Annotated in this window: 48 protein-coding genes (2 of these 48 only partly in view); 21 read left to right on the top strand and 27 right to left on the bottom strand. The window is 32.4% G+C overall.

Annotated elements, in window-relative coordinates; genetic code table 11:
- Both IW18_RS05545 and IW18_RS05540 read left to right on the top strand, forming a co-directional pair.
- Positions 1–304: the final stretch of a hemolysin family protein gene (locus tag IW18_RS05545; RefSeq protein WP_041516584.1), read on the top strand. 956 nt of this gene lie to the left of the window's left edge; 304 of the gene's 1260 nt are visible here — the last part of the coding sequence; the start codon falls outside the window, past its left edge; the stop codon is at positions 302–304.
- Positions 305–412: 108 nt separating this feature from the next.
- Positions 413–2512, top strand: coding sequence for a peptidylprolyl isomerase (locus IW18_RS05540; RefSeq protein WP_041516583.1), 2100 nt, complete (start codon positions 413–415; stop codon positions 2510–2512).
- A 135-nt stretch (positions 2513–2647) separates the two neighbouring features.
- On the opposite strand, the gene IW18_RS05535 is transcribed toward IW18_RS05540, so the two are convergent.
- Positions 2648–3565: a GYDIA family GHMP kinase gene (locus IW18_RS05535; protein WP_041516581.1), complete on the bottom strand. Its 918-nt coding sequence runs from the start codon at positions 3563–3565 to the stop codon at positions 2648–2650.
- Positions 3566–3678: 113 nt separating this feature from the next.
- Positions 3679–4995: a hydroxymethylglutaryl-CoA reductase, degradative gene (locus IW18_RS05530; RefSeq protein WP_041516580.1), complete on the bottom strand. Its 1317-nt coding sequence runs from the start codon at positions 4993–4995 to the stop codon at positions 3679–3681.
- Between the two features lie 182 nt (positions 4996–5177).
- On the opposite strand from IW18_RS05530, the gene IW18_RS05525 reads away from it, so the two are divergent.
- The 7 genes from IW18_RS05525 (at position 5178) to IW18_RS05495 (ending at position 14205) form a co-directional block, all read left to right on the top strand.
- Positions 5178–7349 (top strand): S9 family peptidase, encoded by a 2172-nt coding sequence (locus IW18_RS05525; protein ID WP_041516579.1) that lies wholly within the window; start codon positions 5178–5180, stop codon positions 7347–7349.
- 36 nt (positions 7350–7385) lie between these two features.
- On the top strand, positions 7386–9062 hold the full coding sequence (locus IW18_RS05520; RefSeq protein ID WP_041516578.1) for a peptide MFS transporter: 1677 nt from the start codon (positions 7386–7388) through the stop codon (positions 9060–9062).
- A 76-nt stretch (positions 9063–9138) separates the two neighbouring features.
- On the top strand, positions 9139–10797 hold the full coding sequence (locus IW18_RS05515) for a peptide MFS transporter (RefSeq protein ID WP_041516577.1): 1659 nt from the start codon (positions 9139–9141) through the stop codon (positions 10795–10797).
- 14 nt (positions 10798–10811) lie between these two features.
- Positions 10812–12296 (top strand): peptide MFS transporter, encoded by a 1485-nt coding sequence (locus IW18_RS05510; RefSeq protein WP_041516576.1) that lies wholly within the window; start codon positions 10812–10814, stop codon positions 12294–12296.
- Between the two features lie 50 nt (positions 12297–12346).
- Complete coding sequence (locus IW18_RS05505; protein ID WP_041516575.1) at positions 12347–12814, top strand: thioredoxin family protein; 468 nt, start codon at positions 12347–12349, stop codon at positions 12812–12814.
- 212 nt (positions 12815–13026) lie between these two features.
- A complete protein-coding gene (locus IW18_RS05500) occupies positions 13027–13479 on the top strand; it encodes a hypothetical protein (protein WP_041516797.1) in 453 nt (150 codons plus the stop codon).
- 270 nt (positions 13480–13749) lie between these two features.
- The gene (locus IW18_RS05495) at positions 13750–14205 is read left to right on the top strand and encodes a thioredoxin domain-containing protein (RefSeq protein WP_041516574.1); all 456 of its coding nucleotides are present in this window, start codon (positions 13750–13752) and stop codon (positions 14203–14205) included.
- A 9-nt stretch (positions 14206–14214) separates the two neighbouring features.
- Here IW18_RS05495 and IW18_RS05490 read toward each other — a convergent pair whose 3' ends face one another.
- The 5 genes from IW18_RS05490 to surE form a co-directional block, all read right to left on the bottom strand.
- The gene (locus IW18_RS05490; RefSeq protein WP_041516573.1) at positions 14215–16251 is read right to left on the bottom strand and encodes a ComEC/Rec2 family competence protein; all 2037 of its coding nucleotides are present in this window, start codon (positions 16249–16251) and stop codon (positions 14215–14217) included.
- Positions 16252–16303: 52 nt separating this feature from the next.
- Positions 16304–16789, bottom strand: a complete 486-nt coding sequence (locus tag IW18_RS05485) for a C40 family peptidase (RefSeq protein WP_041516572.1) — start codon at positions 16787–16789, stop codon at positions 16304–16306.
- Positions 16790–16801: 12 nt separating this feature from the next.
- The gene (gene lpxB, locus IW18_RS05480; RefSeq protein ID WP_041516571.1) at positions 16802–17920 is read right to left on the bottom strand and encodes a lipid-A-disaccharide synthase; all 1119 of its coding nucleotides are present in this window, start codon (positions 17918–17920) and stop codon (positions 16802–16804) included.
- Between the two features lie 69 nt (positions 17921–17989).
- The gene (locus tag IW18_RS05475) at positions 17990–18262 is read right to left on the bottom strand and encodes a hypothetical protein (protein WP_041516570.1); all 273 of its coding nucleotides are present in this window, start codon (positions 18260–18262) and stop codon (positions 17990–17992) included.
- A complete protein-coding gene (gene surE, locus IW18_RS05470; protein WP_041516569.1) occupies positions 18255–19034 on the bottom strand; it encodes a 5'/3'-nucleotidase SurE in 780 nt (259 codons plus the stop codon). The genes IW18_RS05475 and surE overlap by 8 nt, the downstream gene beginning before the upstream one ends.
- A 211-nt stretch (positions 19035–19245) precedes the next feature.
- On the opposite strand from surE, the gene IW18_RS05465 reads away from it, so the two are divergent.
- Together IW18_RS05465 and IW18_RS05460 are read left to right on the top strand one after the other, a co-directional pair.
- A complete protein-coding gene (locus IW18_RS05465) occupies positions 19246–21429 on the top strand; it encodes a carboxy terminal-processing peptidase (RefSeq protein ID WP_041516568.1) in 2184 nt (727 codons plus the stop codon).
- Positions 21430–21540: 111 nt separating this feature from the next.
- Positions 21541–22323 carry a DNA/RNA non-specific endonuclease gene (locus tag IW18_RS05460; RefSeq protein ID WP_041516567.1) on the top strand — a complete coding sequence of 261 codons (783 nt, stop codon included), beginning with the start codon at positions 21541–21543 and terminating at the stop codon, positions 22321–22323.
- Here IW18_RS05460 and IW18_RS05455 read toward each other — a convergent pair.
- Positions 22320–23861: an MFS transporter gene (locus tag IW18_RS05455; protein ID WP_041516566.1), complete on the bottom strand. Its 1542-nt coding sequence runs from the start codon at positions 23859–23861 to the stop codon at positions 22320–22322. The genes IW18_RS05460 and IW18_RS05455 overlap by 4 nt on opposite strands.
- A gap of 84 nt (positions 23862–23945) precedes the next feature.
- On the opposite strand from IW18_RS05455, the gene IW18_RS05450 reads away from it, so the two are divergent.
- Positions 23946–24785 carry an AraC family transcriptional regulator gene (locus IW18_RS05450; protein ID WP_174232052.1) on the top strand — a complete coding sequence of 280 codons (840 nt, stop codon included), beginning with the start codon at positions 23946–23948 and terminating at the stop codon, positions 24783–24785.
- A gap of 78 nt (positions 24786–24863) precedes the next feature.
- Here the strand turns inward: IW18_RS05450 and rpe are convergent, their stop codons facing one another.
- The 10 genes from rpe to IW18_RS05400 form a co-directional block, all read right to left on the bottom strand.
- Positions 24864–25526, bottom strand: coding sequence for a ribulose-phosphate 3-epimerase (rpe, locus tag IW18_RS05445; protein WP_041516565.1), 663 nt, complete (start codon positions 25524–25526; stop codon positions 24864–24866).
- A 385-nt stretch (positions 25527–25911) separates the two neighbouring features.
- The gene (locus IW18_RS05440) at positions 25912–26775 is read right to left on the bottom strand and encodes a sigma-70 family RNA polymerase sigma factor (RefSeq protein ID WP_007804760.1); all 864 of its coding nucleotides are present in this window, start codon (positions 26773–26775) and stop codon (positions 25912–25914) included.
- Between the two features lie 95 nt (positions 26776–26870).
- Positions 26871–28613 (bottom strand): hypothetical protein, encoded by a 1743-nt coding sequence (locus tag IW18_RS05435; RefSeq protein ID WP_041516564.1) that lies wholly within the window; start codon positions 28611–28613, stop codon positions 26871–26873.
- Positions 28601–29800: a DUF4249 domain-containing protein gene (locus IW18_RS05430; RefSeq protein WP_041516562.1), complete on the bottom strand. Its 1200-nt coding sequence runs from the start codon at positions 29798–29800 to the stop codon at positions 28601–28603. The genes IW18_RS05435 and IW18_RS05430 overlap by 13 nt, the downstream gene beginning before the upstream one ends.
- 4 nt (positions 29801–29804) lie before the next feature.
- Positions 29805–32588 (bottom strand): TonB-dependent receptor, encoded by a 2784-nt coding sequence (locus IW18_RS05425; RefSeq protein WP_041516561.1) that lies wholly within the window; start codon positions 32586–32588, stop codon positions 29805–29807.
- A gap of 4 nt (positions 32589–32592) precedes the next feature.
- Positions 32593–33339: a hypothetical protein gene (locus IW18_RS05420; RefSeq protein ID WP_041516559.1), complete on the bottom strand. Its 747-nt coding sequence runs from the start codon at positions 33337–33339 to the stop codon at positions 32593–32595.
- A gap of 413 nt (positions 33340–33752) precedes the next feature.
- Positions 33753–35888 carry a polyribonucleotide nucleotidyltransferase gene (locus IW18_RS05415; protein ID WP_041516558.1) on the bottom strand — a complete coding sequence of 712 codons (2136 nt, stop codon included), beginning with the start codon at positions 35886–35888 and terminating at the stop codon, positions 33753–33755.
- A gap of 165 nt (positions 35889–36053) precedes the next feature.
- Positions 36054–36320 carry a 30S ribosomal protein S15 gene (rpsO, locus tag IW18_RS05410; RefSeq protein WP_041516556.1) on the bottom strand — a complete coding sequence of 89 codons (267 nt, stop codon included), beginning with the start codon at positions 36318–36320 and terminating at the stop codon, positions 36054–36056.
- A gap of 162 nt (positions 36321–36482) precedes the next feature.
- On the bottom strand, positions 36483–37421 hold the full coding sequence (locus IW18_RS05405; protein WP_041516555.1) for an energy transducer TonB: 939 nt from the start codon (positions 37419–37421) through the stop codon (positions 36483–36485).
- 40 nt (positions 37422–37461) lie between these two features.
- Positions 37462–37917, bottom strand: a complete 456-nt coding sequence (locus IW18_RS05400; protein ID WP_041516554.1) for a GAF domain-containing protein — start codon at positions 37915–37917, stop codon at positions 37462–37464.
- Positions 37918–37989: 72 nt separating this feature from the next.
- On the opposite strand from IW18_RS05400, the gene xrtF reads away from it, so the two are divergent.
- From xrtF to IW18_RS05370, 6 genes are all read left to right on the top strand, one after another.
- Complete coding sequence (gene xrtF / locus IW18_RS05395; protein ID WP_041516553.1) at positions 37990–38526, top strand: exosortase family protein XrtF; 537 nt, start codon at positions 37990–37992, stop codon at positions 38524–38526.
- Complete coding sequence (locus IW18_RS05390) at positions 38516–38962, top strand: exosortase F system-associated membrane protein (RefSeq protein ID WP_041516552.1); 447 nt, start codon at positions 38516–38518, stop codon at positions 38960–38962. Before xrtF ends, IW18_RS05390 begins: the two co-directional genes overlap by 11 nt.
- A gap of 44 nt (positions 38963–39006) precedes the next feature.
- The gene (locus tag IW18_RS05385; RefSeq protein WP_041516550.1) at positions 39007–39405 is read left to right on the top strand and encodes an HYC_CC_PP family protein; all 399 of its coding nucleotides are present in this window, start codon (positions 39007–39009) and stop codon (positions 39403–39405) included.
- A 111-nt stretch (positions 39406–39516) separates the two neighbouring features.
- Positions 39517–41523 (top strand): TonB-dependent receptor plug domain-containing protein, encoded by a 2007-nt coding sequence (locus IW18_RS05380; protein WP_041516549.1) that lies wholly within the window; start codon positions 39517–39519, stop codon positions 41521–41523.
- Positions 41524–41553: 30 nt separating this feature from the next.
- Entirely contained in the window at positions 41554–41895 is a 342-nt protein-coding gene (locus IW18_RS05375) for a heavy-metal-associated domain-containing protein (RefSeq protein ID WP_041516548.1), read from the top strand.
- A 130-nt stretch (positions 41896–42025) separates the two neighbouring features.
- Entirely contained in the window at positions 42026–42706 is a 681-nt protein-coding gene (locus IW18_RS05370; protein WP_041516547.1) for a DedA family protein, read from the top strand.
- 316 nt (positions 42707–43022) lie between these two features.
- On the opposite strand, the gene rodA is transcribed toward IW18_RS05370, so the two are convergent.
- The 6 genes from rodA to purH form a co-directional block, all read right to left on the bottom strand.
- Entirely contained in the window at positions 43023–44258 is a 1236-nt protein-coding gene (rodA, locus tag IW18_RS05365; RefSeq protein WP_041516546.1) for a rod shape-determining protein RodA, read from the bottom strand.
- A 15-nt stretch (positions 44259–44273) separates the two neighbouring features.
- A complete protein-coding gene (mrdA, locus tag IW18_RS05360; RefSeq protein ID WP_041516545.1) occupies positions 44274–46223 on the bottom strand; it encodes a penicillin-binding protein 2 in 1950 nt (649 codons plus the stop codon).
- Complete coding sequence (locus IW18_RS23350; protein WP_041516544.1) at positions 46220–46726, bottom strand: hypothetical protein; 507 nt, start codon at positions 46724–46726, stop codon at positions 46220–46222. The genes mrdA and IW18_RS23350 overlap by 4 nt, the downstream gene beginning before the upstream one ends.
- Positions 46719–47543, bottom strand: coding sequence for a rod shape-determining protein MreC (mreC, locus tag IW18_RS05350; RefSeq protein WP_041516543.1), 825 nt, complete (start codon positions 47541–47543; stop codon positions 46719–46721). Before mreC ends, IW18_RS23350 begins: the two co-directional genes overlap by 8 nt.
- A 112-nt stretch (positions 47544–47655) precedes the next feature.
- Positions 47656–48684, bottom strand: coding sequence for a rod shape-determining protein (locus IW18_RS05345; RefSeq protein WP_031454266.1), 1029 nt, complete (start codon positions 48682–48684; stop codon positions 47656–47658).
- 54 nt (positions 48685–48738) lie between these two features.
- Entirely contained in the window at positions 48739–50265 is a 1527-nt protein-coding gene (gene purH, locus IW18_RS05340) for a bifunctional phosphoribosylaminoimidazolecarboxamide formyltransferase/IMP cyclohydrolase (RefSeq protein WP_041516542.1), read from the bottom strand.
- A gap of 166 nt (positions 50266–50431) precedes the next feature.
- On the opposite strand from purH, the gene IW18_RS05335 reads away from it, so the two are divergent.
- The 3 genes from IW18_RS05335 to IW18_RS05325 all read left to right on the top strand — a co-directional run bounded on the left by IW18_RS05335 (position 50432) and on the right by IW18_RS05325 (position 54003).
- On the top strand, positions 50432–51679 hold the full coding sequence (locus tag IW18_RS05335; protein ID WP_041516541.1) for an ABC transporter permease: 1248 nt from the start codon (positions 50432–50434) through the stop codon (positions 51677–51679).
- Positions 51680–51776: 97 nt separating this feature from the next.
- Complete coding sequence (locus IW18_RS05330; protein ID WP_041516540.1) at positions 51777–52823, top strand: NAD(P)-dependent alcohol dehydrogenase; 1047 nt, start codon at positions 51777–51779, stop codon at positions 52821–52823.
- A gap of 292 nt (positions 52824–53115) precedes the next feature.
- Positions 53116–54003: a cupin-like domain-containing protein gene (locus IW18_RS05325; RefSeq protein WP_041516539.1), complete on the top strand. Its 888-nt coding sequence runs from the start codon at positions 53116–53118 to the stop codon at positions 54001–54003.
- A 94-nt stretch (positions 54004–54097) separates the two neighbouring features.
- Here the strand turns inward: IW18_RS05325 and accD are convergent, their stop codons facing one another.
- The 3 genes from accD to tamL form a co-directional block, all read right to left on the bottom strand.
- Entirely contained in the window at positions 54098–54952 is an 855-nt protein-coding gene (accD, locus tag IW18_RS05320) for an acetyl-CoA carboxylase, carboxyltransferase subunit beta (RefSeq protein ID WP_041516538.1), read from the bottom strand.
- Between the two features lie 126 nt (positions 54953–55078).
- Entirely contained in the window at positions 55079–56146 is a 1068-nt protein-coding gene (gene fbaA / locus IW18_RS05315; protein WP_041516537.1) for a class II fructose-bisphosphate aldolase, read from the bottom strand.
- 58 nt (positions 56147–56204) lie between these two features.
- Positions 56205–57671: the 3' portion of a translocation and assembly module lipoprotein TamL gene (tamL, locus tag IW18_RS05310; RefSeq protein WP_052480089.1), read on the bottom strand. Its footprint extends 1107 nt past the window's final position; only the last 1467 of its 2574 coding nucleotides appear in the window; its start codon lies off the right edge, out of view — the gene reads right to left on this strand; it ends in the stop codon at positions 56205–56207.

Raw genomic sequence — 57671 nt, 5'->3', positions numbered from 1 at the left:
TGTTGAAGAGCTTTTTGGAGAGATCGAAGACGAGCATGACTTAGACGAAGAATTAATTGAACAAGAGTTAGGTGAGGGCAAGTATTTGTTTTCAACTCGTTTAGATGTTGAGTATTTAAATGAAGCTTATAAATTAATGATTCCTGAAGAAGATTCCTACGGAACTCTTGGCGGTTTTATTGTAAATCATACCAAAGAAATCCCTCAAAAAGGAGAAGAAATAGTAATTGATAACTATCATTTTGTGATAGAAGAGGCTACAAATAAGAAAATCGAATTGGTCAAATTGACAATAAAAGAGTGATTTTTTAAATTAATAAAAAAAATTGTGTAAAATAAAACGCTAGTTGTATTGTTATTAACTAGATAATTGTATTTTCGCAAACTGAATATAAAATTAACGATAATAAAAATGGCAGTTTTAGCAAAAATTAGACAGCGTTCCGCTTTATTGATAGGTGTTATTGCACTTGCATTATTTGCATTTATAATAGAAGGTATTTTTACTTCTAAAGGTGGCGGAGCTAGTGCCAAAGATGTGGGAAGCATCGATGGAAAAGATATCGCATTTGAAGACTTTAGAGTTAAAGTTAGTAATGTTGAAAAAAGTGGTCAAGGAATTTCTTCCACTGAAGCTGCAAACAGAGTTTGGGATCAAGAAGTTTCAATTGCATTATTGTCTGCTCAGTTTGATAAATTAGGATTAAGAGTTGGTGAAAAACACTTACTTGAAGTTTTAAAAGCAGATCCAAATATTGGTAAAAATCCAATGTTTTTAAATTCTGCAGGAATGTTTGATGTGGCTAAGTTTAAAGAATACTTTAAAACTAATCCTGAAGCAGCACAGTATATTTCTGAGAAAGAAAAAGATGCTGAATTAAATGCAAAATTCCAAATCTACAATACATTAGTAAAATCTGGACTTTACACAACTACAAGTGAAGGAAAGTTGAAATATGAAATGGAAGCTAACAAAGTAAGCTTTGCTTATGCTGGCGCATTATATTCTTCTATTAAAGATAGCGATGTAAAAATTTCTGATTCAGAAATTGTAGATTACATGAAGAAAAACGAGAAAAAATTTAAAGCAGATGCAACTCGTGAAATTCAATACGTTTTAGTAGAAGATAAAGCTTCAAAAGAAGACGAAGCTGAAATTAAAGCTAAAATCACAGCATTACTAAACGGAAGAGTAGAGTACAATGCTAAAACAGGTAAAAATGATACTTTGCCAGGTTTTAAAAGTGCTACAAACATTGCAGAATTTGTAAATTCAAATTCTGATGTTCCTTACGATTCAACATACGTTCCTAAAAATGCTTTACCAGCAGTAGACGCTGATAAATTATTCAGTTTGCCTACAGGTGCAATTTACGGACCATACGTTTTTGGAAGATATTATGCAATCTCTAAATCTTTAGGATTTAAGGCAGGAGTTAATGCGAAAGCAAGTCATATCTTAATTGGATATGAAGGATCACAAACTCCAAATGCAAAAGAAAAAAGAACTAAAGAAGAAGCTAAAGCTAAAGCAGAAGAAATTCTTGCTCAAGTTCAAGCAAATCCAGATAGTTTCATGATGTTGGCTTTTACAAGTTCTGATGATTCATCTGCACAACAAGGTGGTGATTTAGGATATTTTGGTCCTAACCAAATGGTAAAACCATTCAATGATTTTGTATTCAACAACGGAATTGGTAAAGTTGGTTTAGTTGAAACTCCTTTCGGTTTCCACATTATCAAAATTACAGATAAACAAGACGGAATTCGTTTAGCTACAATCGCTCAAAAAATTGAGCCATCTGAAGCTACTTCTGATAAAGTATTTACATTAGCAACTAAGTTTGAAATGGATGCTGCTAATAAAGATTTTGCTGCTACTGCAAAAGAATTAGGTTTAAAAGTTGCTGCTCCAGTAACTGCAAAAGCAATGGATGAGCAATTTGGTCCTCTAGGAAACCAACGTAACATCATTAGATGGGCGTTTGACAAAGAAACTAGTGTTGGAGATGTAAAACGTTTTGAATTAGCTAATATTGGTCACGTAATTGCACAATACAAAAGCGAAAACAAATCTGGTTTAGTATCTGTAACATTGGCTAGACCTTATGTTGAGTCAATCTTGAAAAACAAGAAAAAAGCTGAAATGCTAAAAGCTAAAATGACAGGTTCTACACTTGAGGCTATGGCTAAAAGTGCTGGTGTAGCTGTTCAGCAAGCAGCTGATGTAACTATGGATAACCCAGTTTTACCTGGTGGAGTTGGTCAAGAGCCTAAAGTTGTTGGTAATGCATTTGCATTAGCTGCAAATAAAGTTTCTGCTCCAATTGAAGGAAATACAGGAGTATATGTTGTTAAAAACATTAAAACTGTAAAAGCACCTGCTCTTCCTAATCATGCCGAATATGTTGCTAAAGTAAAAGCTCAAAGCGCATCTGATGCAAGTAGAATTTTGCCAGCATTGAAAGCTAACGCTAAAATTGAAGATAACAGATTACAATTTAACTACTAGTTTTTAGTAAGTAAATAAAAATATAAAACCCGAAACGTTCCTTTGAATGTTTCGGGTTTTTTTATGGGTTTAATTTTAAGTAAAATCTTTGTTGAAGTATTTAAACTTTGAGAAAGTAAATAATGTGAACTTATTTTAAATCAAAATCATTTCGTTATAAGAAAGAATTGTTTCATATCCTTTTGCTGTAAAATAATCTTTTGGATTCTCTTTTGAAACTGCCATTACAAAATCTCCGCCCCAAGCTCCCAAGCTTTTTATAACACCACTAAAATCTGAAAAAGCGATTTCTTGTATGGTTTCTAATTCTAAAATATTACTTAGATGAATTTCGTGTTTTTCTAAAGCTATCGCAAATTCCTTTACTGTTTTTGCATTTAGAACAGCATTGGTAATCTTATTATTATCAGTAATATTTTGTGCTAGGTTTTGATTCTTATTGTTGTAATACGCTTTAATAGCTGCTTTGCTGTTCTGTTTTTTGTTAAGGTAAACAAAATGAATGTTTTGTGCGAAATCAGGATTAAAATCTACGGCTTCAACCAATGGTGAATTTTGTTCTAATTGATAAATAATAGGAGTATTATTTTGTGCACATGCAATATCATAACCACTTCCGCCAAAGCTGTTTTTAAGCAATGTAAAAGCATCAATTTTTGCCCATTGCGCAATATTGTTTAATAAGGTAGAAGATGTTCCGAGTCCCCAATTTTTCGGGAATGTTAGTTGTGTGCTAATCTTGTAACCTTCAGAAGTATTTATAAAATCTGGATTTAATACATAAGCTTCGTGCAAAATTTCAATTAAAGTCGTTTTTACAGTCTCAATTTCAGATTTTGGATTGTTAATGATTTCAGAGAAAGTGATCGTGTCGTCGAACCAAAGATGTTTGTCAAAATCATAGCTTTTCCATTGAATTTCTTGATTTGAACCATTTTCTACAATTAGATTTTGTCCAAATTTTGTTGGTAACGCAAAAGCTTTAGCGCCATCCAGAACTAGATATTCGCCGGTAATTAAAAGTTTTCCGTTACTATAAAAGGTTGTTTTCATGCTTCAATTTTAAAATAAATTCCAATCCTGAAACGTCGGTATAAAACTCAAAATCCCACAATTGGAATTTGGAGTTTTATTCGCCAACCATAATATTTGGAATTTAGTATTTTTTATTTTTTTCTAAGATTTTCAATAAACTCCACTACGGCACTGTGAGAAACAGCATTTTTCTTAAAGTGAGATTTAATTAAATGACGCTCATCTTCCGTCGCTTCAAATTGATTGATGATGTTGTTTAAGTGCATTTTCATGTGACCTTCCTGAATTCCGGTTGTGGTTAATGATCGTAATGCAGCAAAATTTTGTGCCAAACCGGCAACTGCAACAATTTCCATTAATTCTTTTGCTGACGGTTTTTCGAGTATCTCAAAACATAATTTTACTAACGGATGTAATGAAGTTAATCCGCCTACAGTTCCTAAAGCTAAAGGAATTTCAAGCCAGAAAGTAAAAATTCCGTTTTCAATTTTAGCGTGAGATAAACTTGCATATTGACCATTTTTTGAGGCGTAAGCATGAACTCCGGCTTCTACGGCTCTAAAATCATTTCCTGTTGCCAGAATTACAGCGTCAACCCCGTTCATGATTCCTTTGTTGTGCGTTACAGCTCTAAAAGGCTCTACTTCGGCAATTTGAACAGCCTGTAAAAAACGCTCAGCAAATTCTTGTGGATTTGGGATGTGTTTTTCGGCTAAATCTTCAATCGGGCAAGAAACTTCGGCTCTTACAACACAATTTGGAACATAATTCGATAAAATACTCATGATAACTTTCACAGTTTCATCTTCTGAAAATAAATCAGAATTATGAGCTTCTTCTTTTAAAGTCGTTGCAAATTGTTCTAAACAAGAGTTAATAAAGTTTGCGCCCATACTATCTTTAGTTTCAAAAGTAGCATGAAGTTGGAAATAGTTTTCTAGTAAACTTCTCTTATCTTTTAATTTTATATCCAGAATACCGCCGCCACGTTGTTGCATGTTTTTAGTAATGCTTTGAGTGTCAGAGAAAAATTTAGGTTTAATTTGATCAAAGAACGATTGCAGTTTTTCTGCGTCTCCGTTAAATGTAAAATGAACTTGTCCTATTTTTTCAGTGGCAATTACTGTAGCTTTAAAACCACCTCTTGTAGACCAATATTTTGCTGCTTTTGATGCTGCTGCAACAACAGAGCTTTCTTCAATAGCCATCGGAATAGTTTTGTATTTTCCGTTGATAAGGAAGTTAGGAGCAACTCCAAGAGGGATATATAGATTTGTAATGGTGTTTTCGATGAATTCATCATGCAATTGTTGAAGCTTCTCGTCTGAATTCCAGTAATTTCTTATAATATTTAGCGCTTCTTCAGGCTTTGAAAAGTAAGTATTGGCAATCCAGTTAGTTTTTTCTTTTTTGGATAATTTAGAAAATCCGGCAACAGCGTTGTTCATTCTCAGTATTTTAAATAATAAAGTTGCAGCAAAGATACCATTTTAAGAGTTTTATATGCAATCTATTTGAAATTTGAAATTTACGCAAACGTTATTTTTTTTAACATTTAACACATGAAATGTGTATTATGTTCATTTTTTTTACTAAAATTGGGCTCTTTTTTATATTTAAAATAATTCTAATGAATACAAGTAAAATTACTGTTATTTTTTTGTTTTTAGTTGCTACCGTTTTTGGTCAACAAAAAATTACTGTTGAGAATATTTATAGCGGTGCATTTCGTGCAAAGGGAATGACTGAATTGCAATCATTAAAGAATACAGATCAATATACGGTCTTAAATGTAGATCAGGCAAGTAGAACGATGCAAATTGATTTATATGATTTTGCTACGTTAAAAAAAGTGTCTAATTTAATTGATACTAAAAACCATAAGCAACTTGCTGACGGAATTGATAGTTATACTTTTGATGCTTCAGAAAAAAAGATTTTAATTGCGTGCAATACCAATCATATCTTTCGTCACTCGTTTACAGCAGATTATTTTTTATATGACATCGCTGCAAAATCCCTAACTAAACTATTTGATTTTCAGGTTCAGGAGCCAACTTTCTCACCTGATGGAACTAAAATCGCTTATGCTAAAGAAAATAATCTTTATGTATATGATTTAGCTTCAAAAAAATCGACAGCAGTTACTACTGATGGAAAGAAAAATGCAATCATTAATGGTATTACGGATTGGGTTTATGAAGAAGAGTTTGCTTTTGTAAGAGCTTTTGATTGGAGTAAAGACAGTAAAAAATTGGCTTATATTCGTTTTGATGAAAGTGCAGTTCCGGAATTTTCAATGTCTATCTTTCAAAAAGATTTGTATCCAACAATTGAAACTTTTAAATATCCAAAAGCAGGAGAAAAAAATTCGTTAGTTTCACTACATATATATGATGCGGCTGCAAATGCAACTAAAAAAGTTGATTTAGGAAATTATAATGACTTCTACATTGCAAGATTGCAATGGACAAACGAAAATAATACCTTATCTGCTCAGGTTTTAAACCGTCACCAGGATAATCTTGATTTGTTGTTTATTGATGGAACAACTGCTGCTGCAAAAGTAGTTTTGAATGAAAAAGACAAAGCTTATGTTGATGTGACAGATAATTTGACTTTCTTAAAAGATAATAGCTTTATTTGGACAAGCGAAAAAGATGGTTTCAATCATATTTACGTTTATGATAAAACCGGAAAATTAAAAAATCAGGTTACAAAAGGAAACTGGGAAGTAACTTCATACTACGGTTTCGACGAAAAAACAAAAACGGTTTTCTATCAATCTACAGAAAACGGTTCTATTAACAGAGATATTTACAGAATAGGTTTAGACGGGAAAAACAAAGTACGTTTGTCTAAAAACACAGGAACTAATGCGGCAACTTTTAGTCCAAACTTCCAATTCTTTATTAATACATTCTCAAGTGCTTCTCAGCCTACAACTTATACTTTAAACGAGGCTAAAACTGGAAAAGAAATTCAGGTTATCGAAAACAATGAGGCTCTTGCAGCTAAATTGAAAGCGTATAACTTACCAACAAAAGAGTTTTTTGTTTTAAAAACGGCTAAAGGAAACGAACTTAATGCATGGATTTTAAAACCAAAAGATTTTGATCCTTCTAAAAAATATCCAGTTTTCATGTACCAATATTCTGGTCCGGGATCTCAACAAGTAAATAACGATTGGAACAATACTGACGATTATTGGTTTGCTTCTTTAACACAACAAGGATATATCGTTGCTTGCGTTGATGGAAGAGGAACTGGTTTTAAAGGTGCTGATTTCAAAAAAGTAACTCAAAAAGAATTAGGAAAATACGAAGTTCAGGATCAAATTGATGCTGCAAAAGTAATTGGAGCTTATTCTTATGTAGATGCTTCAAGAATTGGAATCTTCGGTTGGAGCTATGGTGGATTTATGGCTTCAAACTGTATTTTTCAAGGGAATGATATTTTCAAAATGGCAATTGCTGTTGCTCCGGTTACAAACTGGCGTTTTTATGATAGTGTTTACACAGAAAGATACATGCAAACTCCACAAGAAAATGCGAGCGGATACGATCAAAACTCTCCAATAAATCACGTAGATAAATTAAAAGGTAAGTTTTTATTGATTCACGGATCTGCAGATGACAACGTTCACGTACAGAACTCTATGCAAATGATGGAAGCTTTAATTCAGGCAAACAAACAATTTGATTCTCAGATATATCCAGATAAAAACCATGGTATTTACGGTGGGAAAACGAGAATTCAGCTTTATAATAAAATGACTAACTTTATCAAAGAAAACTTATAATTAAAACTTTAAACCTTAAAATAAATAATGAATAATATGGGAGAAACTCAAGTAAAAACTGCGCATCCAAAAGGACTTTGGGTATTGTTTGGAACGGAGATGTGGGAGCGATTCAATTTCTATGGAATGCGAGCTTTATTAACTTTATTTCTTGTAAACTCATTATTAATGAAGGAAGAAGAAGCTTCTTTAATTTATGGAGGTTTCCTTGGGCTTTGTTACTTAACGCCAATGTTGGGAGGTTTTATTGCCGATCGTTTTTTTGGAAATAGAAACTGTATTTTATTAGGAGGATTGATGATGGCCGCTGGACAGTTGCTATTGTTTACCAGTGGAGCTATTTTCGAGGGTAATTTGTCTTTGGCTACAACAATTATGTATTGTGGTTTGGGAGTTATCGTTTTTGGTAACGGATTCTTTAAGCCAAATATTTCTAGTATGGTTGGTAGTTTGTATCCAAAACAAGAAAAAACAAAACTAGATACAGCTTTTACTATTTTCTATATGGGGATTAACTTAGGAGCTTTCTTAGGTCAATATATTTGTCCAATGTTAGGAGATGTTAAAGATTCTGGTGGAATTAGAGATATTCATGCTTTTAAATGGGGTTTCTTGGCAGCTTCGATTGCAATGCTTTTAGGAACAACTCTTTTTTACTTCTTGAAAAATAAATATGTAGTATCTCCGGAAGGAAGACCATTAGGAGGTTTGCCATCTAAAAATGAAGCTGCAGATTTTGAAGAAGGTGAAGCGCAAACTGCTAACTTCTCGAATACAGCTTTGACTGTTGCAGGACTTGCATTTATTGTTTTAGGTTTTATTTTCCATTACGGAGTAGGTCAAAACTTAATTTATACCTTGATTTATTCAAGTGGTATTGCATTGGCAGGATTAATTATTTCAGATTCATCTTTAACAAAAATTGAAAGAGATAGAATAATTGTAATTTATATCGTTTCGTTCTTCATTATTTTCTTCTGGGCTGCTTTTGAGCAAGCAGGTTCATCACTAACATTTATTGCAGACAATCAAACGGATAGAAATTTCTTTGGTTTTCAAATGCCCGCTTCAATGGTGCAAATTTTCAACGGTTTATTCGTTGTGGCATTAGCAGTTCCGTTTAGTGTTCTTTGGGATACACTTAGAGCGAGTGGAAAAGAGCCAATTTCTCCGGTGAAATTAGCATTTGGTTTAGTAGTGATTTCAATCAGTTTCTTTATGATTGCTACTCAGGTTTCATATATTGGAACTTCAGGTTTATTAGCTATTAAATGGCTTATCTTATTATACTTCTTAAACACATGTGCAGAGTTATGTTTGTCTCCTATTGGTTTGTCACTAGTAGGTAAATTATCTCCAAAACGTTTTGCTTCATTATTATACGGAGTATTCTTCTTGTCTAATGCATCTGGTTATGCTTTAGGAGGAACTTTAGGATCTATTTTGCCGGCTACTGGTGATAAATTTGTAAAAGCAAAAGAATTAGGGATTGATCTTCAGGCAATTTTAGATAAAACTGTAACGCCTACTGCTGAGCAATTAGCATTATTGGATAAACATCAAATTAGTGCTACGAATCACTTTTTTGCAGGATTTGAAATCCATAATTTATATGAATTCTTTATGGTATTTGTAGTTCTTACAGGAATTGCGGCAATTGTATTATTTATTTTGACTCCATTCTTGAAGAAGATGATGCACGGTGTTAGATAAATATTAAAAATAATATATGAAAATTACCTACAGGTTTAGACTTGTAGGTATTTTTAATTTTAAAGAGATTACAGTTATGTGGAAGAAGCACCCAAAAGCGTTACCTTTTTTGTTTTTATCTGAAATGTGGGAACGTTTTGGTTACTATTTAATGATCGGGATTTTTACTTTATATCTAAAAGATGTAAAGGCCGGTTTTGCTATGACCGAGAAAGAAGCTTCTGATTTATACGGAACTTTTATTGCATTGGTTTTTTTAACTCCTTTTATTGGTGGACTTATTGCTGATCGATATTTAGGGTATAAAAAATCGATTGTTTTCGGAGGGATTTTAATGGGGATTGGTTACTTCTTAATGGGAGTACACGACATAACTGTACTTTATATTGCCATGACTTTTGTGATTGTTGGAAATGGTTTTTTTAAACCTAATATTTCTACATTATTAGGAAGTTTTTATAATAATGAAAAGTATAAAGATAAAAAAGACGAGGGCTACAATATTTTCTATATGGGAATCAATGTGGGTGGTTTTATCTGTAATTTCTTTGGTGCGGCCTTGCAAATTCTTTTAGGTTGGCATTGGGCTTTTATGGCTGCCGGAGTTGGTATGTTTATTGGCGTAATAGTATTTTTATTAGGGACTAAGCATTATGTAGGACACGATCAGAAAAAAGGTGTGCAGGAGGGTGATATGCCGTTTTATAAAATTATCCTTTTTATTTTATTGCCATCATTTATTTTTGGGGCAATTGGTTGGTTGGTAAAAGGAGTTGCATCAGAAACTAATTTGAATAGCTCGATCTTTGGTTCAGATAGTACAGATGCTTTTATTTTTGCTTGTATCCCGATAGTTTTCTTTTACGGAACAATTTACTTCAAAGCAAAAGCCGAGGATAAACGATCGATAGGAGCTCTTTTGGCGATTTTTGGCGTAGTGATTTTGTTTTGGGGAGTGTTTAAACTTAATGGTTCTGCACTTACAACCTGGGCAGATCGTTATACAGATCGAGAAGTAACCGGTACGACTGGTCAAATAGTAGGAAAGTTAAAATTGGCAAAAGAAGTCGAATATAAAAAAGAATCAACAGAGCTTTACGACGCCCAGTTTCGTTTGCAAAAAGTAAATGGAGTTGTTCAAAAAGAAGTTAATTATCCTTTATACTTTAGGAATGTAGCGCCAGAAAAGCTACCTGCTGAAGGAGGCAAAGTACATCTTTGGGCTACAAACTTAAGTCAGTCCATTAATCCGGGTTGGGTAATTATACTAACGCCTTTGGTTGTTGCATTTTTCTCTTTTTTACGTATTAGAAAAAAAGAGCCGTCAACACCAACGAAAATTGCTTTCGGTTTGTTAATTTCGGCCCTGTCAGTTTTAATTATGATTGCGGCTGTAAAAATTGGAAATAACGGAGCAGAAAAAGTCAGCGCTTGGTGGTTAGTAGCAAATTACGGAATCATAACCATTGGAGAATTGTTTTTGAGTCCTATGGGATTATCGGTAGTTTCTAAATTAAGTCCCGTTAATATTACTTCCTTAATGATGGGAGGTTGGTTTTTGTCTACCTCGATCGGGAATAAGCTAAGTGGAGTTTTAGCTAGTATGTGGGATACATACGATGATAAAGCCAATTTTTTTTGGGTGAATTTCGCATTGTTAATGTTTGCAACTGTACTAATGTTTGGTTTAGTAAAGCAACTTAACAAAGTAATGAAAGAAAAAGGAATCAATTAATTATTTATATATAAATGGAGCAGAAAATCACATTAGAGGAAATTCAGAATTTTAAAGGCAATTACCCAAAACAATTGTGGTATTTGTTTTTTGTTGAAATGTGGGAGCGTTTTTGTTTCTACGGAATGCGTGGGGTTCTTGTAATTTTTATGGTAGATCAGCTTTTTTTGAAAGAAGATCATGCTAGTGAGCAATATGGTGCTATTCAGGCTTTTGTTTATGCCTTTACTTTTATTGGAGGTATTTTTGCAGATAAAGTTCTTGGGTTTAAAAAATCATTGTTTTTTGGAGGAATTGTAATGATTCTGGGAAATCTTTTAATTGCGGTTTCGCCTCATGATTTCTTTTATTACGGAATTGCTTTTTCGATTATTGGAACTGGTTTTTTTAAGCCAAATGTGTCTTCAATGGTTGGAGAATTGTATCATGAAAGTGATGGTCGAAGAGATGCCGGTTACGGAATGTTCTATGCCGGAATTAATGTAGGAGGTCTTTTTGGTGGAGCTTTATGTGTTTATTTAGGGAAATTTTATTCTTGGCAATTATGCTTTTTATCAGCGGCAATTGTAATGTTTTTAGGTTTGATAACCTTTTTATTTACTAAAAAGTATTTAGGACCAATTGGAGATTCTCCGTTATTGAATTTGACACCACAAAAGAGACGAATTCGTGAAATAGCAGTATATGCTTTATCGATTTTGAGTTTGCCTTTTATTTTTATAATGGTAAAAAATACTAAATATACAGATTATTTCATGTATACTATTGGTACAATTGCCGTTTCATATTTTGCATACGAATTGTTTAAATTGGGAGATTCGAAATTGCAAAAGAAGCTTTTTGCAGCATTTCTATTTGTATTTTTCTATTTCTTGTTTAATTCTATTTATGAACAAAGTGGAGGATCATTATCACTTTTTGCAAAAGATAACTTAAATGATAAATTGCTGTTTTTTACAATTGATCCCAATGTAGTTAACAATAGTTCAAACACATTTTTTGTGGTGGTTTTAAGTCCGCTTATTGGTTTACTATGGATTTGGCTGGGTAAAAGAAAAATTGAACCTAATACTTTGATTAAATTTGGAATTGGATTTTTATTCCTTGCTGCTTCTTTTTATATTTTCTACCTAACAAGGTTTTTTGCAAATTCTGAAGGTATTGCATCTTTAAACGTATTTACTTTTGCCTACTTAGTAACTACAATTGGAGAGCTTTGTTTAGGTCCAATAGGAATGTCGATTATTACAAAACTGTCTCCAAAAAGACTTTTTGGTATGATGATGGGATTGTGGTTCCTGGCAAGTGCTTTTGGGCAATTGGCAGCGGGTAAGTTAGGAGCGGAGATTTCGAGATCAAATACTGGAGATACTTTAGTTTCTAAATTACAATCGTATACAGAAGGGTATTACCAGTTAGCTATTTATTCGCTTATTGCAGGAGTGATATTATTGGCAATCTCACCAATTATTAGAAAATTAATGCAAGAAGTAAAATAGGGATAATTAGCAATTCTTTTTTTGTTTAAATTTGCAGAAAATAAAAGTATATGAAAAAAATATTTTTGATAACATTGTTTTTAGTTGGTGCATTTGTAACACAGGCGCAAGAATTAAAATGGTATACGGATGTAAGAGAGGCTATTACTGTGGGTAATAAAGAAAAGAAGCCAATGCTTATGTTCTTTACAGGAAGTGATTGGTGCGGTTGGTGTATTCGCTTGCAAAATGAAGTTTTGAAAACTGCTGAGTTTAAAAAATGGGCTACAGATAATGTTGTTTTGGTAGAACTGGATTATCCGAGAAGAACACCGCAAACACCAGAGCTTAAAAATCAAAATAACGAATTGCAACAAGCTTTCGGAATTCAAGGGTTTCCAACGGTTTATTTTACAAGTGCGGAAGCTATTGATGGTAAAGTAAATTTTAAAGGACTTGGTCAAACAGGTTATGTTGCCGGTGGTCCATCTGCTTGGTTAACAGTTGCTGAAGGAATTGTTCATCCAAAGAAATCTTAAAAAAGAAATAAAATACTTGAATATTTTAAAAAACTCCCTACAGTTATGTAGGGAGTTTTTTTGTTTAGTAAGAAAAAGCAATCACTAATTAAATATTTATTGTTTTATTACGATTAAAAAAACATATAATGTATTTTTTGTATTAATAAAAATTGGAAAATTAAAATAATATGTTAATTTCGTCATGCTATTCTAACCAAAACCAATATAATATGGCGAAAAAACTACTTATCCTACTATTCTTTTTAGGTTCATTTTTTATGCATGCACAAAATTTAGTTTGGAGAACTAATATGACTGATGCTATTGCAATTAGCAATGAACTTAGAAAACCAATGTTAATTTTATTCACTGCCTCAGGTGTACCGGATAATCTCCAAAACGAAATATTTAAAACTCCAGATTTTGCTGTTTGGTCTCGCGACAATGTTGTACTCGTAAAGCTTGACTTATCTGATCCTAACGCAGATGCTAGCGATAAGGAGACAAATGTGAAATTAAAGAATGCTTTTGGCGTACAGGATCTTCCAGAAGTTTGCTTTGCAAGCGCCTCTATTCGAAAAAACAAAACCACGTTTAGCGCTCTAGGAAAGATTGCTTATAAACCTGGGGGAGCAAAAGCTTGGATAGCCGAATCAAATGCCCTTTTGCACCCAAGTGAATAATAAAATTTAAATTAAGTTTCTTAGTTTAATTTGTAGATTCCCTTTTTGCTTTATTGTGAAAAGGGTTTTTTTATTTGAAAAAATAATGCGATTGCTGTAGTTTTAGTTTTTTTTGGAGGTTAAATTTTCATTTTGTCTAAAATTTAACATTTAAATAGTAAAATTCATTAAAATGTAACTTTTTAAAAGTATTTATGCTTGAAGTGTTTGTTAACTTGTCGTTTTTGTGTTAATTTGAATTTTATAACCCCAATGAAAAACCACTTTAATATGGCAAAAAAACTACTTACTTTACTATTCTTTTTAGGTTCATTTTTACTGCATTCTCAAAATTTAATATGGAATACTGATTTGAGCGATGCGTTTATAATGAGCGATGCACAAAAGAAACCATTATTAATATTTTTCACAGCTGCTAATGCCGGGCAGAAAATTCAGAATGAGGTTTTTTCTACACCAGATTTTGCCGTTTGGTCTCGTGATAATGTTGTTTTATTAAAACTTGATTTGTCTGATACTTCATTGACTGATGCAGATAAAGAGAAAAATGTTATGATGAAAAATGCTTTAGGTGTCGAAGAGTTACCTCAGGTTTGTCTTGTAATGATCACAATCAGGAAAAATAAGCCAACCATCAATAAGCTTGGAGTACTTGGCTATAAAGTTGGTGGAGCAAAAAAATGGATTGCCGATTCTAGCGCAATTTTACACCCAAGCAGTGAATAAATAAAATTCTTAGTTTAACTTATAAAAACCCTTTTCACTTGTTGCGTGAAAAGGGATATTTTTTTTAAGACAAGTTGCTTTCCAGTTCCTCACTATGGAATTAGAGTTTGAAGCGTCGGCAATTATAATCTTTGGATGCATATTTTGTAAAAGACGATCCAGATTTATTTTTGGAGATTGCGTTAAGAGTAATATTTCCGGTTGAATTTTATTCTTATAAATTCCTGAGCTGTCTATTATAAATATTCTATTTCCATTGAAAAATAAAATATTATTAACTTTGTGAATTGATTTTAATCTGCTGAAATTTCCAACTAAATAAGAATTGAACGCGTTTGTTTTTGTTGTTTTTTCAGAAAGAGTATCGCTTGAAAAAAGTGTAATATTTTTCCCTGTCCTTTCAGAAATTAATGTGCTTTTCTTGCTGTTATAGATAATTAATTCCTGCTGACTTTCGATTTCTTTTTTAGTGTATATAAAGGAGATTTGTACCAATATTACTGAAGTTAGTAAAAACGTTAGCTTGGTAAAATCAGGTTTTTTAAACCAAATTGTTGCCGAAATAATTAGTAAATAGAATGTTATTGTGTAATAAGAATTAAAGCTAATATCTCGAATAACAAACGATTCAAACGAAGCTACAAAATGAATCATTTGGTTTAAGATATAAATACTCTTCTCGAATATTTCAACTAATAAAACCGGTGGCGAGCAGAAAATTGCAATAAGCATTACAATAATCCCTGCAATCATTATAAAAGATAAAATTGGTATGATGATGATATTCGTAACAAAAAATAATCCTGGAAACTGATGAAAATAATATAAACATAACGGAGACGCGCCTATTTGAGCAGCAAATGAAACCGTTAGAGCATTCCAGAGATAATTTGATATTTTATGTTTTGGTGAATACATGCGTTGGAGTAATGGCTGTAACCATAAAATAAAAAATAGAGCAATGTAGCTTAATTGAAAACCAACATCAAATAGAAAATAAGGTTCAAAGAGTAAAATTAACAACATTGAAACTAAAAGCGTGTGGTAAGTGTTGCCGCTTCTACGGAGATGATTTCCGATAGCAAGAAATGAAAACATTACGACAGATCGCAAAACAGATGGCGATAGTCCAGATATTATGGCAAAAATGGCTAAGGATATCAAAATTGAAAGTAGTTTTATAAAAGAGCCCTTTCGAGTATTTGGAATTGGCTTTAGAATAAAATTTATAAATAACATGATAAAGCCAACATGCAATCCCGATACAGATAATATATGTGTTGCTCCAGAATATTGATAGTCCTGAATAATATCTGATGAAATTTCTTGTTGCTGACCTAATATAAGTGCTAAAGCAACGTTCATTTCGTCTTTATTAAAATGAGCTTTTTCCAGGTTTCGGAGTATTCTTGAATGTAAACGCCCGGAATAATACCAAATGTCCTTTTTTATATTTTGGCTTATACTGATTTCGGACTTGTTGAGATTTAGCTGTGCGTAAATTTGTTTATCAGCAAGGTATTTACCGTAATCAAATTGATTAGGATTTTTGTTTGAACTATTATGTTGCAAAGTTGTTTTTACTTTAATAATGTTGCCAATAATTAAAGGGTTTGGAGTACTGTCTTTTTGGATACTTACAATGATTTTTCCAGAGTATTTTTTGCCGTTTACCGTATTGATTAAAGCAATGTATCGGTCGCTATACATGTTACTTTTTAATTTTTCATGTAGCGTAAATGTTATTGTTTGCGAAGTTTCAAAAGCCTTTTGGTTTTGAGTATAATGTGATTCATGAAGAGATTCTGTATGAAAAAGTAAAGTTACCAAACCAATAGAACAGGAAAGCAAGTAAGTGGATAGTCCGAAGAATAGGCTTTGCTTTTTATTCTTTCTAACTAAAAAACAGGAAATTAAAAATGCAATCGAGGCAACGGTTAATAAAGGAATTATTAATGAAATTGTAGGTTTACAATAATAAGAAACCAAAATACCAAGAATGAACCAAATTGTAATTTTGGTTAAAGGATAATTTAATACTTTCATCGTATAAAAGTATTAAATTTCTGTAAGAAAAAGAATATATTTTTAAATGGATTTACTCAACAATTCTATTGATTTGTACGTAAGAGTTTTGATAGTACGCTTCCTTTGTAGAAGAAATTATAACTCCTTTTGAGGTTGAAGAATGTACAAATTTAATTTCGTTTGAATTTACTTCGACAATAAGACCTACGTGATTGATTTGTTTACTTCTGTTAGTTTTAAAAAAAATTAAATCCCCTTTTTGAGCATCATTAAATTTAATTACTTTTCCAACCTTAGCTTGTTCATAAGAACTTCTTGGAAGTTTAATATTCTCAGCTTCAAAAGTTGTAAATACTAATCCGGAACAATCGTAACCATTTTTTGTTGTACCACCGGCCTTGTAACGAACACCAATATTATCTGTTGCATTCTCAATTAAATGAGTAACAATATATTTGTTTTCCCGCTTAGATTCTTTTTTGGCAACAGCGGCCGAACTCGATTTACAAGAAGCAAAAACAATTGGCAAAAGCAATAAAATAATTAGTTTTTTCAAAGCAAGAGTTTTTTAAGCTTGTTTTAAATCGGCAACAATAAGTTTTGCTGTTTTTTTACTCGCACCAACACCGCCCAATTTTTGCTCTAGAATATCGTAATGCTTAAGTAATTTTTCGCGGTAGTTAGGTTCTAATAATTTCTGTAATTCTTCTTTAATACGTTTGGTGTTGCATTCACTCTGAATCAACTCGGTCACTACCTCCTGATCCATGATTAAATTAACAAGCGAAATGTATTTTAAAGTAATTATGCGTTTTGCAATTTGATAGGAGATCGAACTTCCTTTATAACAAACCACTTCCGGAACTTTAAAAAGAGCAGTTTCCAGCGTTGCAGTTCCCGAAGTTACTAACGCCGCGGTTGACGAACGCAATAAATCATAAGTTTTATTCGAAACAAATGCGATGTTTTTGTTTTTAATAAACTGCTGATAAAACTCATAATCCTGACTTGGCGCGCCGGCAATTACAAATTCATAATCCTGAAAATCGTCAACAACACTAAGCATAACGCTAAGCATTTTGGTGATTTCCTGTTTACGGCTTCCTGGTAAAACAGCAATAATAGGTTTTTCGCCTAACAGATGTTCTTTTCTAAAAGAAATTTCATCAAAAGGAGGTTGATTCTGGATAGCATCAATTAATGGATGTCCAACAAAATCAACAGGAAAATGATGTTTATCTTCGTAAAAGCTTTTTTCAAAAGGCAAAATCACAAACATTTTATCAACATCATGTTTGATTGCTGTAATACGATTTTCTTTCCAAGCCCAAATTTGAGGCGAAATATAATAATGAGTTTTGTAATTTAGAGCTTTTGCCCATTTTGCAATACGCATATTAAAACCTGGATAATCAATAAAAATCAGTACATCTGGTTTAAATTCAGTAATGTCCTTTTTACAAATCTTAATATTATTTAAAATAGTTTTTAGATTAAAAAGAACTTCAACAAATCCCATAAAAGCAAGCTCTTTATAGTGTTTTACCAAATTTCCGCCAGCCTTTTGCATTAAGTCTCCACCCCAAAATCTAATTTCGGCTTGACGATCTTCCTCATAAAGTGCTTTCATTAAATTCGAACCATGTAGGTCTCCAGATGCTTCTCCAGCTATTATATAATACTTCATATTGATTTTTTTGAAAAGAATGCTTCAATTGTTAAAACACAAAAGAATTTTGCAAGACAAAGATAAGATTTAAATAAACAATGTTGAAATTGCGAGAACAATCACCGCCAGAATTACGCCTCTTGCCATAAGTTCCTTGTTTCTTTTTAACAAAATTCCAAAAACAGCAAGATCTAACATGGTCCCAATAGTAATTACTTTTCCTAAATAACCGTATTCTCTTATCGTTTGAATTCCTGTTGAAGTATCGAATTTTGTAAAAAATGTGATAAACAAATAACTGCCAAGTAATGCAGTAAAAATCCCAATTATAAAACCTATAAGTAAGTCCTTTTTATTCATTTAATTTCCAAGTATTAAGTTGTTGCATCGAATGATGCGCTGTTAAATCAAATTGTACGGGAACCACTGATATGTATCCGTTTTCTAACGCCCATTCGTCAGTATCTTCGCCTTTATCTTCGTTTATAAATTTTCCGGTAAGCCAGTAATAATCTTTCCCGAAAGGAGTTTGTCGTTTGTCAAATTTCTGCGCATAATATGCTTTCGCTTGACGGCAAACTTTTATTCCTTTAATTTCATGTTCCTTTAATTTAGGGAAATTAACGTTTAAAACAACGCCATTAGGTAATTTATTAGCAAGCGTTTCTAAAGTGATTTTTTTAACAAACGATTTAATTTGTTCAAAATCAGCATTCCAGTCAAAATCTAATAATGAAAAACCAATTGCCTGAATACCTTCAATTCCGGCTTCGACAGCTGCACTCATTGTTCCTGAATAAATAACATTTATCGATGAATTTGTACCGTGGTTAATTCCCGAAACGCATAAATCAGGTTTTCTTTTTAAGATTTCGTTTACAGCCAGTTTTACACAATCAACAGGAGTTCCAGAACAGCTATATTCCGTAACCACATCATCTTCTTTAGATATTTTATCCAGAAACAAAGTGTTGTTTATTGTAATTGCATGTCCCATTGCACTTTGTGGTTTGTCTGGCGCCACAACCACAACTTCGCCTATCGTTTCCATAACGCTTATTAAAGCTCTAATTCCTGGAGCAAGAATTCCGTCATCATTGGTGACTAATATTAAAGGTTTTTGATTTTTCATGCTGTGGTTTTATCTCGATTTGTCAAAATTAAAGCTTGTAAAAGCAAATGTAGTAACTGATTTTGTTAGAATACTAACAAATAAGCAAAAATTATAAACTTAATTCAAGAAGACTTTTGAGGTTCAAACATTTTTATATCTTTAACAAAAAATTATAGCGAACTTGGCATGTTGGCACAATTTTTACCGTTAACTTAGATTAAAAAATTTGATGAATGCTATTATTAAGTTTATGAAAAGAAATTATAAAATACTTATAGCCGTATTATGCTTGTCTTTAACTTTATTTGCTTTTAAAATTAATGCAGATAAGTCAATAGATCCGGACCCAAATAGAGACAAAACACTTTTAGAATTGCTTGCATTTGTTATTGAAAAAGGACATTATAGTCCGGCAGAAATAAATGATGAATTTTCAAAAGGTATTTTTAAAGATTATATCGATGCACTAGATCCTTCTAAGCGATTTTTCTTGCAATCTGATATTGACGAGTTTAAGCAATATGAATTGCAACTAGACGATCAGTTCTTGAATAAAGATCTAACGTTTTTCAATCTGACCTATACAAGATTGATGAAACGTATGGAAGAAAGTAAAAAACGTTATAAGACTATTTTAGCACAGCCTTTTAATTACGAGGTTGATGAGACCTTTAATGCTGATTATGATAAGTTGCCTTATGCAAAAAATGCAACAGAAATCAATGAAAGATGGAGAAAACAAATTAAGTTATCTACACTTTCTTCACTTGTAACAAAGCAAAAATTAGAAGAAGATAAAAAGAAAGCAGATCCTAATTATAAAGTAAAATCATTTGAAACTTTAGAAAAAGAAACACGTGATAGCTCTTTAAAATCATTAGACGATAATTTTAGTTTAATTAAAGATTTGAACAAAGAAGATTGGTTTTCTGTATATGTAAACTCGATCATGGCTCGTTTTGATCCGCATACAAGTTATTTTGCTCCTGAAGAAAAAGATCGTTTTGATGTAAATATCAGCGGAAAACTTGAAGGGATTGGAGCAAGATTAACCAAGAAAAATGATTTTACTCAAATTGATGAATTAATTTCTGGTGGACCAGCGTGGAAAGGAAAACAACTTGAAGCGGGAGATTTAATTTTGAAAGTAGCACAAGGAAACGAAGAACCTGTAGATGTTGTAGGGATGCGTTTAGATGATGTTGTAAAAAAAATCAAAGGTCATAAAGGAACTGAAGTAAAACTTACAGTTAAAAAAGTAGACGGAACGATTAAAGTGATTTCTATTGTTAGAGATATTGTTGAAATTGAAGAAACGTATGCTAAATCTAGTATTGTAGAAAGAAACGGTTTGAAATATGGAGTAATTTATCTACCTAAATTTTATATCGATTTTGAAAATAAAGATGGCCGTGATGCCGGAAAAGATATTGCTCTTGAAGTTGAAAGACTGAAAAAAGAGGATATTAACGGAATTGTACTTGATGTTCGTGACGATGGTGGTGGATCTTTATCTACAGTTGTAGATATTGCAGGTTTATTTATTGAAGAAGGACCAATTGTTCAGGTAAAATCGGCAGGAAAAAAGAAAGAAGTTCTATACGATAAAGATAAAAAAATCGAGTGGGATGGTCCATTAGTAATTATGGTAAACAGTTTCTCAGCTTCGGCTTCAGAGATTTTGGCTGCTGCAATTCAGGATTACAAACGTGGTGTTATCATTGGAAGTAAACAAACTTATGGAAAAGGAACAGTACAAAATGTACTAGATTTAAATCAGTTTGTACGTAATGCAAATTATGGTGATTTAGGAGCTTTGAAAATTACAGGACAAAAGTTTTACAGAATCAATGGAGGTTCAACTCAGTTAGAAGGAGTTCATAGTGATGTTGTTATGCCTGATCGTTATGCTTACCTAAAAATGGGAGAGCGCGATATTGATAACGCAATGCCTTGGGATAAAATTGATCCAGCTGATTATAGCACATGGAAATCAAATGAAAATTTTGCAAAAGCAATTCAAGAAAGTAAAAATAGAATTGCACAAAATCCTCAATTTAAATTAATTGAAGAAAATGCAAAATGGATTGATGTTAAAAATAAAGAGAATACTTATAGCTTAAATATCAATAGCTTTAAAGCTACTCAGGAACAAGTTGAAAACGAGGGTAAAAAATACAAACCAATTTCAGATTACAAAAACAGTTTGGTTTTTAAATCGTTGCCATACGAAGAACTTGAAATGAATAATGATGCAACATTAAAAGAAAAAAGAGAAGCTTGGCACCAAGCATTATCTAAAGACGTTTATGTTGAAGAGGCATTAAATGTATTAGATGACTTACAGTCAAAAGGTGTTGCAAAAAATACTAATTCGACTAAAATTAAAAGAGATAAATTAGTAAAATCTTAGTTCTTTATAGAATTAATTTGTTAGGAAACGCTCCAAAAAAAAGTTTTTTTTGGAGCGTTTTTTTGTAAGTTTATGCTCGTTGTTATTAGTGTTTTATAAAAATAAGTGAAGATGAGGAATTATATAGTTTTTGGTTTGGTTGGTTTTATGTTATTGTCGTGCAAAAAAGAAAGTGATAGTAAAGCACATTTGCCAAAAGAGGAACAAACTACATTTGTCTCAAATAATGGGAGTGGAGATTCGTTATATACAATTGCTTATTTGCCTACTTCTACAACAAAACAAATTGTAAAGCATAAATATTATAAACTTTCCTATGACGAAAAGTTTGAACAAGCAGAGTGGGTTGCTTATGAATTAAAGAAAGAATATTTAAAAGATGCTAACTACAAGCGTCCTTATTTTATTGAAGATCCAAAAGTAACAACAGGCTCTGCTGATTGGAGAAATTATAAAAAATCTGGGTATGATAAAGGACACCTTTGTCCTGCCGGCGATATGGAGTTTAACGAAAGTGCTTATAATGACACATTTTACACCTCTAATATTTCGCCTCAAAATCACGATTTTAATAGCGGAATATGGAATAGAGTAGAGCAAAAAACTCGTTATTGGGCAGGTAAATATGATGATATTTATGTTGTAACTGGAGGAGTTTTGAAAGATACAGATAAAAAAATAGGAACAGAAAAAGTTTCTGTTCCTAAATATTTTTATAAAATTGTTCTGGCTAAATCGGGAAATGAGCATAAAGCAATCGCTTTTTTAGTTCCGAATGAAGATAGCAACAAGTCAATTTATGATTTTGTAGTTCCTATAGAAACCGTCGAAAAAATGACAGGAATCGATTTCTTCCCGAATTTAAAAAACTTAAAAAGTAGTAAGGATTTTTAAATCGATAAACTGCTTTGTGTTTTTCTTGGGTTAAATAGTATAAAACTCATCAAGGCCAAAATCCAAACACCAATGCTGCCATAAAGTAAGATCATTTCAAAGCCATGAGCCAATGCTGCATGTAAGATAGATTGAGATGAATCTAATGTTGTTAATTTAGGGAAATCCTGATTAAGAGATGAGAAGTTTCCTGCTGCAACTTTTTCTGAAATTAATTGTAGTGTTTTTGAATCGATAGCTCCTGAAAATGTATTATTTAAATGAGAGTGTATTCCTTGTACAAAGATAAAACCCATCAAAGCAATATTAATAGATAGGGTAATTAATCTGGCGCTCATATCTATTCCCGAAGCCATGCCAGAGCGATTTGCAGAGACGGAACTTGTAGTTGTGTTGGTGACAGGAGTATTGGTTAGACCTAGACCAATTCCTGCCAATAAAGACCCTGGAAGCATTGTGAGCCAACTGGCATGTTCTGCAATACTTCCATATCTCATAACGATAAAACCTAAGCCTATTACAAATAATCCTAACGGAATTACAATTCCTGAGCGATATCGAACTGAAAGATATTCGGCAAAAGGTGGTATTATTAAAGTAGGAAGGGTATAAGCTAATAAAGAAAGTCCTACTGTTACAACATCATAACCCAAGCAGCTTTGAAAATAAATGGGGAGATAAATGATGAAAGGCCAAAAGCTGAAATTCATACCAATAGATCCAAAAATAGCACCCGAAAAATTACGTATTTTAAATACCGAAAAATCAAACATGGGATACGAGTTTGTTTTTTCGACCCATAAAAACAATACAAAACTTATTACTGTAACAGTTAAAATGCCCAGAGCTATTGGACTTGTAAAACCAAGATCTGGCCCTTGCGTAATAAAATAGGTTAGTCCAAATACAGCAACTGATAATGTAATCATTCCCCAGATGTCTATTTTTTTAGCATCATCATCTTTAGATTCATCTACATAACCATAAACAAGAATTGCAGCAAGAAAAGCAATAGGTACGTGTATTAAAAATACCCATTCCCAAGATAAAAGTGCTATAATGGAACCGCCTATTATAGGGCCAAAACCCAATCCGACACCAAGAATAATTCCCCAAATGCTAAAAGCCCTGCTGCGTTCTTTTCCTTCCTGAAATTGATGTGATAAAGTAGCTACCTGGCAAATTAGCATCGCGCCACCACTTACACCTTGAAAGAAACGACTAGTAACTAATAAAGCGATATTATCTGCTAAACCGCAAACTAATGATGAAATGCCAAATAAAATTAAAGTAATCATTAAAATGCGTTTTCGGCCGTATCGGTCAGCAAGAGTTCCGGCTGCCATTAAAACCGTGGTACAGCCTATGGTATAAATATTCATGATCCATTGCATATCTTTAAGATTCGCATTCAGTACTTTTTCAAGTGTGGGAAGAATGACCGGAACACTCGAAATTTCAAGTGAGAACATTAAGGTTGCCAGACAAATAGCGATTAAAGCGATGTTGTTCTTGGTGGAGGATAATTTTTGCTTCATTTTTAAATTATATTTTTAGCAAAAATAAACTGAGTATTGTTATTTTATCAGTATAATTTAATGATAAAAAAGTACTTTTGTGGTATGAGAAAAGAAAACATGCATCAATCGGTAGAAGTGCTTTACAAAAAAGTAGATGAGTGCCCAATTGTAAATTCACAATTCAGTTTTTTTCAGATGGTTTATGTGATTTCAGGAAATGGATTGCTTCATATTAATGGAAATGCCATATCCTATCAGGCAGGCAATCTAATGCTACTGACACCAAATGATTATCATAACTTCGACATTATAAATACTACAGAGTTTTTATTGGTGAAAATTAATAGCGAATATGTAAAAGAATATAAATCAAAAAGTATCGATCATATAGGGTGTTTATTGCACTATGCAACACATTTATCGGGTTGTATTTTAAAACGAAAAGCGGATGAGTTTCTTGTAAAATCAATATCAGATTCCTTGATTCATGCGATAGAGAATAAGGATATTTACGATGAGGATTTAATTACACATTATGTAAACGCCCTTATTGTAATTGCTGCCAGAAACATAGCGAAAATAAAACCAACCGGGGTAAAAGAAAGTGCTGATAAAAGAATTCTGGAAATCATTAATTATATTCAGGCTCATATTTTTTGTCCTCAAAAATTAAAAGCTTCGGCAGTAGCAAAGGAATTTGATATCTCTGATACGTATTTGGGAAGTTATTTTAAAAATCATTCAGGAGAAACGATTCAGTCTTTTATTTCAAATTATAAAATACGATTGATAGAACATCGGTTACGTTTTAGTGATATGAGAATTAATGAAATTGTTGAAGAATTTGGTTTTTCAGACGAAAGTCATCTCAATAAATTCTTTAAAAAACATAAAGATATCAGTCTTACAGGCTATCGAAAATCTAACGTTTCGCAGAATTGATTTTAATTTTTTACAGATTTAATTGTACAAAAAAGCCGAAGAGAAATCTTCGGCTTGCTTTTTATTTCGTTTAAAAACTTAGAAAGTAGTCAAAGTTTTTAATTCCGCAATTGTCTGAGTTGGGTTTTCTGCTTTAAAAACAAAACTTCCTGCAACTAGAACGTCAGCTCCAGCTTCTACTAATTGTTTGGCATTTTTACTTGTTACACCACCATCAATCTCAATTAAAGTTGAAGCGTTTTTGCGTGTAATTAAAGCTTTTAGTTTTTTTACTTTATCGTAAGTGTTTTCAATGAATGATTGTCCTCCAAAACCTGGATTCACACTCATAATGCATACTAAATCAATGTCGTTGATTACATCTTCTAGTAAATCAATATTAGTATGAGGATTAATGGCAACTCCAGCTTTCATTCCTTCCGCTTTTATGGCTTGCAGTGTTCTGTGTAAGTGTGTACACGCTTCGTAGTGTACGCTTAATATGTTTGCACCTAAATCTGCAAAAGTTTTGATATAACGATCAGGATCAATAATCATTAAGTGTACGTCGATTGTTTTTTTTGCATGTCTTGAAATTGCTTCTAAAACCGGCATTCCAAAAGAAATATTAGGTACAAAAACTCCGTCCATAATATCGATATGAAACCAATCAGCCTGACTATTATTAATCATTTCGATATCACGTTGTAAATTGGCAAAATCAGCTGCAAGAACAGAAGGAGCAATAAGTGTATTTTTCATTGTGTAGTTGTGTGTGTTGTTTTTTTTACAAAGATAATGTAATGAAGTTTAACCGCAAAGTCCGCGAAGATTTCGCAAAGTTCACAAAGTTCTATGCTGAAGGTTTGATGAATTTATAAGTTCGCAAAGTTTGATCAACACAAAGCTTTGCTAACTTTGTATTTTTACAAGATCCAAAAAAGATAAAAAACCTTTGCGGACTTTGCGGTTAAATTTCAAGGCAAATCATAAAATAAAAAACTCCGGTAATCAGCCGGAGTTTCAATCATCAATCAAAAAACGAACAGTCAATCAAACTGTTGTTTGCTGTTTAGTCGAAAGTCAAATGTCGTAAAGTCAAAAGAGACTTTTGGACTTTATAACTTTCGGACTTTAAGACTAAATATTAGCCTAAATAAGTTTTAAGAATTTTACTTCTAGAAGTATGTTTTAATCTACGGATTGCTTTTTCTTTAATCTGACGAACACGCTCACGAGTTAAGTCGAAAGTTTCTCCAATTTCTTCAAGAGTCATTGGGTGTTGATCGCCAAGACCAAAATACAAACGAACAACATCTGCCTCTCTAGGAGTTAATGTTTCTAATGAACGCTCGATTTCAGTACGTAATGATTCATGAATTAATTCTCTGTCAGGATTTGGAGATTCTCCAGAACGTAAAACGTCATAAAGGTTAGAATCTTCTCCTTCAACAAGAGGCGCATCCATAGATAAATGACGACCAGAGTTTTTCATAGACTCTTTTACATCATTTACAGTCATGTCAAGTTCTTTTGCAATTTCTTCAGCAGAAGGTGGACGCTCGTTAGATTGCTCTAATAAAGCATACATTTTGTTGATTTTATTGATAGAACCAATTTTGTTTAATGGTAAACGAACAATACGAGATTGTTCTGCCAAAGCCTGTAGAATCGATTGACGAATCCACCATACGGCGTAAGAGATGAATTTGAAACCACGAGTTTCATCAAAACGTTGAGCCGCTTTAATTAAACCTAAGTTTCCTTCATTAATTAAGTCAGGAAGAGTTAATCCTTGATTTTGATATTGTTTAGCAACCGATACAACGAAACGTAGGTTGGCTTTTGTTAATTTTTCTAATGCTCTTTGATCACCGGCTTTAATTCTTTGTGCTAATTCTACCTCTTCATCAGCGGTAATTAGGTCAACTTTTCCAATTTCTTGTAGGTATTTGTCTAACGATGCAGTTTCACGATTGGTTACCTGCTTGGTGATTTTAAGTTGTCTCATGTTTTTTGTCTCCTCAATTTTTAAGTGTACAAATGATTATACGTATGAAGTTACGAAAAGGTTACAAAATAAATAATAATATTTTTTTTAAATTGTTACTCTACTTTAAATGTGTCTTTTAAAGATACAGGAACACCTTTTTCTGTAAAACCTTCCATGCTTATTTCATAAGTTCCCGGAACATCTGAGGTGAAAAAAGTGATAGCAGTATCTGTATTATTTACTGCCACATCAGAATTCCATAATAGTTGATTTCTAAAATCAGGAATTCTTTCATATTTTTTCATGTCACTATAATCTGCTGCATAGTATGATTTTTTGAGAGAAGGTCTAAGAACAGACGCTTTTAGTACATAATTTTCTTTTTGTTGACTAACAAAATTTCCATCTAAAGTTATGAGACTTATAATTCCGTTAAAAATTTTTGGTCCTACATAATATGAGCCTGTAATGGTACTAATGCTATAAATGTTTTTCATGTTATAGTTAAAAAGTTCATTTACATTTTGCAGCATAAGACCATCAACCATTACTAATGGTGGCTCTGGTGACTGAGAGTGCGCGGTATAATCAGTTACATGCAAAGAGTACTCGTTTGCACTTTGTCTGTACATTATTTCGGTTGCAATTTCTGTAATTGTTTCTTTTAAAGATGGGAATCTTGTAAAATCATTTAAGACATATTCTTTTGCAGTAGGGTAATAAAACGGATCAATTTTGACAGGTCTAATAATACTATCTGTTTTGTCTAAATAGTACGCATTTTCAATTTGACTTGCAATTGATCTTTCCAATAGTGTTTCTTTTAACTCGATTGGTAATGTAAAGTTTGATTGAAATGATAATTTAGAATATTCAGGTTCGCTCATTTTGTCAAGCTCTATTGTGAAGTTTTCTTTCTGATCGCCAACGACTTGTATAAAAGCTTCAGCATTATAATAAGCTTTGTCTAAATTAAAAATAAAACGACCGGCATCATTGGTTTTTACTACTTTGAATGCAAACGATTTTCCAGGTAGAGATAATGCTACGATTACATTTTGAATACTGCTTGTTGTGTTTTTTGAAATTACTTTACCAGAAATCATTTCTCCGCGAAGTTCCGGAAGTACAATTTTTTCGCTGTTTTGTAAATTGTTCTGAATTTCGGTTGGAATTTTAGAGTATTCATTTGCCGTCAACTGGTTTGTTGTTGGTAAATTATCTGTTTTTCGAACGGATAAAGAGTAGTTTCCTTTTTCAAGAGTTGAAGCTGAAGACTCAATCTCTAAAGTAACTTTTTCACGGTTATTGAAAGATTTCTTGTTGAGTTTTATTTTAAAATTATTATCCAATAATGGTTGTTGAGCTAAAGTTGATGTAGCTGGTGTTGAACTGTTTTGAGTTGATTTTTCTGATGCTACTTTGTTTTCGGTAGAATTAGATTCACTCGTTTGATAAGGATTAATGATTTTAACATCAATTTGAAACATCTTAGAAACCGATGAATTTAGCATCCAGTTGGTATAACCAATAAGTTTATAACTACCTGTTTTTAGCGTTGTAGGGATAAAATAATCTCCTTCTCCAGTACTATTTTGTAAATAAAGCTTGTTCTTAAAAATGCTTATTCCGCTTGGATCTATAAGTTCAACATAGGCTAATTTACTAACAGAACTTGGTGTTTTGTCTGTATTCTTTAGGCAATATATTTTATACAAAAGTTTCTCTCCTGAAACAAATGTTGTAGCATTTGCATGGATAAATACGCTTTCATCTATAGAAATATTTTGTTGAGCTGTGATCTGATTAGTATTGATGACGAAGATCAATAGTAAAATATATTTTAATTTGTCCAAAATGAAGGTATTATGTTAGATGAAAATGTTGTGCAATCTCCGCAAACTGGTTCTACCATAAAGTAGGTTGATCCTGAACCAGAGTAGTATAGTGCTGATTTGTCTTTTATGGCTGCAATCAATGCAGGACCTTCACATGCTGGAACGGCTTGATTATTAAAGCAGAATCGATATGAGATGTTGTCGCATGGATTAAAATACGCAGGAGTATTTGTTGGAGGGAAAAGATCAGTGTAATTAAAGAAGATTCTTTGAGAAGATACAGATGCAACATCAAAATATCCCATAACTCTTTCATCTGCATTGCTGGTACATCTAATATTACCTGAAAATACACCAGGTTGTTTTGGAGACAAGACGCTGTTTGAGCTGGATATTTCTTTCATGGTTTTATGAAAGGTATAGGCTTCAAGGTTTTCTACATATTGTGTTACTAAGATGCTATATCTGTGTGCGATAATGTAATCACTTTCTTTAATGAATCGAACTGTAAAATTTACACGATCTTCTGCTAGATTATTTGTACTGGTTAAAATTATATCGGTAGATTTTTTTGTCGTGTAACAGATTCTTTTGGCAGGATCATTATCGGCAATTTCTACAGATTGAGGTCCAGTTACGATTAATTTGTCAGCGTTCCATTTAGGAGCTATTATTTTATAAGTTTCTTCATACTCGTAACGATAGTAATTAGCAGTTCTGTTTGGATCATAGCTGTTTACTTTAATTTGTACACCAGTTCCATCTTTACTAGTCGATGCTACACTTGGAACAATGCTTGTAATAGGCGATACCGTTGTTAAGCTTTCGTTAGATGATTTGTAAACTTTACCGTCTTTAGTAGTTATTTCTAAGTTATACTCTCTACCAGAAAGAACTTCAAACTCTAATTCAGAAACATAAACCCCTGATTTTTCAACAAAGACATATTCATTGTTAAGGTTGTCTTTCACAATTACCTTTGCACCAGTTTCTATAGTAACATCTTTATCTTCAAATTTTGACGTTTTAGTAATCTTTATTTCTTGTTTTTTAAGTTGGTTCGTCAAAGTAGCTTCGATTACTATTGCTTCTTCGTAGGTATCTGTTTGTAAGTTGAAGCTTTCTGAACAACTACTAATAAAAATGCTTAGTAGAAGTAAAAGAATGATTTTGTTTGATTTAATATTTACAGTTTTAAAATGCATTTATTTAAAATTTAAAATTATAAGTTATACTTGGAACCGGAATAGAGAAAATAGATGTTTTATATGCTTTTACTTGTCCTTTTTCAGAAACAAAATAAATAGAATAAGGATTGCTTCTTCCTAATACATTATAAACAGATATATTCCAGAAACTATGTGCTAGTTTTTTTATCTTATGATTCCCTTCAATGTTAATTCCAATATCTAGACGAATATAATCAGGAATTCTATATTTGTTTCTGTCGCTATAGAGCGTATATTCAGCATTTCCATATTGAAAAGTACCAATTGGGTATGTAATTGGTCTTCCTGTTTGGTATAAGAAATTGGTAGATAAACTATAACGTTTCGTGAACTTATAATTTAAAACAGCACTCAAGTCATGAGGTTTGTCAAAATTTGCTGCGAAGTATTTTCCATTGTTTATTCTTTCAGAATCAAATTTACTATCGAGTTTTATAAATGTTCTAGAGTAAGTATATCCAATCCATCCATTTAATCTTCCAATTTGTCTTTTAATTAAAAACTCAATACCGTAAGCTTTTCCTTCACCTTGTAAAAGTTCAGTTTCTACATTTTCATTCAGAGTTAATTGCGCACCAACCTTATAGTCTAATATATTTTGTGATCTTTTGTAATACCCTTCTAAACTAAGTTCAAGTTCATCGTCAAACAAGTTTTTGTATAATCCTAATGAATATTGTTGTCCGGTTTGAGGTTTTACATTTGTGTTAGATAATGTCCAAGTATCCGTTGGAGACTGCGTTACATTATTTGAAAGTAAGTGAATATATTGTCTTGTTTGATCAAAACTTGCTTTTATCGAAAAATCTTCTGCAAAGAAATAACGAGCAGCAATACGAGGTTCAAAACCACCATAAGTTTTTATTACCTCATTGTTTCCATAATACTTCGTTTCGACTACAGTTGCATCATCGAGTGGCTGTCCAGCTTGATAAATACGTTCGTTAGCTTCTCCTAAAGCGGCATAAAAAGAATAACGTAATCCTATGTCGATTAATAATTTGCTGTTTAGCTTGAAATTATCTGATATAAAAATAGCAGATTCTAAACCTTTCTCTTTCTCAATATCGATTGGGAGCATTGGAGATCCAGCCATTTTAGGATGCTGATAGCCTGGAGCTACATTGTATAATTTACTTGAAATACCGTAGTTAATAGAGTGTTTTTCACTATATAAGTAATTCAGTTTTAGCATAAGTTGTGTTTCGTCGATTTTGTATCCAAAATCAAAAGCTTCAGTATTATTCGAGTTATAATCGATATTGAACTTGTACTCGCTATTTGTTAAAAATAAAGATCCTTTGTTTTTTTCGTTGAATCTATGATCCCATTTTGCAGAAAAAAGACGGTTGCTGTACTTGTATAATGAGTCAGAACTTATTCTAAAACGGTCATGACTGTAATATAAAGTTGCTTCTACCGAATTGTTTTTGTTTATATTATTGTTGTATTTAAGAATTCCGTCGTAGAATCCAGCTTCACTATTTTTTAAATCTTCATTATCTAAAGATTTTAGAATCCAATCAGAATATGTTGCTCTTATTCCGGCGATAATACTCGATTTGTTTTTTTCGATAGGTAAGCTTACAGTAATGTTCGAAGTTATAGGTCCTATTGCACCTTCACCTGAAATTTTTTCTGCGTTTCCATTTTTTGTAGTAATATCAAATACCGAAGATAAACGCCCACCAAAATCAGCAGGAATACTCCCTTTATAAATATCGGCTTTTTTTGCAGTGTAAGGGTTTATAGCAGAGAAAAAGCCCAAGAAATGTTGTGGATTATAAAGTGTAGCATTGTCTAGAAGAACTAAGTTTTGATCTTCTTTTCCGCCTCGAACATTAAATCCTGCAGAACCTTCTCCGGTAGTTTTTATTCCAGGAAAAGTAGTTGCTATTTTAAGAATGTCGCGTTCTCCTAGTATCAAAGGTACGTTTTTAGATGCTTCAATATCAATAGATACAAGTCCGGAAATAACACTTTCTACCGTTTTTGGTCTTTTGTTTTTTACTATTACTTCATCAAGTAAATTGGAGTCTTCATGAATCTCAACATCAAATGTACCATCATTATAAACCATTAATGTTTGTACAACTTTTTTAAAGTTAAGAGACTTTATTTCTAATATGTTAATTCCAGGAGGAACTTGTATGCTGTAGTGTCCATCAATATCAGTAGCTGTGCTTATGCTTTTATTTCTAACCTTAACATAGATATTAGCTTCAGGTTTATTTGTAGCAGCGTTTCTTACATATCCTGATAAATAAGCTGTTTTTTTCTCTGTAATATCGGATTCTTTACCAATAAATGCTACGTTGACATTCTTTCTTGAGCCATTATTACGTATAGAATCGTATTGTTGATAAAACACTGGGTTTTGAGCTATTCTGTTAGTTTGATTCGCTAAAGTGTTAGCGTCAGATTTAGGAAAATAGTTCGCAGGCAGCTTATCATGAATACTACTATTGCTTGTTAGAATGATCTTCTTTTTAAGAACAAGAAAGTTTAGATTCGTATTGCTGAATACTTTGTTTAATACTTCGTTAATTGAAGCATCTTTGTAGCTTCCTGTGTATAAGTTTTTATTCGATTTAATCCATTCTGAGTCAAAATAAAATCGATAAGATGATGATGCTTCGATAGATTGAATAACAGTCATCAAATCGGCATTTTTGAATTCAAATGATAATTTATCATTTGTCTCTTGTGCAAATAGAAATTGATTAGAAATTATGGCAAATACAATAAGTAGAAATTTTCTCATAAGTTTATTTTTCTGTAATTAATAGAGAAGTGTTAATGTGTTTAAGTAAATTGATCATGAATTGATCATTGTCTGATTTTCGAATTTCTCTATTCATTGCATAAAAATCATTAATCTGTTTCTTTTGATTTGGAAATATTTTTATAAGATCACTTTTGCTATTGCTACTGTAAAAAGTGTTTTTATAAAAGATGAAATAACTGTTGTTTTCCGTGAAATAGGAGTAAGACTTGAGATCTTGTGTTTTACTTTCGATCTTCTTGGAATGTTTAATGTAAAAATTAAAACCTTCTCGAAGAGCATTTACCTCGTAGTAACCCGTAGTTAGCTGTGGTAATGGAGATAGGTTTTTGTCTAGTTTTACGAAATTTTTGCCGTTTACATAAAACCCAGATGTTTTATTCATACTAAGAAGCAATGAAGAATATTTAGATTCTCCAATTGGATTAATTATCAATTCGTCTTTGTAGAGGTTGTACTTGATGTTTATGTCGTAGTAAGTTTGACCATCGTAAGTAACATTTCCCTTCATAAAATTATTTGCGATATAGTACATACTATTATCGCCAAGCGTTATGTAGCTGTCTTTGTAGATTGGGCCATTGCTAATGTTAAGATTTTCTTTTCCAACAATATTGTCAAACCAATTGTGAAATGATTCATCTTTATTGTATTGGCTGTATAAATTAGAAAAGTTTAATAAAAATCCAAATATGAGGATACAGATGTGGTGTTTTTTGTGATTTTTCAAAAGGATTGTGGTTTTATGTTTTTTGGATTGGTGGATTTCAAAAGTATTAAAAAAATGTTTGAAAAATCACGCAAAAGTGTTAAAATGTAATAAAAATGCTATTTTTTTATGATTAGGTTGTTTGGTTTTGCCAGTAAAATTAAGGGTTCGTGAGGTATAACTCTTTGTTAATAAAATTTTAATTTTTAATTTTTAAATAATGAATTGCCTTGTTATTGGGGCTTTTTCAAGGTTTTTTTTAGGTAGTGAAGCTTGTTTTTTTGATCTTAAATGGTTTTGAAATAAAGTCATTTCACGATTTTACTTTGAAAATGAAGAGAGTTTTTATGAAATAAATTAAAAACGAAAAACCCCAATTCAAATAAATGAATTGGGGTTTTCTATGAATAAACCTTTAGTAAACTAAGATCTGATTACTCTTTTTTCTCCTCACGTGGAGGTCTTTGTAAAAGTGCTTTTCTTGACACTTTTTCTTTTTTAGTTTTAGGATCAACACCTAGGTATTTTACTTCAAATACATCACCCATGTTTACAACATCAGTAACATTTTCGGTACGTTCCCAAGCTAATTCAGAAACGTGTAATAAAACTTCATTTCCTGGCGCAGCAGTATATTCAACTACAGCTCCAAAATCTAACATTTTAATTACTTTTACCTCGTAAGCTTCTCCCATTTGTGGTTTGAAAGTGATTGACTTAATTTTAGCCAATACTGCTTCAATTCCAGCAGGATCTGTACCTAAGATTTCGATAACACCTTGCTCATCAACTTCGTTGATTACAATAGTTGTTCCAGTAGCTTTTTGTAATTCTTGAATTACTTTTCCTCCAGGTCCAATTAATGCTCCAATAAAGTTTCCAGGAATAGTTCTGGTAATGATTTTTGGAGAGTGAGCTTTTACATCAGCTCTAGGAGCAGCAATAGTCTCAGTTAATTTTCCTAAAATATGTAAACGTCCTTCACGTGCTTGCCCTAAAGCTTGCTCCATAATGTCGTAACGTAAACCGTCAATCTTAATGTCCATTTGACAAGCTGTAATACCGTCAGCAGTTCCAGTTACTTTAAAGTCCATATCTCCTAAATGATCTTCGTCACCTAAAATATCAGACAATACAGCAAATTTTTCACCGTCAGTAATTAATCCCATAGCAATTCCAGAAACTGGTTTTACCATTTGAATCCCAGCATCCATCAAAGCCATTGTTCCAGCACAAACTGTTGCCATAGAAGAAGAACCGTTAGATTCTAAAACTTCAGAAACAATACGAATTGTGTAAGGACAATCAGCAGGAATCATGTTTTTTAAAGCTCTTTGAGCTAAGTTACCGTGACCAACTTCTCTTCTTGAAGTTCCTCTTAGAGGTTTTGCTTCACCAGTAGAGAAAGGAGGGAAGTTATAATGTAAGTAGAATTTTTCTTCACCTTGTTCTGATGGAGAGTCAATTTGGTTTGCTTCTCTAGATGTTCCTAAAGTTACAGTTGCCAAAGCTTGAGTTTCTCCACGTGTAAATAAAGATGAACCGTGAACTCTTGGTAAATAATCGATTTCACACCAAATTGGTCTAATGTCTGTAGTTTTTCTGCCATCTAAACGAACACCTAATTCTAAGACTACGTTACGAACAGCTTCTTTGTTTGTTTTGTAAAAGTATTTAGAAACCAAATCACCGTCAGCGGCTAATTCTTCTTCAGTAAATAGGGCTTTTACTTCTTCTTTTACTTCAGCAAATGCAGCAGATCTTTCGTGTTTAGCCGAACCAACTTTTGCAATGTTGTATATTTTATCGTATGCAGCAGCTTTTACTTTTTTGTAAATTTCTTCGTTTTCTTTCTCACCTTCGTAAGTACGAATTTCTTTTTTACCAAAAGCAGCTTGTAAACGTAATTGTGCCTGAATTTGAACTTTGATAGCTTCGTGAGCAAATTTAATTGCTTCAACCATCTCAGCTTCTGAAATTTCTTTCATTTCTCCTTCAACCATTGCTACAGAATCCATAGAAGCTCCGATCATCATGTCGATGTCAGATTTTGCAAGGTCTTCTCTGCTTGGGTTAATTACAAAATTTCCGTCGATACGTGCAACACGTACTTCAGAAATTAAATTGTAAAAAGGAATATCTGAAACAGCTAATGCAGCAGATGCAGCTAAACCAGCTAAAGCATCAGGCATAACTTCTTCGTCATGAGACATTAATTGAATCATAACTTGAGTTTCAGCGTGGTAATCGTCTGGGAAAAGCGGACGTAAAACACGGTCTACTAATCTCATTGTTAATACTTCGCTATCGCTTGGACGAGCTTCTCTCTTGAAGAAACCTCCTGGGAAGCGACCAGCTGCAGCAAATTTTTCGCGATAATCTACCGTTAATGGTAAAAAATCAACATTTGGGTTAGCGCTACGTGCAGATACTGCTGTCGCAAGTATCATCGTGTCGCCCATTCTTACTACTACAGAACCATCAGCTTGTTTTGCTAAACGTCCTGTCTCGATTGTGATGCTTCTGCCATCACCTAAATCGATCTTTTCTACAAATAATTGTGGAATCATAATTTTTCCTTATTGGTTATACAATGGGTTTTAGTTGTGTTGTAGTTGTTGTGTGTGTAGTTGTTGTTAATCTAAAACCCAATGAAAAACCAAACTTTTTTTCTTATAAAATGCTTGTAATGTAAAAACAAAAAGAGGCACTCTCGCACCTCTTTTCTATATTGATTATTTTCTGATATTCAATACTTTGATAATCTCACGATATCTGTTGATCTCTTTCTTTTTCAAGTAATCAAGCAACGATCTTCTTTTACCTACTAATAGTACTAATGAACGCTCAGTATTATAATCATGACGATTTTTTTTCAAGTGCTCAGTTAAGTGACTAATTCTGTAAGTAAACAATGCGATTTGAGCTTCAGCTTTTCCAGTGTTTGTTGCTTCACCGTGTTGTGCGAAAATCTCTTCTTTTTTCTCTTTAGTTAAATACATTCCAATATTATTTAATGATTTTTATGTAGTCGTACATCTTTTGTAAGACGGTGCAAAATTAGCTTAAAAAAACAAAAGAATCAAACAAAAATAAAAGAATCTTAAAATAGTATATTAATTTTTGTTTTTTGAGTAATTTACCGCCTTATTTGTTTTGCAAATTTATATTGTTAGTGGTATAGAATACTTTACGCGCACAGGTACGCCTCTTTGTTGTGCGGGAATCCAATTTTCATAACTTGTAATAATCCTAATAGCTTCTTCATCTAGACCGTATCCTAGTGATTTTAGTATTTTAGGCTCTGTTATTTTACCGTCTTTTTCAATTATGAATTGAATGATTAATTTTCCTGAAACTTTGTTTTTGATTGCTTCTTTTGTTATAACAAAATTGGTTCCGATAAATTGGTAAAAATCGTTTATTCCTTTTTTGGGCATCGGTCTTGATTCCAAAACGGTATATTCTTTTATTATATCTTCAGAGTTTTTACTTTTTCCCGAGATGAATTTTCCTTCGTTATAAAGGTCTATGTATTGATATTTTAGATCTTTATCGAAGCCTTTCCATTCTCCATCTTTGAATCCATTCTTTATATTTCCCTGAGCGATAAAATTTTCTCCTTCATCTTCATACCAACCATAGCCTTTTGCGACAGTGTGTTCGTTTTTAGAATTCCAAAAATCATAAATTTTAATATCTGAATCAATTGCTGATTCAGAATCAATGTTTTCTCCTTTTAATTTTGGGCTGCCGTTTTCATACCACTCTGATAAATTTCCATTTAATCTTGACTTAATGTAATTTTCAGTTTTTTCCTTTTTACCATTTTCATAATAGTAAGTATATTCGCCTTCTCTAGATAATCCATCTTTTGTTTTAGAATTCCCTTCCATCTTTAAAACGCCAGATTTGTAATAATCATTAACTTGATATAAATCCTTTTCAGTGTAGAAATCTTTTATAATTCTGTAAGAACTGTGATTTTCTTTTGAAGCATCTTTTCCAATTGAATCAAAATAGATAATTTTGTCTGATGCGTTTTGTGAAAAAAGGAAGATGGGAACTAAAAATAGAAATGGGGTAAAAAAACGGATTTTCATGAACGAACTTATAAAATTAGAAAATATAGATGTATTTTTTTTAGTACAATTTAGAAACCTCTTGATTTACAAATTCTAAAAATCTTTCGTCAGCTTCTGTGAAAGGATCGATCACATGGCTGTCAATGTCAATCTGGCCAATATTTTGTCCATTTACAAATAACGGAACTACGATTTCGGATTTTACAGTAAAACTACATGCTATATAATTGTCTTGTGCAGCAACATCTGGCACTACAAAATTAGCATTACTTTCGGCAACCTGACCGCAAATGCCTTTTCCAAAAGGAATAACAGTATGATCAGTTTCGGCACCAACATAAGGGCCTAAGTGCAAAGTTTTGTTCTCGTGATTGGCAAAATAAAAACCAACCCAGTTGTAATACTCTATGCTTTCGTTTAATAATTGACAAATTGCTAATAATTTTTCGTCCCTAACTATTTTGTTGTCAGTAATAATAGCACTTATTTTTGGTTGTAATTCTTGAAATGTCATGATATGAAAATTTTATACAAAAGTATTTAAAGCCAAACTTAAAAAATACATAAATTTGAAAAAAAAATACCGTTGAAAAACTACTTAGTACAATTTAAGCCATTCTTGATTTTTATTAGCACTTTTTTTGCGGCTTATATTTTACTTACACTACTTTATAAGTTGTATCTCAATAGTTTTTCGACAAATGATGTTGACGCAATTACAATGATAGTTGGAAAGAATGTTGAACAATTAATGCATGTTTTTAATTACAATGTTAACATTCATAAAAGTATAGCGGACTCCTGGTTAGAAGTTTGGTATAACGATAGGTATCATGTTCGTATTGTTGAAGGATGTAATGCTGTTAGTGTAATTATTCTATTTGTTTCCTTTGTACTTGCTTTTTCTGGAGAATTTAAAACAACATTGTCTTTTATTCTACTGGGTATCCTGCTGATTTATATTTTTAACGTAGTTCGTATTTCTATATTAGTTGTTTTATTATTCCATTTTCCTGACTATAAACATTTTTTGCATGGAACTTTTTTTCCTTTAATTATTTACGGATTGGTTTTTCTTTTGTGGATTTTTTGGGTGAACAAATTTTCAAAATATGCTAAATAAAACCCTTAAGCATAAATATAAAGTTATAGTTACAATTGTAATTATATTGTGCTTTGCGATTATTCGAAATTTGGAAAGCGAGCTGTTTTACGATCCTTTTTTGAATTATTTTAAATTTGATTTCAAGAATTCACCATTTCCCGAAGTGAATAATTTTAAGCTTTTTTGTGGACTTTTATTTCGGTATTTAATAAATAGCGTTTTGTCATTAATACTAATTCATACTTTATTTCATGACAAGGATATCCTAAAGTTTAGTATGCTTTTATATGGATTTTTTATAATCGTTTTGTTTGTGATGTTTTTTATAATTCTCAAATATTTTCAGGAATGGAACTGGCTTTTGTTTTATGTTAGACGATTTATTATTCAGCCCATATTTGTAATATTATTTATTCCGGCATTTTACTATCAGCAACAAAATTTTAAAAAATAAGTTTTCGATATAGTTTTTTAAGTCTTTTTGAATAATTTTGCAGTATGAATTTAAAGAAGTGCACAGGACTGTTTTTAGCGTTCCTATTGTTGGTTTCCAACATTGGGTTTGCTTTTGATGTGCATTATTGCGGAGGAGAAATAGCTTCGGTTTCATTAAAAACACCAACTTCTGATGCTCCGGAGAAAAAATGTTGTGGAGCTTCTGAAAAAAAATCATCTTGTTGTAAAGACAAAGTGGTTCATTTTGAGAAAAAGTCCGACAATGCTACTTTTAAAGTATTCTTCTTTCAATTAGCTTTTCCTTTATTAGTTCAGGATTATCAGCCAATTGCTTTTTTGTCGATTACCAATTTCAAAAGCAATCAAATCATTTCGTATTATTCAGATGCGAATGCCCCGCCTTTATTTAAGCTATATCACCAATATATTTTTTACTCCTGATTTTAATGTTTAGAAACAAGCTATAATATAGTTTGTGTAATGCTTTTTGATAGTTTCTATTTTAGAAATTTAGAAAGGCTGTAAATCTATTCAACATTAAAATCATTTTTTATGCAAAAAAATATAATGCTTTTTGTTGTATTTTTACTTTCTGTCTCTGTCTTTTCACAAGAAGATTTACAGGAAGTTAAGATCACAAAAAAGCAAAAAGGAATTAAAAAATCCTATACACTTACAGGTAATACAACTATTATTACAAGCAAAGAACTGCTTAAGGCAGCTTGTTGTAATTTGGCAGAAAGTTTCGAGACCAATCCTTCAATCGACGTCAATTTTTCAGATGCTTTAACAGGAACCAAACAAATTAAAATGCTTGGGCTAACAAGTCCGTATTTATTAATTGCCGAAGAGAATATTCCCTCAGTTCGAGGCGCTTCTCAAGCTTATGGATTGTCTTTTACTCCTGGAACATGGATCGAAAGTGTTCAAATTACAAAAGGAGCGGGGAGTGTTATTAATGGTTATGAAAGTATTTCGGGCCAAATAAATACAGAGCTTTTAAAACCTTTAAGCGATATTCCGTTTTTCTTGAATGTATACGGTTCTACCGATGCCCGTTTTGAAGTGAATACTCATTTTAATAAAAAGCTTTCTGATAAATGGGCAACAAGTCTATTTGTACACGGAAATGCGCGTGTGGCGAAAAACGATATGAATGACGACGGTTTTCTAGATAATCCGTTAGGAAAACAAATCAATGTTTTGAATCGCTATCAATATTATAATCCCGAAAGTGGTTTGGTGAGCTTTATTAATTTCAGATATATGAATGATAAAAAACAAACCGGAGAGGTTGATTTTGATAAAGATACAGATCGCGGAACAAAAAATCATTGGGGATCAGAAATCAATACAGAACGTTTTGATGTTTCGACAAAGATTGGTTATGTGTTTAAAGATATGCCGTATCAGAGTATTGGGTTTCAGAATGCTTTTAACAGTCACAATCAGAACTCTTATTTTGGTTTAAATATTTATGACATTAAACAGAACAGTTTTTATTCCAATTTAATGTTTAATTCTATTATTAATAACACCAAACATAAATTTACTACAGGTCTAAATTTTACTTATGATCAATATCAGGAATTTGTCAATGTAAATGATTATAGCAGAATTGATAATTCGGTTGGAGCATTTTTTGAATATACTTTTGATAATACGGATAATTTTAGTTTAATCTTAGGCGGAAGAGTAGACAATCATAATCGATTAGGCTTTTTTGTAACGCCACGTCTCCATATGAGATATAATCCTTGGAAGAACGGAGTTGTTAGACTTTCTGCAGGAAGAGGAAAACGTTCGGCTAATATTTTTGCTGAGAATCAACAGCTTTTCGCGAGTTCAAGAATTTTTTCGATTTTAGATAATACAGGGAAAATTTACGGTCTAAATCCTGAAATTGCATGGAATTATGGAGTTAGTTTTTCTCAAAAATTTACTCTTTTTACCAAAAATGCAGAAATAGGATTTGATTTTTATCGTACTGATTTTAAAAGTCAAGCCGTTGTCGATTTAATGCAAAGTCCGCAAGAAGTATTATTCTACAATTTAAAAGGAAGTTCATTTGCAAATAGTTTTCAGGCAGAGTTTAATTATGAGTTAATTCATAATCTGAATTTAAGAACAGCCTATAAATATTATGATATCCAAACAGATTATTTAAGAGGAACATTTCAACGCCCTTTGCAGGCGAAACATCGTTTTTTAGGAAACTTGGAATACGAAACAAGTTTAAATAATGATAGACAATGGAAATTCGATTATACTTTTAATTGGTCAGGAAAGCAGCAATTGCCTTACACGGCGTCGAATCCCGTTGCAGATCAATTTCCGGATTTTTCACCTTCTTATGCTGTTATGAATATTCAGATAACAAGAGTTTTTTCTCCAGTTCTTGAAGTGTATGTTGGAGGGGAGAACATTGGGAATTACAAACAAGAAAAAGCAATTTTAGGAGCAACAGATCCATTTGGTCCTAATTTTGATGCTTCAGTTGCGTATGCACCAATTTTTGGGCAAATGTATTACGCAGGATTACGATTTAAAATAAAATAAACATTCAATAACAAATTTAATAACAGACAAATGAAAAATTTAATTTTAATAACAATGATTGCCTTTTTAGGATTTTCAGCGCAAGCTCAAACTAAAAAAAATAAAAATTTAAAATATTCGACAGAAGTAAACGGTAATTGCGAGCAATGTAAAAAACGTATTGAAAAAGCTGCTTATGGTGTTTCGGGCGTTAAAACAGCAAGCTGGGATATAAGCTCTCATCAATTGACTGTGATTTTAAACGAAGAAAAAGCTTCGACAACAGATTTGAACAAAGCAATTGCAAAAGTTGGACACGATACAAAAGAGGTAAAAGCTACACAAACAGATTATGATAATTTGCATTCTTGTTGCAAGTACGAAAGAGAATAAATAATTGTGGGAGCCTAGGTTTAAACTTGGGCTCTTAATAGTTAATTTATCTTTAAAATATAGCATTTAATTGTGGTTGAAGCAAATTATTGTTAATTTCACCAACTTATAAATATAACAAAACGCATTTATGAATAATTTCGATTGGACTCAATTAATTAACCCTGAATTTTATATTACACTAAGTATTGGTGGTTTTCAAATTGGTTTATTTATTGTTTTGTTTATTGTTTTTGCAGAAACAGGTCTTTTTGCAGGTTTTTTTCTGCCAGGAGATAGTTTGTTGTTTTTAGCAGGTATTTACAGTCGTGATCTAATGTTAAACGTAGTTGATATTCCTTCTGATTTCTTAAACGTATTTATACTTTCGACTCTTGTTGCGATAATGGGAGTTTTGGGTAATATGACAGGATATTGGTTTGGACACAAAAGCGGATATTACTTATTCAAGAAAGAAGATTCTTTCTGGTTTAAGAAAAAATACTTACTACAATCTAAAGATTTCTTTGAAAAATATGGTGGAAAAGCGATCATTTATGCGCGTTTCCTTCCAATTTTTAGAACCTTCGCTCCAATTATTGCGGGGATAGTTTCTATGGATAAAAAGAAATTTATGTTTTATAATATTTTAAGTTCATTTTTATGGTCTTTTATATTAATTTTCGCAGGACACTATTTGTATGGAGTGTTTTTAAAACAAGGAATAGATTTAAAACATCATATTGAGTATATCATTATTATAATTGTAATTATATCTACGTTTCCAGTTTTGGTAAAATTATTAAAAAAGAGACCAAGCGAGAAAATATAATCAGAATAGAAAAAATACAAAAAAGTCCGAAAGTAAAATTTCGGACTTTTTTTATGCTTGAAAATGATTTGAATATTACCAACATTTGGTTGGAGACATGCTTTTTATTATGATTAATCGCTAAAGGTTGAAAACCTTACAGCTATATTTTTTATTATGGAATAGTCTTTATCTGACTGTAGTTATTGTGTTTTTTAGGGTATGAAGGTTTTATCTCAAGAGAAAGCCCTTTGCTAAAAATGCCTAAGATTTCTGTTTTCAAAATCTCATTTTTAAGCTTGGAATTTGGAATTTTACACTTGGAATTTTACAAAGATTACCACTCATTTACTTTATTGGCATCCATTTTTAGGAAAATAAACAACAAAATAGTGAATCCCCAAAGTCCGGAACCTCCATAGGAGAAGAACGGTAGTGGAACACCAATTGTTGGGAAAATACCAATAACCATGGCAATGTTTACAAAGAAGTGCGTAAATAAAATTCCGGCAACACAATAGCCATAAACTCTACTAAATTTTGTTTTTTGCCTTTCGGCCAAGTAAATAACTCTTAGAAATAATCCAACAAATAGTGCAATTACAACCAATGAACCCACAAAGCCCCATTCTTCACCAACGGTAGTAAAAATGTAATCTGTGTGCTGTTCCGGAACAAATCCGCCTTTTGTTTGAGTGCCTTCTAAGAAACCTTTTCCTATCCATCCTCCAGATCCAATTGCAATTTCGGATTGGTTGGTATTGTATCCAATACCTTTCATGTCTACAGTTTTACCTAGTAAAATATTGAAACGGTCACGGTGGTGTTGTTTAAAAATATTATCAAACACATAATCTACAGATAGTACAAAAGCTGAAATTACAGCTAATAAAATCCCGCTTAACAAAATGTTTCGGTCGACAGCTCTTCCTTTAAAATGTAAAATAATTAAAACCCCTAACGCAATTAAAATAACGGCATAAGGTTCAAGAACAAGTGTTAATACAAATAATAAAATAGTAATAAAACCAGTCCAAACATACCAAGATGGAAGTCCTTCACGGTATAAAACGACAATGAAAATACTATAAATTAAAGCACTTCCAGGATCGGGTTGTGGTAAGATCAATAATACCGGTAAAAATACAATTGCAAGTGCTTGTATTTGTCTGTTTACATCTTTCAGGTTAATTTGTGTGTCACTTAGATATTTAGCCAAAGCTAATGATGTAGCGGCTTTTGCAAACTCAGATGGTTGCAAAGTAAAACTTCCTATTGCATACCAACATCTTTGACCAGCAATGGTTTTTCCAAAAACAAATAAACCTAATAATGATAATAACGACACTCCAAAAATGATACTGGCGTATTTTTCATAAAATTTTCCGTCAACAAAAAGTACCACAAAAATCAATGGAATTGTACAACCAATAAAAATTAGTTGTTTTTGATAAGTTCCTTCAGTTGATAGTAGTGAAGAGGAATAGATGTTTAGCCACCCTAATACCACTAACGAAATGTAGATAAAAACGCTTATCCAGTCAATGTTATTTTTTACACTTTGATTTTTCATTTGAAATAATCTTTGTTAGTTTTCTTTAGTGGTGTCTAAAGGTATATTTTTAATTTCTACTTTCTGCTTCAGCATTTTGGCTTTCATTACGGAATCTTTTGGAGTAGACTCAATTGCACTAGCTTCATTAATTCCGCCTAATTTTGCATATTCACTTACTAAGCTTTTATTCAGAACTCTAATTTCTAAATCATTTCTGGTGATTTTCTTTCTTAGATACTTCTCGATCATCAAACTGGCAATCGGTCCCGCAACTGTTGCACCAAAACCTCCGTTTTCAATCATGATTGCGATAGCAATTTTAGGATTATCCTTTGGAGCAAAGGCTACAAATATAGAGTGATCTTTTAGTTTTGTTCGAACGCCATTAATTTTAGCAAAGTTTTCGGCAGTACCCGTTTTTCCACAAATATCAATACCTTCTACTCGAAGCGCATGAGCTGTTCCCATGTTATATACATCAAATAAACCACTTATAACTGGAGGGAAATACTTTTTGTCAATTGTAGTTTCGTGTTTAGTTGTAAATTTTGGGTCTATTTTTTTTCCTTCAATCTTTTTAATGATATGAGGAGTATAGTAATAACCTTGATTGGCAACAGTAGCCATCATATTTGCTAACTGAATAGGAGTCATCAAAACCTCTCCCTGACCAATAGCATTAGATACAATAGTTGTGCTTCTCCAGCCTCCGTTAGGATAGATTTTTTTATAGGTTTTAGAAGATGGAATATTTCCTCTTTTACCGGTTGGTAAATCGTAACCCATAAATTGACCAAGTCCAAAACTTTTTACGTGATCGCTCCAAATATCAACAGCCTTACCTGGATTTGCATATTTGTTAATAGTTAACATATAAGCCTGTGCAAAATAAGTGTTGCAAGAATTGTAAATTCCGTTGTGTAATTGATGCGGACCAAAGCCGTGGCATTTCATAAAACGACCTCTACCGTAGCTAAATCCATGGTGGCACATAAATGTGGTTTGCTCATTTATAACACCTTCCTGTAGTGCAACTAAACCAGTTAAGATTTTAAAAGGCGAACCAGGAGGATATTCGGCCAAAAGACCTCTATCGTACAATGGTTTTGCAATTGAGTCGTGATATAAAAGCGTATAATTTTTAGATCTTTGTCTTCCTACTAAAATACCCGGATCATAAGATGGTGCAGTAACCAATGCTAAAATCTCACCAGATTTTGGTTCAATAGCAACAATTCCCCCTCTTTTGTTAATCATTAATTCTTCACCGTACTTTTGAAGTTCAGCGTCGATTGTTAAGTTGATATCTTCTCCGGCAACGGCAATAGTATCATATTTACCTTCTTTGTATGAGCCAATTTCTCTATTGTATTTGTCTTTTTGAATATATTTTACACCTTTAATCCCGCGTAAAACTTCTTCATAGCTTTGCTCGACTCCTTGCATTCCTATTAAATCACCACTATTATAGTAAGGATTTTTTGCAATTAGTCTTTCATTTACTTGTGTGATGAATCCAAAAACATTTGCGCCATAATCTACCTCGTAATCACGAAGTGATCTTTTTTGGAAATAGAAGCCTTCAAATTTTCTGATTTTTTCCTGAAAAGCGGCAAACTCACTTTTGTTTAATTGTGCTAAAAAGACAGAAGGTAATCTTGGGCTGTAAACCTTAGCTTTTGCAATTCTTTTTTCGTACTCTTCTTTTGTAATGTTTAGTAAAGTACAAAGTTCGTTTACATTGATATCTTCTTTGATGTCTCTTGGAATAACCATGATGTCATAAGAAGCCTGATTGGCAACTAATAACTTCCCATTTCTATCATAAATGTAACCTCTCTCCGGATAGTCATATACCTTTTTTATCGCATTATTTTCTGATTTCAATTTGAATGAATCATCAATAATTTGAAGATAAAATATCCTCATCACTAGCAAAGATGCTGCAATAATAATTAAAGAGGGCAGCAGAACTTTTCTCATCTTTTATGTGGCTTAATAAGATATATTATTATGATTGATGTGATTATTGTGAATATTGTACTAAACAATGTTCGGAGTAAAATATCTAGAATAAACTTAAACTGAAAAGCTTCTAAAGTAAATAGTACAATGTGATGTAATAAAACAGAAACTAGAATAAAAGAAAATCGCTCAGGAGTTAAAGATTCGTTTAGCCTAATGGTTTGATATTCATAACTTAATCCAAAAGAGAATTTAAATATATAAGGTCTGTAATAAGCTAGTATAACACAAGCAGTAGCATGGATACCCCCAGAATTACAAAACATATCCATTATTAATCCAAGTAAAAAACTAGAGAAAATTAAACCCGCTCTATTACCATTTACTGGATACAAAATAATGTATAACAGGTATGGAAAGGGACTTATGTACCCTAAAAAATTCATATTATTGAAAATAACAATTTGAATTGCTAGTAACATAATAAATCGAAAAATATTGACTAACAAAGCGCTATTCATCTTTTCCCTTTTTTTCTAAATTAATAAGTTCTTCTCTGTCCTTACTTTTGATAATATAAACGTGACCAAGGTTTGTCATATCGTTAAATAGTTTAACGTTTATAACATAGTAGCTTGAGTTTTCTTTTGTTTGTATTTTGTCTACTGTACCAATATTTATTCCTTCAGGGAAAATTACAGACTGTCCTCCAGTTACGATGGTATCACCTTTTCTAATAGAAGCTAATCTTGGAACATCTTCTAACTGGACAAAACCAGTGCTTTTTCCGTCCCAGGTCAATGAACCAAAGTGATTCGATTTTTTCAATTTCGCATTAATCTGCGATTTCATATTTAAAATACTAATAACTGTTGCGTAACGTGGCGAAGTATTATCGATAACTCCAATAATTCCTTTACTGTTGATTACTCCCATATCTTGTCTAATTCCGTCGTTTGCTCCGGAATTTATAGTAATGTAGTTTTCGTGAGTATTGTAGGAGTTATGAATAACTTTTGAAACAATGATATCTGCAGGTTTTACTCCTTTAATGCTATCAGGCAAAGGCAGTTTTGTAGTATCTTCTTTATTGAATAGTAGACTTTTTAATCTTGCGTTTTCAAGTACAAGTTCTTCATTTTCAGTTCTTAAATTCAGGTATTCGTTAATGTGATTAATTCTTTCGTAAACACCTCCGCTTAAAAAATTCGCCGAACTGATTACTTTGCTTCTATGAAACGAATGTGATTGAATTGTGAGAGCCAACGAAATACCTAAAAGCAGCAAAAACAGCAATCGATTACTGTTTCTTATAATGAAATTAAAAATTTGCTGCATTTCTTGTTCGGTTATTTTGTTTCAGGATATGCTTAATGTTTCAAGTTTTATAAGAGTCAGATTGTATTAATTTGACTCTTATAAAAGTATATTGGTTGTTATTTTTTGAATCTTATTTAATTAAGATACTTTTAAATTTTGCAATGTTTTTAAGTGCCATTCCAGTTCCACGAACAACAGCTCTTAAAGGATCTTCGGCAATATAAACAGGTAAATCTGTTTTTTGCGAGATACGTTTATCAAGACCTCTTAACATAGAACCACCACCAGCTAAATAAATACCAGTGTTATAGATATCTGCTGCTAATTCTGGAGGTGTTTGAGATAACGTTTCCATTACAGCATCTTCAATTCGCTGAATCGATTTGTCTAATGCTTTTGCAATTTCACGGTAAGAAACATCAACTTGTTTAGGTTTACCAGTAAGTAAATCTCTACCTTGAACAGACATATCTTCTGGTGGGCTCTCTAAATCTTCGATAGCGGCACCAATTTGAATTTTTATTTTTTCGGCAGTACTCTCTCCAACAAAAAGGTTGTGTTGTGTACGCATATAATAAACGATATCATTTGTAAAAACGTCACCTGCAATTTTTACAGATTTGTCACATACAATACCGCCTAATGCGATAACAGCAATTTCAGTTGTACCACCTCCAATATCAACAATCATGTTTCCTTTTGGTTGCATAATGTCAATACCAATACCAATTGCAGCTGCCATAGGCTCATGAATTAAGTAAACTTCTTTTCCGTTTACTCTTTCACAAGATTCTTTTACAGCTCGCATCTCCACTTCAGTAATACCAGACGGAATACAAACTACCATGCGTAAAGCAGGAGTAAACATTCTTTTTTTCAATGCTGGAATACTTTTAATGAACATATTGATCATTTTTTCTGAAGCATCAAAATCGGCAATTACACCATCCTTCAAAGGCCTTATGGTCTTGATGTTTTCATGCGTTTTACCTTGCATCATATTGGCTTCCTTACCAACAGCAATGATTTTGCCTGATATTCTATCACGTGCAACGATCGACGGACTATCAATAACAACTTTATCATTATGTATGATTAAAGTGTTTGCGGTACCAAGGTCTATCGCAATATCCTCGGTCATGAAATCAAAAAATCCCATAAGTTTTTTAGGGGTTTAAAATGTTATAAATTATTTTGAACAAAGTTAAACAAATTAATGTTTAAAATGACGAGTTCCAGTAAATACCATTGCAAGATTATTTTCATTGCAATAATTTATGCTTAATTCGTCTTTTATTGAGCCTCCCGGCTGAATTACAGCTGTTATTCCTGCTTTTTTGGCTAATTCTACACAATCCGGAAATGGGAAAAATGCATCACTTGCCATAGAAGCACCTGTTAAATCAAATCCAAAAGCTTTTGCCTTATCAACTGCTTGAACTAATGCATCTACTCTTGAAGTCTGACCTGTTCCTGACGAAATTAATGTTCCGTTTTTTGCAAAAACTATCGTATTTGATTTTGTGTTTTTACAAATTTTTGAAGCAAATATTAAATCTTCTATCTCTGAAGCAGTAGGCTCAGTAATAGTAACGGTTTTTAAATGCTCTTTAGTATCTGTAATATTATTTCTGTCCTGAATTAACAAACCATTAAGACAAGTTCTTACTTGGCGAGATGGTAATTCAACTTCATTTTGAACTAATATAATTCTGTTTTTCTTTTCTTGCAAAACTGCAATAGCTTCATCATCATAACTTGGAGCAATTACTACTTCACAGAATAATTTATTGATTTCCTGTGCTGTAGCTAAATCTATTTTAGTATTTGCAATCAAAACTCCACCAAATGCAGATGTAGGATCGCAAGCTAAAGCAGCTAAATAAGCTTCGCTAATTGTTTTTCTAGAAGCTAAACCACAAGCATTGTTATGTTTTAAAATTGCAAAAGTTGGTCCATCAGTTTTAAACTCATTTATTAAGTTTACCGCTGCATCAACATCTAATAAGTTGTTATATGATAATTCTTTTCCGTGAACTTTTTTGAACATAGCGTCAAAATCTCCAAAGAAGAATCCTTTTTGATGAGGGTTTTCTCCATATCTTAAAACTTGTCCATTGTCAATACTTTCTTTATAGATAGTTTCGTCAGTGTTAAAGTAATTAAAGATAGCACCATCATAATGAGATGAAACATGGAATGCTTTTGTAGCCAACAATCTTCTGTTTTCTAAAGTTGTAGCTCCGTTTTGCTCTGTGATTAAATCTAAAAGTAAGCTGTACTCATTTACCGAAGCAACAATTACAGTGTCTTTAAAGTTTTTTGCACCTGCACGAATTAGTGAAATTCCGCCAATATCAATTTTTTCGATGATATCTTGCTCGCTTGCACCTGAAGCAACAGTTTTTTCAAACGGATACAAATCAACAATTACCAAATCGATTTGAGGAATATCAAACTCCTTCATTTGTTGAACATCACTTTCGTTATCCTGACGGTTTAAAATTCCACCAAAGATTTTTGGGTGTAAAGTTTTTACTCTTCCTCCAAGAATTTCAGGGAAAGAAGTAATGTCTTCAACCGGAACTACTGGAATTCCAAGGTTTTTGATGAAATCTTCAGTTCCTCCAGTCGAATATAGAGTTACGTTTTGTTCGTGTAATTTTCTAACGATTGGCTCTAATCCATCTTTAGAAAAAACAGATATTAATGCCGATTGTATTGTTTTAGTTGTGCTCATTGTGTAGTTATGATTTTTGAGACTGCAAAAGTAGTTTTTTTATATATTAATTTAAAGAAAAATACTGTAACATTATGCTAAAAAAATCTACTGATGAGTAAGTTAACTTTTATTAGGTTTTTGTTTTTAAATTATTGAATTTTACTTTAATGAAAAATACACATACATGCTGGTTTATCTAAGGTTATTAAAAGAAAGTTTTCGCTTTGCTATAAATGCTTTGCGAAATAATAAATTACGTACCTTACTATCACTGTTAGGTGTTACAATTGGTATTTTTTCTATTATCGCCGTATTGGCTGCGGTAGATTCTTTGGATAGAAAAATTTCAAAGGATTTGAGTAGCTTAGATAAAAATACGATTTATTTAATGAAGTTTTGTTTTGGACCATCTGAAATTCCGCAATGGAAGAGAGAGCAGTTTCCAAATGTAAAATATGACGAATATATTGCGCTCAAAAATTCGCTTAATAACACAGAGCAAGTCGCTTATCAGCTTTTTGTTAATCATGAAAGTTTAAAATACGATTCGAAAACGGTAAGTGATGTAAATATTATTCCGTCTTCAAATGAAATGGTAGATATCGATGGATTGAGTTTTTATAAAGGAAGGTTTTATAACGAATCAGAATCAAATTCAGGATCTGCAGTTATAGTTCTGGGGTATGATATTGCAGAGGGTCTTTTTGGAACAAGTGATCCTATCGGAAAAAATATTCGATTGTACGGTCAGCGTTTCACGGTAATTGGAGTAATTGAAAAACAAGGTGCTGGTTTTTTTGGAGATAGTAATGATACATCAGCCTATATACCTGCTAATTTTTTGCGTAAAATGTATGGCGACAGTGATTCGATGACACCGGTAATTGTTATTAAACCCGAAAAAGGTGTCGATATGGAAGCTTACAAAGCTCAAGTTGGTCAAAAATTGAGAGCAGTACGCGGAATGAAAGCCGGAGAAATGGATAATTTCTTTGTAAATGTACTTTCTGGTTTTACTGATTTTATTGATGGTATCTTGGGAACTTTAAGAATGGGGGGAATCGGTATAAGCTTTTTTTCTTTCTTAGTTGGAGGTTTTGGAGTCGCAAATATTATGTTTGTTTCTGTAAAAGAGCGTACTAATTTAATTGGTATTCAAAAATCTTTAGGAGCAAAAAATCGATTCATACTATTTCAATTTTTATTTGAAGCTGTAATACTTTGTTTAATTGGCGGAATAATAGGTTTAGTGATCGTTTGGTTGTTGTCTATTCTATTAACCAATTTATTAGATTTTGAATTTGTTTTAAGTTTTTGGAATATAATTATTGGAGGCGGATTGTCAATGTTTGTAGGATTGATTTCTGGGATTTTGCCTGCAATTTCGGCAGCGAGATTAGATCCTGTTGAAGCCATTAGAACCGGAATGTAAAAATCAAATTCTAAAATTTATATTTTAATAGCCTTAACTTTCGGTTTCTTCTTAAATATTGTCGTAATTTTAATACCCTAATTAAAAAAATGATAATATGATACCAGTAAAAGCTTATGCAGCATATGATGCTGTAAATCCGTTAAAACCCTACACGTTTGAAAGAAAAGAAGTTGGTGCTCATCAAGTTCAAATAGAAATTTTATATAGTGGCGTTTGCCATTCAGATATTCATACTGCAAAAGGCGATTGGGGACCTGTAGACTATCCTTTAGTTCCAGGACATGAAATTGTTGGCCGAATTGTAAAGGTTGGGAGTGAAGTATCTAAATTTAAAGTAGGAGAATTAGCCGGAGTAGGTTGTTTTGTCGATTCATGTAGAGTTTGTCCGAGTTGTAAATCTGGAGAAGAACAGTTTTGCGATGAGGGAATGACAGGAACTTATAATAGTGTAGAGAGAGGAACCAATATTCCAACTCGTGGAGGATATTCCACCAGTATTATAGTCGATGAAAGTTACACACTTCATGTCTCCGAAAAATTGGATATAAAAGGAGTTGCGCCATTACTATGTGCAGGAATTACAACTTATTCTCCATTGCGTTATTTAAAAGTAGGAAAAGGACATAAAGTTGGTGTTTTAGGACTTGGAGGTTTAGGACATATGGCAGTAAAATTTGCGGTTTCTTTTGGTGCCGAAGTTACCATGCTAAGTCATTCTCCTTCTAAAGAAGCAGATGCTAAAAAATTAGGAGCGCATAAATTTGCCTTAACTTCAGATCCTGCAACAATGGATTCGTTGGCCAATAGTTTTGATTTTATACTAAATACAGTATCAGCAAAACACGATCATAATGCTTATTTGAATTTGCTAACAACAAACGGAACAATGATCGTTGTTGGAGCTCCGCCTGCGCCAGCCGAAATTCCTGTATTTACTTTAATCATGAAAAGAAGAAGTATTATTGGAAGTTTGATAGGAGGGATAAAAGAAACACAGGAAATGTTAGATTACTGTGCAGAGCATAACATTACTTCAGATGTTGAAATTATCGATATGTCTTACATAAATGAAGCCTACGATCGTATGAATAAAAGCGATGTTAAATATCGTTTTGTAATAGATATGGCTTCTTTAAAGTAGTAAAGTAGCAGAGTAGCAAAGGCTCAAAGGTTTTTTATATTGGGTTAATGCGTAGTAACTTTAAGGAATAGATATATAATCAAAGCCGAAGAATATTTCTTCGGCTTTTTTGTGTTTTATTGTTTGGTATTGAAAATAAAATGGTTCAGTAATCTTAAAAGTGAAGTGATATCCAGTTGCTATTATTTAAGAAGAGATGATTTTTTTTATTTGTAATATTTTACTGTAAACATCATAAACTGGAAATAATTGGATAATTTTGGTAAATTGACACTTTAAATTTATTAAATAAATGAGCTTTATACTAAAACCTGTAGATATTGTTGAGTCTATCTCGAGAGAAGATTTTAAAAAGAACTATTTAGATAAAAAAAAGCCGTTAATTATAAAAGGGTTGACCAAAGACTGGCCTGCAAGAGAAAAATGGTCAACAGATTATTTTAAGGAAATTGCAGGAGATATTGAGGTAAAACTAGTTGATAACTCTAAAGCCGATCCAAAAAAGGTAATTAATTCCTCTATTGCCAGTATGAAATTTGGCGAGTATCTTGATTTAATAAAAAGGGAGCCAACACAGTTGCGTATTTTTTTCTTGAATCTTTTTAAACACAGACCTGAGTTAATTAACGACGTAAAAGTTCCAAAAGAATTAATGGGAGGTTTTATAGAAAGTATGCCTGCCATGTTTTTTGGCGGTTCAAAAGCCATTACGTTTTTGCATTACGATATCGATTTGCCACATCTTTTTCATACTCATTTTGGCGGAAGAAAACATATTATTTTATTTGACTATAAATGGAAAAAAAGACTGTATTGTCTGCCAAATACCACTTATGCATTAGAAGATTATGATGTTGCCAATCCAGATTTCGAAAAATTTCCTGCTCTAAAAGGTGTCGAAGGTTATGAAGTTTTCTTGGAGCACGGAGATACATTGTTCATGCCAACAGGTATGTGGCACTGGATGCGCTACATCGATGGCTCTTTTTCGCTCACATTGCGTGCGTGGGATAAATCTGTAACCCGAAAAATGGCCAGTGTTTGGAGCTTATTTATGCATGGAGCAGTAGATAGTGCAATAAAAATAGTTTTTAGAGAACGTTATGCCATTTGGCGAGAGAAACGAGTTTATAAAATTGCCGAAAAAGAACTAAAAAAAGATATGAAAAAAGCAGGTTAATTTAGAATTGTCTTTTTTTTAAGTAAAGAAAAGCTATAAAAAAATCCCATTAGCCTAAGCAGATGGGATTTTATATTTTATAGAAGTTCGTAAACTATCTAATATCATTATTCTGAATCAAATCAATATATAAGTTGATCTTATCTTTCAATTCTTTTCTAGGCGTGATAAAGTCTAAGAAACCGTGCTCTAATAGGAACTCGGCAGTTTGGAAACCCTCTGGTAAATCTTTTCCTGTAGTGTCACGAACAACACGAGGACCAGCAAAACCAATCAGAGCTCCTGGCTCAGAGATATTAATATCTCCTAACATGGCATATGATGCAGTTGTTCCTCCAGTAGTTGGATCCGTACAAAGCGAAATATAAGGTAATTTTGCTTCGGCCAATTGAGCAAGTTTTACAGATGTTTTTGCTAATTGCATTAAAGAATAAGCAGCTTCCATCATACGAGCTCCACCAGATTTAGAAATCATTACAAAAGGTAATTTGTTTTTGATCGCGTGATCAATACCTCTGGCAATTTTCTCACCTACAACAGCTCCCATAGATCCACCAATAAAGGCAAAATCCATAGCACAAATTACAAGCTCTTTTCCTTTAGATTTTCCCACTCCGGTGCGCACAGCGTCTTTAAGGTGAGTTTTCTCCATTACATCTTTCAATCGCTCTGCATATTTTTTTGTATCCACAAAATGCAAAGGATCTTTAGAAGTCATGTTTTTGTCTAATTCAACAAATTCATTATTGTCGAATAAGATTTCAAAATAGGTTGCACTTCCAATTCTAACGTGAAAATCATCTTCTGGACTTACAAATAAGTTTCTTGCTAATTCGTCAGCATCAATAATTTTTCCTGTAGGAGATTTGTACCACAATCCTTTCGGAACGTCCATTTTGTCTTCGGTAGCGGTTGTAATCCCTTTTTCTTGTCTTTTAAACCAAGCCATTTTTTTAATTTTAGAATGTAGATTTTAAAGTTTAGATTTTAAAGTTTAGATTTTCAAAACTGATTCAAAATTTAAATTTTAGACTTCATTTCAGAAATCTAAAATCTAAATTCAGAAATCTAAAATTTAAAGCGTATTTACGTTATTCAAGTCTGCAAAAGCTTGTTCAAGTCTTGCATTAAATGTTACTTCGCTTTCACGAACCCATCTTCTTGGGTCATAGTATTTTTTGTTAGGAACATCAGCACCTTCTGGGTTACCAATTTGAGTTTTTAAATAGTCAATGTTTTTAACCATATAATCACGAATTCCTTCAGTATATGCAAATTGTAAATCTGTATCAATGTTCATTTTGATAACTCCGTATCCAATCGCTTCTCTAATTTCTTCAAGTGTAGAACCTGAACCTCCGTGGAAAACGAAATCTACTGGATTAGCACCAGTTTTGAATTTGTCTTGTACGAAATCTTGAGAGTTTTTTAAGATTTTTGGAGTTAATTTTACGTTTCCTGGTTTGTAAACACCGTGAACGTTACCAAAAGCTGCTGCAATTGTAAATTTAGGGCTTATTTTAGAAAGCTCTTCGTAAGCATAAGCTACTTCTTCTGGTTGAGTGTATAATTTTGAGCTATCAACATCAGAGTTATCAACACCATCTTCTTCACCACCTGTAATACCAAGTTCGATTTCTAATGTCATACCCATTTTGCTCATTCTAGCTAAATACTCTTTACAGATCTCAATATTTTCTTCGATTGGCTCCTCAGACAAATCGATCATATGAGAACTGAATAATGGTTTTCCTGTTTCTGCAAAATGTTTTTCAGAAGCATCTAATAAACCATCAATCCAAGGTAATAATTTTTTCGCACAGTGGTCAGTATGTAAAATTACAGTTGCTCCGTAAGCTTCTGCCAAAGTATGAATGTGTTTTGCTCCAGCGATTCCTCCAGCGATTGCTGATTTTTCACCTGCATTAGATAATCCTTTTCCAGCGTTAAATTGTGCTCCTCCGTTAGAAAATTGAATAATAACTGGCGCGTTTAGTTTTGCTGCAGTTTCAAGAACTCCGTTGATTGTGCTAGACCCAGTAACGTTTACTGCTGGTAAAGCAAAACCTTTTTCTTTCGCATAATTAAAAATCTCCTGTACTTGATCTCCTGTAGCTACTCCCGGTTTGATATTGTGTGCCATTGTAATTTTTTTTAGTTGTTTTTAGTTTTTAGGTTGCAAAAATAAGAATTAATTAGCATTAGAACGGATAATTTATTCCAAAATTTAAAACCGAGTGCCCAAAATTGTATTCTTTAAACCAACGATCTCCTTTGTCATGTGCTGGATTATAGGTCTTAAAGCCTAAATCTAGACGAATAACAAAAAAGCTTAAATCGTATCGTAAACCAAATCCTGAACCCAAAGCAATTTCAGCTAAATCGTTTACGCTGTCAAATTTTGCCTTCTCATCAATCACATTATCGAGCACATTCCAGATATTTCCAGCGTCTGCAAAGATAGCTCCTTTGACATCTCCAAATACTTTAAAACGAAATTCAGCGCTAAAAGCAATTTTCATATTAGCCTCGTTAAAATCTCGTACAGCATTTGTGCTTCCGGGACCAAGAGAGTAGGGTTGCCACGCTCGATTATCATTTGAACCTCCTGCATAATAACTTCGTGAAAACGGAATGTAATCTGAATTGCCAAAAGGTATCGCGATTCCTACAAAGCTACGAACAGCCAATACTTTTTCTTTTCCAAAATCCCAGTGTTTAATATAATCTAGCTCTGTTTTTATATATTCTGAGTATTCTAAATTAAAAATTTCATAGTTACCTCTTGCATTCTTTGGTAAATTTCCAAGACTTGAAATAGCCGACAATAAAGTTCCTGCTGATTCTATTTTAGTTTTAAATTGGTAAAACGTGTTGTCTGCAAGATCTTTTTTGGTTGTTTTGGTAAACGTATAACTGGTTGCCAGAATAAAATCATTCTCGGTTAATCTTCTTCTTCGTTCTTCAATGCTTTCTACATCTTTGTATTCGGCCATTCCGGGTTTTAAAGCTGTTTTATCAGTAAGTACATCAGTAGTGAAGCCGGTAGTTCCTTTTGGAATGGTTAGATTTTTTAGGAGTTGTTGAGCAGGATCTTCTCCCCAATTGAGAGCGTCAACATTGTAATCTTTACCAATATTATTTAATTCGTCGTAAGAAGATGTATAAACATTAAAATAATTGTCTGGATTTAAATTACGAACAAATTGAGCATTTAATAGTTCCAGCTTTGCAGTATTGTTCCTTTTTGGAGACCAATTGTAGGCCAATCCACCAGTAAAGTTTTCTTTGTCAAGTCCTATATTTCTTTGTTTTGAGAAACCAGCTGAAATACTGGTAGAAGGGATCATTCTTTTTGGAATAATTTTCTCTGTTCCAAAAGGCATTAAAATTCTTGGGAAATTTAATTTTAAATCGACACCATATTCCGAAACATTGAAAAAGTTGTTATTGGGGTTAGCCATATCTTTTGATGAACCCAAATTTAAACGTGTAGAAATTTCCAGAGTTTCAGCCCTGTTAAAAACGTTTCTAATCGTTTCAGAAATACTTGCTCCAATCCCGAAATCCTGAATATTAGAGTGTGTTACATCAAAAGTAGCACCAAAACTATATTTCTTTCTTGGTGTTAAATAAACTTTTGCAATTAAAGATTGCGCCGTTGAGTC

This window comes from Flavobacterium hibernum (assembly GCF_000832125.1).
GTDB classification, from domain to species: Bacteria; Bacteroidota; Bacteroidia; order Flavobacteriales; family Flavobacteriaceae; genus Flavobacterium; species Flavobacterium hibernum.
Note: the sequence above shows the minus strand (reverse complement) of the source record. Positions and strands in the feature narration are given on the sequence as shown.

Coding starts and splice junctions, on each gene's coding strand:
- IW18_RS05465 (WP_041516568.1), top strand. CDS start 19,246: ATGAATGCTATTATTAAGTTTATGAAAAGAAATTATAAAATACTTATA.
- purH (WP_041516542.1), bottom strand. CDS start 50,265: ATGAGCACAACTAAAACAATACAATCGGCATTAATATCTGTTTTTTCT.
- IW18_RS05510 (WP_041516576.1), top strand. CDS start 10,812: ATGGAGCAGAAAATCACATTAGAGGAAATTCAGAATTTTAAAGGCAAT.
- IW18_RS05385 (WP_041516550.1), top strand. CDS start 39,007: ATGAATTTAAAGAAGTGCACAGGACTGTTTTTAGCGTTCCTATTGTTG.
- IW18_RS05535 (WP_041516581.1), bottom strand. CDS start 3,565: ATGAAAACAACCTTTTATAGTAACGGAAAACTTTTAATTACCGGCGAA.
- IW18_RS05520 (WP_041516578.1), top strand. CDS start 7,386: ATGGGAGAAACTCAAGTAAAAACTGCGCATCCAAAAGGACTTTGGGTA.
- IW18_RS05400 (WP_041516554.1), bottom strand. CDS start 37,917: ATGACATTTCAAGAATTACAACCAAAAATAAGTGCTATTATTACTGAC.
- IW18_RS05495 (WP_041516574.1), top strand. CDS start 13,750: ATGGCAAAAAAACTACTTACTTTACTATTCTTTTTAGGTTCATTTTTA.
- IW18_RS05525 (WP_041516579.1), top strand. CDS start 5,178: ATGAATACAAGTAAAATTACTGTTATTTTTTTGTTTTTAGTTGCTACC.
- mrdA (WP_041516545.1), bottom strand. CDS start 46,223: ATGAGAAAAGTTCTGCTGCCCTCTTTAATTATTATTGCAGCATCTTTG.
- IW18_RS05475 (WP_041516570.1), bottom strand. CDS start 18,262: ATGAATAAAAAGGACTTACTTATAGGTTTTATAATTGGGATTTTTACT.
- IW18_RS05325 (WP_041516539.1), top strand. CDS start 53,116: ATGAGCTTTATACTAAAACCTGTAGATATTGTTGAGTCTATCTCGAGA.
- IW18_RS05345 (WP_031454266.1), bottom strand. CDS start 48,684: ATGGGATTTTTTGATTTCATGACCGAGGATATTGCGATAGACCTTGGT.
- IW18_RS05390 (WP_041516552.1), top strand. CDS start 38,516: ATGCTAAATAAAACCCTTAAGCATAAATATAAAGTTATAGTTACAATT.
- lpxB (WP_041516571.1), bottom strand. CDS start 17,920: ATGAAGTATTATATAATAGCTGGAGAAGCATCTGGAGACCTACATGGT.
- IW18_RS05505 (WP_041516575.1), top strand. CDS start 12,347: ATGAAAAAAATATTTTTGATAACATTGTTTTTAGTTGGTGCATTTGTA.
- IW18_RS05500 (WP_041516797.1), top strand. CDS start 13,027: ATGGCGAAAAAACTACTTATCCTACTATTCTTTTTAGGTTCATTTTTT.
- IW18_RS05530 (WP_041516580.1), bottom strand. CDS start 4,995: ATGAACAACGCTGTTGCCGGATTTTCTAAATTATCCAAAAAAGAAAAA.
- mreC (WP_041516543.1), bottom strand. CDS start 47,543: ATGCAGCAAATTTTTAATTTCATTATAAGAAACAGTAATCGATTGCTG.
- IW18_RS05405 (WP_041516555.1), bottom strand. CDS start 37,421: ATGAAAATCCGTTTTTTTACCCCATTTCTATTTTTAGTTCCCATCTTC.
- IW18_RS05455 (WP_041516566.1), bottom strand. CDS start 23,861: ATGAAGCAAAAATTATCCTCCACCAAGAACAACATCGCTTTAATCGCT.
- IW18_RS05330 (WP_041516540.1), top strand. CDS start 51,777: ATGATACCAGTAAAAGCTTATGCAGCATATGATGCTGTAAATCCGTTA.
- IW18_RS23350 (WP_041516544.1), bottom strand. CDS start 46,726: ATGAATAGCGCTTTGTTAGTCAATATTTTTCGATTTATTATGTTACTA.
- IW18_RS05440 (WP_007804760.1), bottom strand. CDS start 26,775: ATGAGACAACTTAAAATCACCAAGCAGGTAACCAATCGTGAAACTGCA.
- IW18_RS05335 (WP_041516541.1), top strand. CDS start 50,432: ATGCTGGTTTATCTAAGGTTATTAAAAGAAAGTTTTCGCTTTGCTATA.
- surE (WP_041516569.1), bottom strand. CDS start 19,034: ATGAAAAATCAAAAACCTTTAATATTAGTCACCAATGATGACGGAATT.
- rpsO (WP_041516556.1), bottom strand. CDS start 36,320: ATGTATTTAACTAAAGAGAAAAAAGAAGAGATTTTCGCACAACACGGT.
- IW18_RS05380 (WP_041516549.1), top strand. CDS start 39,517: ATGCAAAAAAATATAATGCTTTTTGTTGTATTTTTACTTTCTGTCTCT.
- IW18_RS05425 (WP_041516561.1), bottom strand. CDS start 32,588: ATGAGAAAATTTCTACTTATTGTATTTGCCATAATTTCTAATCAATTT.
- accD (WP_041516538.1), bottom strand. CDS start 54,952: ATGGCTTGGTTTAAAAGACAAGAAAAAGGGATTACAACCGCTACCGAA.
- IW18_RS05460 (WP_041516567.1), top strand. CDS start 21,541: ATGAGGAATTATATAGTTTTTGGTTTGGTTGGTTTTATGTTATTGTCG.
- IW18_RS05450 (WP_174232052.1), top strand. CDS start 23,946: ATGAGAAAAGAAAACATGCATCAATCGGTAGAAGTGCTTTACAAAAAA.
- fbaA (WP_041516537.1), bottom strand. CDS start 56,146: ATGGCACACAATATCAAACCGGGAGTAGCTACAGGAGATCAAGTACAG.
- IW18_RS05540 (WP_041516583.1), top strand. CDS start 413: ATGGCAGTTTTAGCAAAAATTAGACAGCGTTCCGCTTTATTGATAGGT.
- rpe (WP_041516565.1), bottom strand. CDS start 25,526: ATGAAAAATACACTTATTGCTCCTTCTGTTCTTGCAGCTGATTTTGCC.
- IW18_RS05375 (WP_041516548.1), top strand. CDS start 41,554: ATGAAAAATTTAATTTTAATAACAATGATTGCCTTTTTAGGATTTTCA.
- IW18_RS05515 (WP_041516577.1), top strand. CDS start 9,139: ATGTGGAAGAAGCACCCAAAAGCGTTACCTTTTTTGTTTTTATCTGAA.
- rodA (WP_041516546.1), bottom strand. CDS start 44,258: ATGAAAAATCAAAGTGTAAAAAATAACATTGACTGGATAAGCGTTTTT.
- IW18_RS05430 (WP_041516562.1), bottom strand. CDS start 29,800: ATGCATTTTAAAACTGTAAATATTAAATCAAACAAAATCATTCTTTTA.
- IW18_RS05490 (WP_041516573.1), bottom strand. CDS start 16,251: ATGAAAGTATTAAATTATCCTTTAACCAAAATTACAATTTGGTTCATT.
- IW18_RS05415 (WP_041516558.1), bottom strand. CDS start 35,888: ATGATTCCACAATTATTTGTAGAAAAGATCGATTTAGGTGATGGCAGA.
- IW18_RS05370 (WP_041516547.1), top strand. CDS start 42,026: ATGAATAATTTCGATTGGACTCAATTAATTAACCCTGAATTTTATATT.